The organism is Acinetobacter sp. 161(2023) (assembly GCF_037027805.1).
Taxonomy (GTDB): Bacteria; Pseudomonadota; Gammaproteobacteria; order Pseudomonadales; family Moraxellaceae; genus Acinetobacter.
In genome coordinates this window covers 57672-114137 of record NZ_JAZEYD010000006.1, presented here as the reverse complement: position 1 = coordinate 114137, position 56466 = coordinate 57672, and the positions used below count along the sequence as shown (strand labels likewise).

General features: G+C 38.7%; 61 protein-coding genes, 1 tRNA gene and 3 pseudogenes (2 of these 65 running past the window's edge). 32 read left to right on the top strand and 33 right to left on the bottom strand.

Annotated features, from left to right (window positions below; all coding sequences use genetic code 11):
- Nucleotides 1-728 carry the 5' portion of a class 1 fructose-bisphosphatase gene (locus WA249_RS07415; protein ID WP_336167508.1) on the bottom strand. It extends 244 nt beyond the left edge of the window, so 728 of the gene's 972 nt are visible here — the first part of the coding sequence; it begins with the start codon at nt 726-728; its stop codon lies off the left edge, out of view.
- A 182-nt stretch (nt 729-910) separates the two neighbouring features.
- Here WA249_RS07415 and WA249_RS07410 point away from each other — a divergent pair, with 182 nt between their 5' ends.
- Entirely contained in the window at nt 911-1099 is a 189-nt protein-coding gene (locus WA249_RS07410; RefSeq protein WP_336167506.1) for an NF038105 family protein, read from the top strand.
- A gap of 57 nt (nt 1100-1156) precedes the next feature.
- Here WA249_RS07410 and pal read toward each other — a convergent pair whose 3' ends face one another.
- From pal to WA249_RS07355, 11 genes are all read right to left on the bottom strand, one after another.
- Nucleotides 1157-1723, bottom strand: coding sequence for a peptidoglycan-associated lipoprotein Pal (pal, locus tag WA249_RS07405; protein WP_336167504.1), 567 nt, complete (start codon nt 1721-1723; stop codon nt 1157-1159).
- Nucleotides 1724-1750: 27 nt separating this feature from the next.
- A complete protein-coding gene (gene tolB / locus WA249_RS07400) occupies nt 1751-3031 on the bottom strand; it encodes a Tol-Pal system beta propeller repeat protein TolB (protein WP_336167502.1) in 1281 nt (426 codons plus the stop codon).
- 94 nt (nt 3032-3125) lie between these two features.
- Nucleotides 3126-4589, bottom strand: a complete 1464-nt coding sequence (gene tolA, locus WA249_RS07395; protein ID WP_336167499.1) for a cell envelope integrity protein TolA — start codon at nt 4587-4589, stop codon at nt 3126-3128.
- Nucleotides 4590-4592: 3 nt separating this feature from the next.
- Nucleotides 4593-5045, bottom strand: a complete 453-nt coding sequence (tolR, locus tag WA249_RS07390) for a protein TolR (protein ID WP_336167497.1) — start codon at nt 5043-5045, stop codon at nt 4593-4595.
- The gene (tolQ, locus tag WA249_RS07385) at nt 5045-5743 is read right to left on the bottom strand and encodes a protein TolQ (RefSeq protein ID WP_003650232.1); all 699 of its coding nucleotides are present in this window, start codon (nt 5741-5743) and stop codon (nt 5045-5047) included. The genes tolR and tolQ overlap by 1 nt, the downstream gene beginning before the upstream one ends.
- Nucleotides 5744-5766: 23 nt before the next feature.
- Nucleotides 5767-6174, bottom strand: coding sequence for a tol-pal system-associated acyl-CoA thioesterase (gene ybgC / locus WA249_RS07380; protein ID WP_004699892.1), 408 nt, complete (start codon nt 6172-6174; stop codon nt 5767-5769).
- Nucleotides 6175-6384: 210 nt separating this feature from the next.
- Nucleotides 6385-7719: a M20 family metallopeptidase gene (locus WA249_RS07375; RefSeq protein ID WP_336167495.1), complete on the bottom strand. Its 1335-nt coding sequence runs from the start codon at nt 7717-7719 to the stop codon at nt 6385-6387.
- 202 nt (nt 7720-7921) lie between these two features.
- A complete protein-coding gene (gene ruvB / locus WA249_RS07370; protein ID WP_336167493.1) occupies nt 7922-8926 on the bottom strand; it encodes a Holliday junction branch migration DNA helicase RuvB in 1005 nt (334 codons plus the stop codon).
- A gap of 7 nt (nt 8927-8933) precedes the next feature.
- On the bottom strand, nt 8934-9533 hold the full coding sequence (ruvA, locus tag WA249_RS07365; RefSeq protein WP_336167491.1) for a Holliday junction branch migration protein RuvA: 600 nt from the start codon (nt 9531-9533) through the stop codon (nt 8934-8936).
- Between the two features lie 8 nt (nt 9534-9541).
- Nucleotides 9542-10210 (bottom strand): hypothetical protein, encoded by a 669-nt coding sequence (locus WA249_RS07360; RefSeq protein ID WP_336167489.1) that lies wholly within the window; start codon nt 10208-10210, stop codon nt 9542-9544.
- Entirely contained in the window at nt 10210-11550 is a 1341-nt protein-coding gene (locus WA249_RS07355) for a deoxyguanosinetriphosphate triphosphohydrolase (RefSeq protein ID WP_336167487.1), read from the bottom strand. The genes WA249_RS07360 and WA249_RS07355 overlap by 1 nt, the downstream gene beginning before the upstream one ends.
- Before the next feature lie 309 nt (nt 11551-11859).
- Here WA249_RS07355 and purL point away from each other — a divergent pair, with 309 nt between their 5' ends.
- The 4 genes from purL (at nt 11860) to WA249_RS07335 (ending at nt 17695) form a co-directional block, all read left to right on the top strand.
- Entirely contained in the window at nt 11860-15693 is a 3834-nt protein-coding gene (purL, locus tag WA249_RS07350) for a phosphoribosylformylglycinamidine synthase (RefSeq protein ID WP_336167486.1), read from the top strand.
- 82 nt (nt 15694-15775) lie between these two features.
- Nucleotides 15776-16981, top strand: coding sequence for a multidrug effflux MFS transporter (locus WA249_RS07345; RefSeq protein WP_336167485.1), 1206 nt, complete (start codon nt 15776-15778; stop codon nt 16979-16981).
- A gap of 198 nt (nt 16982-17179) precedes the next feature.
- A complete protein-coding gene (locus WA249_RS07340) occupies nt 17180-17305 on the top strand; it encodes a KGW motif small protein (RefSeq protein ID WP_016137349.1) in 126 nt (41 codons plus the stop codon).
- 69 nt (nt 17306-17374) lie between these two features.
- A complete protein-coding gene (locus WA249_RS07335) occupies nt 17375-17695 on the top strand; it encodes an NGG1p interacting factor NIF3 (protein ID WP_336167484.1) in 321 nt (106 codons plus the stop codon).
- On the opposite strand, the gene WA249_RS07330 is transcribed toward WA249_RS07335, so the two are convergent.
- Complete coding sequence (locus WA249_RS07330; RefSeq protein WP_336167483.1) at nt 17688-18488, bottom strand: enoyl-CoA hydratase-related protein; 801 nt, start codon at nt 18486-18488, stop codon at nt 17688-17690. The two genes, WA249_RS07335 and WA249_RS07330, sit on opposite strands and share 8 nt — an antisense overlap.
- Nucleotides 18489-18597: 109 nt before the next feature.
- Here WA249_RS07330 and WA249_RS07325 point away from each other — a divergent pair, with 109 nt between their 5' ends.
- The 3 genes and pseudogenes from WA249_RS07325 to WA249_RS07315 all read left to right on the top strand — a co-directional run bounded on the left by WA249_RS07325 (nt 18598) and on the right by WA249_RS07315 (nt 19683).
- Nucleotides 18598-19164, top strand: coding sequence for a nicotinate-nicotinamide nucleotide adenylyltransferase (locus WA249_RS07325; protein WP_336167481.1), 567 nt, complete (start codon nt 18598-18600; stop codon nt 19162-19164).
- Nucleotides 19164-19301: pseudogene (locus WA249_RS07320) on the top strand (tautomerase family protein); the annotation flags it as partial. The gene WA249_RS07325 and the pseudogene WA249_RS07320, both read left to right, overlap by 1 nt.
- A gap of 1 nt (nt 19302) precedes the next feature.
- Nucleotides 19303-19683 carry a nuclear transport factor 2 family protein gene (locus tag WA249_RS07315; RefSeq protein ID WP_336167479.1) on the top strand — a complete coding sequence of 127 codons (381 nt, stop codon included), beginning with the start codon at nt 19303-19305 and terminating at the stop codon, nt 19681-19683.
- A gap of 4 nt (nt 19684-19687) precedes the next feature.
- On the opposite strand, the gene WA249_RS07310 is transcribed toward WA249_RS07315, so the two are convergent.
- From WA249_RS07310 to dapD, 8 genes are all read right to left on the bottom strand, one after another.
- Nucleotides 19688-20050, bottom strand: a complete 363-nt coding sequence (locus WA249_RS07310; protein ID WP_174732154.1) for a glyoxalase superfamily protein — start codon at nt 20048-20050, stop codon at nt 19688-19690.
- 11 nt (nt 20051-20061) lie between these two features.
- Nucleotides 20062-20631 (bottom strand): CAP domain-containing protein, encoded by a 570-nt coding sequence (locus tag WA249_RS07305; protein WP_336167476.1) that lies wholly within the window; start codon nt 20629-20631, stop codon nt 20062-20064.
- 119 nt (nt 20632-20750) lie between these two features.
- Nucleotides 20751-21212, bottom strand: coding sequence for a peroxiredoxin (locus tag WA249_RS07300; protein WP_336167474.1), 462 nt, complete (start codon nt 21210-21212; stop codon nt 20751-20753).
- Nucleotides 21213-21230: 18 nt separating this feature from the next.
- Nucleotides 21231-21917: a diphthine--ammonia ligase gene (locus WA249_RS07295; protein WP_336167472.1), complete on the bottom strand. Its 687-nt coding sequence runs from the start codon at nt 21915-21917 to the stop codon at nt 21231-21233.
- 99 nt (nt 21918-22016) lie between these two features.
- Nucleotides 22017-22433, bottom strand: a complete 417-nt coding sequence (locus WA249_RS07290; protein WP_336167470.1) for a hypothetical protein — start codon at nt 22431-22433, stop codon at nt 22017-22019.
- 16 nt (nt 22434-22449) lie between these two features.
- Nucleotides 22450-23118: a 7-cyano-7-deazaguanine synthase QueC gene (gene queC / locus WA249_RS07285; protein ID WP_075431502.1), complete on the bottom strand. Its 669-nt coding sequence runs from the start codon at nt 23116-23118 to the stop codon at nt 22450-22452.
- 40 nt (nt 23119-23158) lie between these two features.
- Nucleotides 23159-23869 (bottom strand): 7-carboxy-7-deazaguanine synthase QueE, encoded by a 711-nt coding sequence (gene queE, locus WA249_RS07280; protein WP_336167467.1) that lies wholly within the window; start codon nt 23867-23869, stop codon nt 23159-23161.
- A 77-nt stretch (nt 23870-23946) separates the two neighbouring features.
- Nucleotides 23947-24768 (bottom strand): 2,3,4,5-tetrahydropyridine-2,6-dicarboxylate N-succinyltransferase, encoded by an 822-nt coding sequence (dapD, locus tag WA249_RS07275; protein WP_336167464.1) that lies wholly within the window; start codon nt 24766-24768, stop codon nt 23947-23949.
- A gap of 281 nt (nt 24769-25049) precedes the next feature.
- Here dapD and carO point away from each other — a divergent pair, with 281 nt between their 5' ends.
- A complete protein-coding gene (gene carO / locus WA249_RS07270) occupies nt 25050-25778 on the top strand; it encodes an ornithine uptake porin CarO type 4 (RefSeq protein ID WP_336167462.1) in 729 nt (242 codons plus the stop codon).
- Between the two features lie 92 nt (nt 25779-25870).
- Here the strand turns inward: carO and WA249_RS07265 are convergent, their stop codons facing one another.
- The 6 genes from WA249_RS07265 to WA249_RS07240 all read right to left on the bottom strand — a co-directional run bounded on the left by WA249_RS07265 (nt 25871) and on the right by WA249_RS07240 (nt 31337).
- Complete coding sequence (locus WA249_RS07265) at nt 25871-26794, bottom strand: CysB family HTH-type transcriptional regulator (RefSeq protein ID WP_336167460.1); 924 nt, start codon at nt 26792-26794, stop codon at nt 25871-25873.
- A gap of 28 nt (nt 26795-26822) precedes the next feature.
- Nucleotides 26823-27884: a sulfate/molybdate ABC transporter ATP-binding protein gene (locus WA249_RS07260; protein WP_252612310.1), complete on the bottom strand. Its 1062-nt coding sequence runs from the start codon at nt 27882-27884 to the stop codon at nt 26823-26825.
- 11 nt (nt 27885-27895) lie between these two features.
- Nucleotides 27896-28780, bottom strand: coding sequence for a sulfate ABC transporter permease subunit CysW (gene cysW / locus WA249_RS07255; protein ID WP_336167457.1), 885 nt, complete (start codon nt 28778-28780; stop codon nt 27896-27898).
- Nucleotides 28777-29610 (bottom strand): sulfate ABC transporter permease subunit CysT, encoded by an 834-nt coding sequence (gene cysT, locus WA249_RS07250; RefSeq protein ID WP_005307499.1) that lies wholly within the window; start codon nt 29608-29610, stop codon nt 28777-28779. The genes cysW and cysT overlap by 4 nt, the downstream gene beginning before the upstream one ends.
- Before the next feature lie 80 nt (nt 29611-29690).
- Nucleotides 29691-30299, bottom strand: a complete 609-nt coding sequence (locus WA249_RS07245; protein ID WP_336167454.1) for an RBBP9/YdeN family alpha/beta hydrolase — start codon at nt 30297-30299, stop codon at nt 29691-29693.
- Between the two features lie 30 nt (nt 30300-30329).
- Nucleotides 30330-31337, bottom strand: coding sequence for a sulfate ABC transporter substrate-binding protein (locus WA249_RS07240; protein ID WP_336167452.1), 1008 nt, complete (start codon nt 31335-31337; stop codon nt 30330-30332).
- Nucleotides 31338-31600: 263 nt separating this feature from the next.
- Here WA249_RS07240 and pabC point away from each other — a divergent pair, with 263 nt between their 5' ends.
- The 4 genes from pabC (at nt 31601) to WA249_RS07220 (ending at nt 34650) form a co-directional block, all read left to right on the top strand.
- Nucleotides 31601-32413, top strand: coding sequence for an aminodeoxychorismate lyase (pabC, locus tag WA249_RS07235; protein ID WP_336167450.1), 813 nt, complete (start codon nt 31601-31603; stop codon nt 32411-32413).
- A gap of 1 nt (nt 32414) precedes the next feature.
- Nucleotides 32415-33485 (top strand): endolytic transglycosylase MltG, encoded by a 1071-nt coding sequence (gene mltG, locus WA249_RS07230; protein WP_336167447.1) that lies wholly within the window; start codon nt 32415-32417, stop codon nt 33483-33485.
- A gap of 9 nt (nt 33486-33494) precedes the next feature.
- The gene (gene tmk / locus WA249_RS07225) at nt 33495-34094 is read left to right on the top strand and encodes a dTMP kinase (protein WP_057106502.1); all 600 of its coding nucleotides are present in this window, start codon (nt 33495-33497) and stop codon (nt 34092-34094) included.
- A gap of 139 nt (nt 34095-34233) precedes the next feature.
- Nucleotides 34234-34650, top strand: coding sequence for a PaaI family thioesterase (locus WA249_RS07220; protein ID WP_336167445.1), 417 nt, complete (start codon nt 34234-34236; stop codon nt 34648-34650).
- 57 nt (nt 34651-34707) lie between these two features.
- On the opposite strand, the gene nadB is transcribed toward WA249_RS07220, so the two are convergent.
- Nucleotides 34708-36351: an L-aspartate oxidase gene (nadB, locus tag WA249_RS07215; protein WP_336167444.1), complete on the bottom strand. Its 1644-nt coding sequence runs from the start codon at nt 36349-36351 to the stop codon at nt 34708-34710.
- Nucleotides 36352-36581: 230 nt separating this feature from the next.
- Here nadB and WA249_RS07210 point away from each other — a divergent pair, with 230 nt between their 5' ends.
- The 12 genes from WA249_RS07210 to WA249_RS07155 all read left to right on the top strand — a co-directional run bounded on the left by WA249_RS07210 (nt 36582) and on the right by WA249_RS07155 (nt 46887).
- A complete protein-coding gene (locus tag WA249_RS07210; RefSeq protein WP_336167442.1) occupies nt 36582-37958 on the top strand; it encodes a Do family serine endopeptidase in 1377 nt (458 codons plus the stop codon).
- Nucleotides 37959-38081: 123 nt separating this feature from the next.
- The gene (locus tag WA249_RS07205) at nt 38082-38534 is read left to right on the top strand and encodes an acyl-CoA thioesterase (RefSeq protein WP_002118612.1); all 453 of its coding nucleotides are present in this window, start codon (nt 38082-38084) and stop codon (nt 38532-38534) included.
- Nucleotides 38535-38708: 174 nt separating this feature from the next.
- Nucleotides 38709-40526: a translation elongation factor 4 gene (gene lepA / locus WA249_RS07200; RefSeq protein WP_075431500.1), complete on the top strand. Its 1818-nt coding sequence runs from the start codon at nt 38709-38711 to the stop codon at nt 40524-40526.
- Nucleotides 40527-40601: 75 nt separating this feature from the next.
- A complete protein-coding gene (gene lepB / locus WA249_RS07195) occupies nt 40602-41429 on the top strand; it encodes a signal peptidase I (protein ID WP_336167438.1) in 828 nt (275 codons plus the stop codon).
- A 23-nt stretch (nt 41430-41452) separates the two neighbouring features.
- Complete coding sequence (locus tag WA249_RS07190) at nt 41453-41827, top strand: DUF4845 domain-containing protein (RefSeq protein ID WP_336167436.1); 375 nt, start codon at nt 41453-41455, stop codon at nt 41825-41827.
- Entirely contained in the window at nt 41799-42491 is a 693-nt protein-coding gene (rnc, locus tag WA249_RS07185; RefSeq protein WP_016137378.1) for a ribonuclease III, read from the top strand. The genes WA249_RS07190 and rnc overlap by 29 nt, the downstream gene beginning before the upstream one ends.
- A gap of 11 nt (nt 42492-42502) precedes the next feature.
- Nucleotides 42503-43525, top strand: a complete 1023-nt coding sequence (gene era, locus WA249_RS07180) for a GTPase Era (protein ID WP_336167671.1) — start codon at nt 42503-42505, stop codon at nt 43523-43525.
- A 17-nt stretch (nt 43526-43542) separates the two neighbouring features.
- The gene (locus WA249_RS07175) at nt 43543-43743 is read left to right on the top strand and encodes an NF038104 family lipoprotein (protein WP_336167434.1); all 201 of its coding nucleotides are present in this window, start codon (nt 43543-43545) and stop codon (nt 43741-43743) included.
- Between the two features lie 9 nt (nt 43744-43752).
- The gene (gene recO, locus WA249_RS07170) at nt 43753-44466 is read left to right on the top strand and encodes a DNA repair protein RecO (RefSeq protein ID WP_336167432.1); all 714 of its coding nucleotides are present in this window, start codon (nt 43753-43755) and stop codon (nt 44464-44466) included.
- A 13-nt stretch (nt 44467-44479) separates the two neighbouring features.
- A complete protein-coding gene (gene pdxJ / locus WA249_RS07165; protein WP_336167430.1) occupies nt 44480-45205 on the top strand; it encodes a pyridoxine 5'-phosphate synthase in 726 nt (241 codons plus the stop codon).
- 6 nt (nt 45206-45211) lie between these two features.
- The gene (locus WA249_RS07160; protein WP_336167428.1) at nt 45212-45856 is read left to right on the top strand and encodes a tRNA-(ms[2]io[6]A)-hydroxylase; all 645 of its coding nucleotides are present in this window, start codon (nt 45212-45214) and stop codon (nt 45854-45856) included.
- A 272-nt stretch (nt 45857-46128) separates the two neighbouring features.
- Nucleotides 46129-46887 carry an SDR family oxidoreductase gene (locus WA249_RS07155; protein ID WP_336167426.1) on the top strand — a complete coding sequence of 253 codons (759 nt, stop codon included), beginning with the start codon at nt 46129-46131 and terminating at the stop codon, nt 46885-46887.
- Nucleotides 46888-47057: 170 nt separating this feature from the next.
- On the opposite strand, the gene WA249_RS07150 is transcribed toward WA249_RS07155, so the two are convergent.
- Nucleotides 47058-47133: transfer RNA gene (locus WA249_RS07150), tRNA-Asn, on the bottom strand.
- Between the two features lie 58 nt (nt 47134-47191).
- Here WA249_RS07150 and WA249_RS07145 point away from each other — a divergent pair.
- Nucleotides 47192-47326: pseudogene (locus WA249_RS07145) on the top strand (hypothetical protein); the annotation flags it as partial.
- 41 nt (nt 47327-47367) lie between these two features.
- Nucleotides 47368-47799: a hypothetical protein gene (locus WA249_RS07140; protein WP_336167424.1), complete on the top strand. Its 432-nt coding sequence runs from the start codon at nt 47368-47370 to the stop codon at nt 47797-47799.
- 15 nt (nt 47800-47814) lie between these two features.
- On the opposite strand, the gene WA249_RS07135 is transcribed toward WA249_RS07140, so the two are convergent.
- On the bottom strand, nt 47815-48252 hold the full coding sequence (locus tag WA249_RS07135) for a PaaI family thioesterase (RefSeq protein ID WP_336167422.1): 438 nt from the start codon (nt 48250-48252) through the stop codon (nt 47815-47817).
- A 179-nt stretch (nt 48253-48431) separates the two neighbouring features.
- On the opposite strand from WA249_RS07135, the gene WA249_RS07130 reads away from it, so the two are divergent.
- A complete protein-coding gene (locus WA249_RS07130; protein WP_336167420.1) occupies nt 48432-48842 on the top strand; it encodes a GFA family protein in 411 nt (136 codons plus the stop codon).
- Nucleotides 48843-48892: 50 nt separating this feature from the next.
- Here WA249_RS07130 and WA249_RS07125 read toward each other — a convergent pair whose 3' ends face one another.
- A complete protein-coding gene (locus WA249_RS07125) occupies nt 48893-50128 on the bottom strand; it encodes a pyridoxal phosphate-dependent aminotransferase (RefSeq protein WP_336167418.1) in 1236 nt (411 codons plus the stop codon).
- 208 nt (nt 50129-50336) lie between these two features.
- Here WA249_RS07125 and WA249_RS07120 point away from each other — a divergent pair, with 208 nt between their 5' ends.
- Nucleotides 50337-50516: a hypothetical protein gene (locus WA249_RS07120; RefSeq protein WP_252612335.1), complete on the top strand. Its 180-nt coding sequence runs from the start codon at nt 50337-50339 to the stop codon at nt 50514-50516.
- Nucleotides 50517-50548: 32 nt separating this feature from the next.
- Here WA249_RS07120 and WA249_RS07115 read toward each other — a convergent pair.
- Nucleotides 50549-51985, bottom strand: a pseudogene (locus WA249_RS07115) (diguanylate cyclase domain-containing protein); the annotation flags it as partial.
- A 175-nt stretch (nt 51986-52160) separates the two neighbouring features.
- Nucleotides 52161-52952 (bottom strand): A1S_2505 family phage non-structural protein, encoded by a 792-nt coding sequence (locus tag WA249_RS07110; protein ID WP_336167414.1) that lies wholly within the window; start codon nt 52950-52952, stop codon nt 52161-52163.
- Between the two features lie 180 nt (nt 52953-53132).
- Between WA249_RS07110 and uvrB the strand changes: the two genes are divergently transcribed.
- The 3 genes from uvrB to rarD form a co-directional block, all read left to right on the top strand.
- Complete coding sequence (uvrB, locus tag WA249_RS07105; protein WP_336167412.1) at nt 53133-55154, top strand: excinuclease ABC subunit UvrB; 2022 nt, start codon at nt 53133-53135, stop codon at nt 55152-55154.
- Nucleotides 55155-55247: 93 nt separating this feature from the next.
- Nucleotides 55248-55835 (top strand): lipocalin family protein, encoded by a 588-nt coding sequence (locus WA249_RS07100; protein ID WP_005307444.1) that lies wholly within the window; start codon nt 55248-55250, stop codon nt 55833-55835.
- 110 nt (nt 55836-55945) lie between these two features.
- A protein-coding gene (rarD, locus tag WA249_RS07095) for an EamA family transporter RarD (protein WP_336167408.1) crosses the window boundary here: on the top strand, nt 55946-56466 show its 5' portion. It continues 427 nt past the right edge of the window; 521 of the gene's 948 nt are visible here — the first part of the coding sequence; the start codon lies at nt 55946-55948; its stop codon lies off the right edge, out of view.

Genomic DNA, 56466 nt, shown 5'->3' with positions numbered 1-56466 from the left:
TGAATATCACCCACCATACATGCTACCCAGCGCATGTTGAAATCTTTTTCACGAACCGATGTTTTACCTGCAAGTAATTCATCAATATATTGTTTTACAGGCTCTTCCCAATGACGCTGATTAGACGCATTAATTGCAAATTCTTGAGTGTCTGCCGAAACTTGAACGTTGTCAGTAGTGAGCAAGAATGTTTGAGTTTCTGGGTCTAAAGTAAAGAATGCTACGCCATTTCCAACTGTTAAAGCCATCATGGTTGATGGGCCATAAAGTACATAACCAGCAGCAACTTGCTGTGTACCAGCCTGCATGAAATCTTCTGCTTGCGTTACCGCATTTTTTGCAGGGAGGATAGAGAAAATTGTCCCTACACACATATTGATATCGATGTTACTTGAGCCATCTAATGGGTCAAATAAAACCAGATATTTACCATTTTCTTGTGCAGGTGTGAACTCATCAAGTTCTTCAGAAGCAAGACCACCCACTTGTGGATGAACTTTTAAAGCATCAATTAAATAGTCATTAGAAATCACATCAAGTTTTTTCTGTGTTTCACCCTGAACATTTTCATTACCAGCACTACCCAAAATACCAGCGAGTGCACCTTTTTGTAAGGCTTGATCGATAGTTTTACAGGTGGTGGCAATAGTGTCGATGACTTGAGCCAACTCAGGTGTAAGGTTCCCTTTTTCTTGTTGTAAAAATTGGGACAATGTGAGGTTGGACATAAAAAAACGCTCCTGTGCGCAAGCATCAAAATGAGTCAAATAAATACGTGGGATATTCTAGATGAGAATGTCACAAAATAAAAATTATCTTACTTTATTTGTGTTGCATTTATGCTTACAAGCCTCATTTTAAATGGTATGTTGTTTGCATAGCAAAAGAATGTATATTTAGGAGAATCGAAATGACGACTAAAAAGTTCGATGCGACCCCAACGCCAAGTGAACCAATCAACTTAGAAAAAATTTCGAAAGAGAATGTTAAGGAAGCTTGGAAAGATTATGAAGCAAAACCTGAGTATAAAGCTTTTAATAAGCATGATTTGATTGAGTCGATGCAACATTCAGAAGAAGAGGAAAACAAATCTTCTTAAGTTTAGAATGTAAAAAATAAACGCCCATATGTGGGCGTTTATTTTTTAGAGAATGTTTTATTTTAATAGGGGAGGAACCGCTTCATAGTTGATTTCAACACGGCGGTTTTCTTTCCAAGCTGATTCATCATGGCCCGGATTAACAGGCGCTTCTTTACCATAACTTACAGCTTCAAGTTGCTGTGGATTTACACCATTTGTGATGAGGTAACTTTGAACTGCTTTTGCACGACGCTCGCCTAAGGCCATGTTGTACTCACGTGTACCACGTTCATCTGTATGACCTGTTAATGCAACTTTGGAGTTTGCATTTGCCATAAGAAATTGTGCGTGAGCCTGAAGAGTTTGATAGTCTTCATTAGATAAGTCACTGCTGTCGTAATCAAAATGAACAACGCGTTTAGCTAAAGCAGCTTTGTTTGCTTCAGTTACACCTTTTGATGAAGCACCTGCCAAATTTTGGGCATTTAATGCAGCATCTTCACTTAAGCCTGTCGTATTTACTGTGCTCGGGTTTGTTGTAGAACCGGTAGTTGCCGTTGTTGCTGGTTTACGGCTGGCACAGCCTGTCATAACAAGCGCTACACTAAGTAGGGGAAGAGCCAAATATTTGATTGATTTCATCATCATCTCCATCAATGGAATAAAAAGTTATTTAGGTGCCCAGGCTGGTTCACGTACTTCACCTTGTTCACTCGGTAAATTCATACGGAAACGACCATCAGTGGACATGACAGACAGTAAACCACGGTTCCCTTCACGAGTTGCGTAAACCACCATTTGCCCATTTGGTGAGAAACTTGGTGATTCATCTAAACTGGTTGGGGTAAGAATATTGACAATCCCTGTATTAATATCTTGAATAGCAACTTTATAGTTACTACCACTTGGTCGATGCACGAGTGCAATTTTTTTACCATCTGCACTTAGAGTACCACGAGCATTAAATGCCCCTTTAAATGTTAAACGTTTTACTGAACCCTCTCCAAAATCATAGCGATAAATTTGAGGAGAGCCCCCACGGTCAGATGTAAAAATAAAAGCTTTTCCATCTGGTGTGTAACGTGCTTCTGTATCAATGCCAGAGTCATTTGTCATACGTTTGATTTGGCGAGTTGATAAATCCATTTGATAAATTTCAGGGTTACCATTCATTGACCCTGTAAATAGCATTGATTTGCCATCTGGTGAAAAGCTTGGCGCACCATTCAAACCTTTAAAGCTGGTAAGTACTTCACGTGTTCCAGTAGAAAGATCTTGTAAGTAAATTGCTGGACGTTTAGTTTCAAAAGAAACATAAGCAATTTTTTTAGCGTCTGGAGTCCATGCTGGAGACAGAATTGGGTCGCGTGAAGAGAGAACTGTTTTCGGTTGCTCACCATCTGTATCAGCAATTTGTAAAGTGTAACGTTCAGCAGGTGTTGCCGGATTACGTAATACATAAGCAATACGACCACTAAAATCACCAGCAATACCAGTCAATGCTTGATAAATAGCATCACTGACCATATGTCCAGCTTGACGTATGCGTGAAGCAGGAACATTTAATAACTCGTTAAGAAGATATTGCTGTTTTTGTACGTCATAAAGTTGGTAATGAACTTCAAACCCATCAGCTGTTTGCTTAACTTGTCCAGTAACAACATATGGAATACCCGCAGCTTGCCAATCAGATGCTTGAATTTGATTAATGGCAGCATTTGCAGGTAAGTTTTTCGATGAACTTGTGAAACGTCCTGAACGGTTTAAGTCAGTTTCAACAATAGGATAAAGTCCATTGTCGTTATTAAAAGGAACAATAGCGATTTTGGGCGCTTGATCAGGCGCTTTTGCAATCTCTAAATGTAATTGAGCAAAGGCAGCTGTCGGTGCAAGAGGACTTAATGCTGCAAGCAGCGTTAAGGCTAGAAGGTGTTTGCGGCTCGTTTTCATAAGTTTAAAGTCATAGCAGGTATTTTTTGTGACTGTTGATTTTGTAGCATAGTTACATGCCTTAAACTATTTAAAGCATGTAACTCTTTCAAAATTATTGCGCTCTAAATGTAGAACTAACACTTTTTGCTTCACGCCTTGCATCAGGATCTGATGGCATAGGATATGGTGCTGCAGCTTGGATCGCAGCTTTAATACTTGCGTCTAAGGCATCATCACCACTGGAACGTGTGATCACAATAGAATTAACGCTTCCCGAATCGGAGAGAGTAAAACGAACACCGACTGTTTTACCACTACTACCAGTTGGGACATCCCAAGAGCGTCGAATTTTCTGCTCAAAATCACGCCTCGCTGAAGATGCAATTTTTTTGGCTTCACCTTTTTTCTGAGCAGCTTCTTCCTGAGCTTTCTTTGCAGATGCAGCTTTTTGTTCTGCCTCAGCTTCAGCTTTACGTCTAGCATCCTCGGCAGCTTTACGGGCTTCACTTTGTTCATGTTTGGCTTTTGCGTCAGCATCAGCCTTGTGTTTAGCATCTTCCGCAGCTTTCTGCTTTTTAGCTTTTGCGTCAGCCTCAGCTTTACGCTTAGCATCCTCAGCTGCTTTTTGATGTTTGGCTTTAGCATCAGCGTCAGCTTTCTGCTTGGCATCTTCAGCCGCTTTCTGCTTTTTGGCTTTATCAGCTTCAGCCTTACGTTTAGCATCTTCAGCTGCTTTGTGGGCTTCACTTTTTTCCTGTTTAGCCTTCGCCTCAGACTCAGCTTTGCGTTTAGCATCTTCAGCCGCTTTACGGGCTTCATTTTTTTCCTGTTTAGCCTTTGCATCAGCTTCTGCTTTGCGTTTAGCATCTTCAGCAGCTTTGCGGGCTTCATTTTTTTCATGTTTAGCTTTCGCATCAGCTTCAGCTTTACGTTTAGCTTCTTGCTGTGCCTGAAGTTTAGCATTTTCAGCTTCACGTTTCAGTTTTGCATCAGTCTCTGCTTTACGTTTAGCATCTTCAGCAGCTTTGCGAGCTTCACTTTGTTCATGTTTAGTTTTTGCATCAGCTTCAGCTTTACGCTTTTGTTCAGCTTCGACTTTTGCAGCTTTTGCCTCAGCTTGACGCTTAGCATCAGCCTGCTGTTTTTGAACTTCCTCTAAACGTTGCTGCTCTGCAGCTTGTTTCGCTTTAGCAGCTTCTTCAGCTTTACGTTTCTCCTCAGCTAATTTTGCTTGCTGGGCCTGCTCAGATTTTTGCTTTTGGGCAACCAAATGTTGTGCTGCTGGAGGAGGTGGTGATGGTATTGCTGGAAGATTTTGGGGAAGAGTTTCATCCACAATTGGACTTAGAACTTCTTCTGCCTGATTTTCTGCTGAGGTTTGTTGCTCAACTTCTTTTGCTAAAGGTGGTGGTAAATCTTCAGGCTTAACTAAAATAGTAGTTAGCTTTTTTGGCTGTTCAGGCGGTTTACTCAAGCCTAAAAAAAGCAAGCCAACAATAGCAATAGCATGAACTCCAAATGTGAAGCTCAATGCAATCGCATTTTGTTTAAAGTGTGGCTTTCGATCGTTATTCATAGCTTATTTTAAAGGCTCTGTCAGAAGGCCAACTTGAGTTAAACCTGCTTCTTGTAAACTTGCCATCAATGACACGACTTCTCCATAAGGACGAGACTTATCACCATTGACTAAAACTGTGAGTTGTTTATTTTCTTGTTCAGCTTGTTTTTGAGCATCGCTTAAAACTGCTTCCAATTTTTCACGAGATAATGGCTCACTATCTTTGTAATCTTCATACTGAAGATAAATATTGCCATCTTTACCAATTGTTACCATGGCAGGCATATCTTTTGATTCGATAGGATGATTATTTGCTTGAGGTAAATCGACTTTAATACCACTAGTAATCATGGGTGCCGTCACCATGAAAATAACCAAAAGTACGAGCATAACGTCAATATAAGGCACGACGTTCATATCACTTTTTAGTGGTTTTTTTATGCGCTCAAAGCGCCCTGAACGCTGAATTGCCATTATGCATCTTCCTGTGACGAACCCACAGACTGACGTTGCAATAAAGCAATCATCTCTTCAGCAAATAAAGCACGATCAGAGTAAACACTTTCGCTTTTAGAAGTGAAATGGTTAAAAGCCAATACAGCAGGAATTGCAGCAAATAAACCAATTGCGGTTGCAATAAGTGCTTCAGCAATACCTGGTGCAACAGTTGCTAGAGTAACTTGATCAACAGCAGCTAAACCGATAAAGGCATTCATAATTCCCCAAACGGTACCGAATAGACCGATGTAAGGAGCTACAGAGCCGATACTTGCTAAGCTACCTAAGCCATATTCTAGATGGCTCTGATCACGACTCAAACCTACTCGTAAAATACGTTCAGTTCCTTCAATCGTTTGTGAAACAGGGGCCTGACGTTTTTTAAGTTTAAAAAACTCACTCAACCCTTGATAAAAAATATCTTCAAGACCTGAGCGTTTTGAGTTGAGCTGAGCATTGTTGTAAAGCGTATTGAGTTCAGCACCCGACCAGAACATTTTCTGGAAATGTTCATCTTCTTGATGTGCTTTTTTATAACTCATATGTAACTTGGCAATCAGATACCAACTAAAGATTGATGCTAACAATAAAATTAGCATGACCAACTGAACGACTGGACTTGCCTGTAAAATAAGGTCAGAAATATGCAGGGTTGATTCAATGTTTGTTGCCATAGTTACATATGCCGGTGGTTTTTTTAGTCTTGTTCCAATTCTTTACGAATAAGATCACGTATTTCTTCTGGAAGACGACGAGCTACAAGTTCTTTGCTTAAACATGCCAATTCAACCTCGCCAGAAGCAAGCAAGATTTCACCACGATAAATATTTTGTTGCAACACAAATGACGCAGCTTTACATGAAACTACACGTGCTGTAACAGTAATTAAATCATCCATTAAAATAGGACGCATATATTTTACGTCAATTTTGTGTACGACAAAGTTGTAGTCTTTTTGATGCCAGTAATGATCAACCCCAGAAGCACGGAGCCATTCAGTACGGGTACGTTCCATATAGCGAATGTGGTTGGCATGGTAAACAATACCGCCTGCGTCCGTATCTTCAATATAAACACGAATGTTGAATTCAAAATGATTCGCCATGAGAGGATTCCGTTTTAGTTCACTATAGAGCTTTGTATCTAAAATATGACTGCTGAATAAAACATCAATTTTATTCGAAGCCACGTATATGCTTTAAATACGGGGCAGTTTAGCAGATTGCATACTAAGTCCTATGGCACAACCTTTCAATTGCGATTGCTCTATTTTTGGTCTAAAAACTCTACATCTCATGGCTAGCATGCTTTTAAATTATGAAGGTTTCCATGAGGTTTGAACTTGTTTTGATATATTCGGATAATCTAATACGAATCTTACATGCAGCTCGGTTCCTGTTTTTAAGGCCTTGTCGTCTACAATAAAATAAGGACTATGATTTGGTGCAGCTTGAGTTAAGTTCTGATTTTCTGGTGTTGCGCCTAAGAAAACAAAGAATGACGGCATTAATTTTCCATAATAGGCAAAATCTTCACTGGCGCTTGCATTATGATCAAGCACATGCAGTTTTGAAACTCCTGCAACTTTGGCTAATGTTGGCTGAATAAGTTGAGTGAGGGTTTTATCATTCATGGTCACTGGAGCATAAGGTGCAATTTCAACTTTAGCAGTTACATCATTGGCTTGAGCACTATGCTCTATCATGACTGGTAAACTTTTTAAGATGTTATTTCTTATTTCTTCGTTATTAGAGCGAATGGTGCCGATCATATTGACCTGTTCGGGAATCACATTTCCTGCCGTACCACCTTGAATATTGCCAATACTGACCACGCCCATACCTTGAGTTAGATCTGTTCTTCGGCTAATAAGACTTTGCAAATTGTTAATCATTTGTGCCGATGCATAAATTGGGTCTCTACCTAACCACGGCGTCGAACCATGAACCTGTTTACCATTGACCTGAATACGTAAGTGGTCTGCACTATTTAAAATGGCACCATCTTTATAATAAAGATGGCCACTTTTCATACCCGCAATAACGTGTATTCCAAAAATAGCTTCTGGTTTATTGTCTTTAAAAGCACCATCAGCGATCATTTTTCGTGAACCGATTTGATCACCTTGAGTGAAGTTATCAATATCTGCTCCACCTTCTTCAGCAGGTTGAAAAACAAACATAACTGTGCCCGATATTTTATCTTTATTCGCAGCCAAAATTTTTGCTGCGCCTAATAACATTGCAGTGTGTGCATCATGTCCACATGCATGCATCACATAAGTTTCCTTACCTTGATAAATTGCTTTTTGTTTACTGGCAAAGGGAACACCGCTCTTTTCTTCCATAGGTAAAGCATCCATATCCGCTCTAAGTGCAATAATAGGGCCGGGTTTATTACCTTTTAAAATGCCAATTACACCTGTTTTCGCATAACCTGTTTTGACTTGAATGCCATAAGACTTTAATTCTTTTTGAACAAGGGCAGAGGTTTTAAATTCCATATTGCCCAGTTCAGGATGTTGGTGAATGTTTTGTCTTAGCTGAATGACCTGATTTTCATTTTGTTGAGCAGCATCGTTAACCCAATCTGCTAGGCTCAGCTGACTCATTAAGGCGAGTGGTAAAAATAAAGCGGCTTTCTTATACATGTCCTTATCCTAAAAATATTATTGTTCATAAGATTTAATATCTAGATTTCTTATAATTCAGTTTTTTAAAATATTAAAAAATCAATAAGGTATAAAGAAAGACTTAAAAGGTATAGAATTTCTAAGTTATTGATAAAAAATGTTATTTGATTTTTAAGAATAGAAGGATTAAAAAAAGGAAGAGAAAATTCTCTTCCTTTGATTAGTTTTGAGGCTCGGGTGGTGTCAGGCCAAACTGTAAATAAGATTGGTTCGTTGCAATGCGGCCTCGTGCAGTACGCATCACATAACCTTGTTGAATTAAATACGGTTCAATCACATCTTCAAGTGTGCCACTATCTTCAGCCATTGCTGCTGCAAGTGCTTCGACTCCAGCAGGACCACCATCAAAACGCTCTAGCAGCATGCTCAAATAACGTCGGTCTAGGGTGTCTAAGCCAGCTTTATCAACATTGAGCATATCAAGCGCACGCTGTGCCATTTCATGGGTCACTTCACCTGTGCCTTTCACTTGTGCATAGTCACGAACTCGACGTAATAGTCGATTGGCAATACGAGGCGTTCCGCGTGCACGGCGTGCAACTTCTTCTGCGCCCTCAACGGTAATAGGTACATTCATCAAGTTTGCAGATCGTGACACAATATGAGTGAGGTCTTCTACAGAATAGAATTCAAGACGTTGCACAATACCAAAACGGTCACGTAGCGGAGAGGTGAGCAAACCCGCACGTGTTGTAGCCGCGACAAGTGTAAACGGAGGTAAATCGAGTTTAATTGAACGAGCAGCAGGGCCTTCACCAATCATGATATCTAATTGGTAGTCTTCCATCGCTGGATAAAGAATTTCTTCAATCACTGGTGAAAGGCGGTGAATTTCATCAATGAACAAAACGTCGCCTTCTTCAAGGTTGGTCAGCATTGCAGCTAAGTCGCCCGCACGCTCCAAAACTGGCCCCGAAGTAGATTTAAGATTTCCGCCCATTTCACGCGCAATAATGTTGGCAAGGGTGGTTTTACCCAAGCCCGGTGGACCAAAAATCAGCGTGTGGTCGAGTGCTTCACCACGACCGCGAGCTGCGCCAATGAAAATTTCCATTTGCTCGCGTACTACAGGTTGTCCGATGTAGTCGGCAAGAGAAGTTGGTCGAATAGCCCGATCAAAATGATCTTCAGGTTTTTCTGCTCCACTGATTAGACGGTCTTGCATAAGTGTTTTACTTCATCATTGATTTAAGAGCAGCACGAATAATATCGGCTGATTCTGTGTAATCGGCTTTAACCGCAGCAACAGCTTTTTGTGCTTCAAGTGGCTTATAACCTAAAGATTGCAAAGCGGCTTCTGCTTCTGCTACAGGCGAGTTTGAAGCAAACTGAATTTGAGGCAGCGTAGCTGAAGTAGAAGATCCTTGAGCTAATGTTTTGAAGCGGTCACGAAGCTCAATCATTAAACGTTCAGCTGTTTTTTTGCCAACACCCGGAACTTTTACTAACGTGTTGATGTCATCATGCTCAATCGTATGCACCAGTAACTCAACACTTAATGTCGATAAAATACCTAATGCCATTTTCGGACCTACACCATTTACTTTTAATAAGGTGCGGAAAATTATTTTTTCTTGAGCATCGCTGAAACCGTAGAGCTGTTGAGCATCTTCACGAACAACCAAATGCGTCCATAACGTAACTTTTTGGCCTTTTTGTAATTGGCAAAATGTTGAAAGTGGCGTATCAATTTCATAACCCACACCATTTACATTCAGTAAGACAGTAGGGGCTTCCAGGGCAAACACTTCGCCAATTAAACATCCGATCATTGAATCTTTCACTTATTTGTTAATGGTTGAATAGTAGATGCCATTTGTTCTAAACGCAAAATAGCTTTTAAAATTTCTTTTCGATTTCGTGTGGATTTTATCCATGCAGGTAAACGCGAAAAGTAACTGCTATTACCAGTCTGTTTAGTTCGTTCTCTTAGATGAGCTTCAACAAACATTTTTAATTCTTTTAAATGTGTAGGGTTATAAACGTATATTTCTCCATGCCTGCTTGAAGTTTTCAAATAAAGTTCAAGACCATAATTTGTATAACCAAATTTTTGGTCTAAAACAAAAGCTATATTATATTTTTCAAATTTTGAAAAATTTTGGCATAGATGACATTTAGCTTGAATATAAGGAGGATGAGCTCCTGAATTATTCAGTTTTTGATTTGCATTGAGCCATGACCCACCACAACTGTGGCAACGTTGGTAAGCTGTGGCGTAAAAATGACCATTATGACGACTCGATATTGAATTATCTTCAGCTTTAATTTGATAACAACAATTTAGACAACTAAAAGAAAATGTTCCTTGGTAAGGCGCATCTACGGGTGGCAAAGGGCGATCATGCTTCAAGATACTTAGATGAAAACATTTAGGACATTTTACCCACTGATCTGAATACATAAAAGATGAGGGATAGAGCCCTTTATCTACATGTCGATTTACCATTAAAACAAACCTATTTTATTACCTTGTAGTTCTTGCGCCAAGCTATAAGCCTGATGATCTGAAAACTTACTGATAATATCGAGTACTTGCATAATATTGCTGTAATGATTATTGCTAAAGTTAGCACCATACAGATTAAGGATAGACATTAAACGTTGTTCTTTAAAGCTTAAAGATTTATGTGGTGTGGTCAACGGTACAAATGCATCTAAAATTGTTTGCAAGCTTTGATGCGCAATAATTTCTAAACCCGACTTTTGTGGATGCTCAAAAATCTTATCACGCGCCAGATTTTTGGCTGTTTCGATACCAATTGCAATATCGGGTGAACAATATTGCAAAAGGTTGCCTTTAAGCTGGCCTGTAATAATTTCATAATGATGCTTAGCAAAGGCTGTAGTGACTTCATCTACAAGCCGTTTCATGACTCGCCCACGTAGGGCTGAAATCTTTTGTTGCCATGTACTATTTGGATGTGACAATTCTTCAGGCTGACCATAGTCGGCAATAAGATTTAAGAAAATTGGCTCAACTTCTTGGTAACTCAGCATATTTAAGATAATGCCATCTTCTAAGTCAATTAAGGCATAGCAAATGTCATCCGCCGCTTCTAACAAATAAGTCAATGGGTGACGACAATAATGATATTCGCCTAATTGAATAAGGCCGAGCTGCTCGGCGATCTGTTTTAAAATTTCTTTTTCAGATTGATAACAACCAAACTTTGCTCGTTGATGAGAAGGGCGATCACCTTGTGAAGCAATGGTTTCTGAAAGCCATGGATACTTTAAATAAGCACCTAAGGTTGCATAGGTTAAGCGCATTCCTCCATCATTTGGATGATAGTCAATGCGACTTAATAGACGTAATCCTTGAGCATTACCTTCAAATTGGCGAACATCTGCTTCTTCTTCGGGGCTTAATTTCTTTAAAAAATCATTATGTGATGCGTCGTCAAACCACTCACGAATCGCATATTCACCCGCATGTCCAAAAGGTGGGTTACCAATGTCGTGGGCAAGACAAGCTGCCTGAATAATTGCACCAACATCGGCAGGAGAAATCCAGACGGGTAATTCATCTTTTATTTTTTCTGCTGCTAACATGCCCATTGAGCGGCCAATACAGGAAACTTCAAGTGAATGTGTTAAACGGGTATGAATGCCATCATGCTGTGCGAGTGGGTGAACTTGCGTCTTACGGTTTAGCTGACGAAAACTTTGAGAAAATATAATACGGTCATAATCTTTATGGAATGGGCTACGAGCCAGTTCTGTACTGCTTTTTTTACTACCTAAACGAACTGCAGAAAGCAGCTCTAACCAACGCATTTGTTCCATTTATCATTATTCAAAACTTTAAAACCTGATCATGCCAAAAAAAAGTTAAAAGCACTAGCTTGGTGCGACATAGTTTGTCTTAGTTCGGGTTTTATTATGTTATTGAATAAACATGAAACAATTTATTTTTAGTGAGAATACCTAAAAAAATGATTTTGAACAAAAAACTATTCACTTCTTGCAGAATTAGGTTACAGAATACTGATTCTACATCTAGCTGATTTTAGCAAGAAGCAGTAGAATATGCGCTCTCTCTAAAGTCACATTGCGGTAAGGTTCACAAGACCTGCCCGTGGAGCCAAAATCAACATGTTTATCGTGGCCGGTGCAGCAGCACATTCTTCTTTTAAGAAAGCTCAACTATTAACACGTTTATCGTCAATTAGTTCTGTTCAATCTTTTGACAGCCAATGGGTCTATTTGTTTGATCAAGCGCTCAACGAGCAGCAACATCAATCTGCTTTGCAATTATTGAATGACGGTGAGTCTTTTGAACTTCGTCAATCTGCAAGTGATGAGATTCAGATTTTAGTTACACCACGTGTGGGTACTATTTCACCTTGGTCTTCTAAAGCAACTGATATTTTCAAAAACTGTAATACACCAGTACATCGTTTAGAACGTGGTCTTTTATTCACATTAAAAGGTGTTACTGAAATTACGAATGAAGTTAAACAAGTACTTCATGACCGTATGACAGAAACAGTTTTTGCTCAAATTGATGATGCAAAAGCATTATTTTCAGAAACTGCTCCAAAACCATTAAATTCAATTGATATCTTGGGTCAAGGCAAAGAAGCTTTGGTTAAAGCTAACAATGAGTTTGGTTTTGCGTTATCTGAACAAGAAATTGATTACTTAACTGAAGCATTCGTTAAGCTTGGTCGTAATCCAAATGACATCGAGTTAATGATGTTTGCACAGGCAAACTCTGAGCACTGTCGTCATAAAATCTTTGGATCTGAATGGACAATTGATGGTGAAAAACAACCATTGTCATTGTTCCAGATGATTAAAAATACTTATAAAGAATCTCCAACTGATGTGTTATCTGCTTATAAAGATAACGCTTCAGTGATTGTGGGTTATGACACGATGCGTTTTTATCCGAAAGCGGATGAAAATGGTCACTTTATTTATAAATATAAGAGCCAAGCTGCTCATATTTTAATGAAGGTTGAAACTCATAACCACCCAACAGCAATTTCTCCATTTGCTGGTGCTGCAACTGGTTCAGGCGGTGAAATCCGTGATGAAGGTGCAACAGGTCGTGGTGGTAAACCAAAAGCTGGTTTAACAGGTTTCACAGTTTCGAACTTAAATATTCCAGGTTTTGAACAACCTTGGGAAGAAAACTACGGTAAACCTTCACGTATGGCATCGCCATTACAAATCATGATTGAAGGTCCATTAGGCGGCGCGGCATTTAACAATGAATTCGGTCGTCCTGCGTTAAATGGTTATTTCCGTACTTTCGAACAGAATGTAAATGGTGAAGTGAAAGGCTTCCACAAGCCAATTATGATTGCTGGTGGTTACGGTAATATCCGTCCTGACCATGTAGAAAAAGATGCGATTCAACCAGGTGATTTACTCATTGTATTGGGTGGCCCTGCAATGTTAATCGGTCTTGGTGGCGGTGCAGCATCTTCTGTAGACAGCGGTACAATGGGTGAGAGCCTTGATTTCGCTTCTGTACAACGTGAAAACCCAGAAATGGAACGCCGTTGTCAAGAAGTAATCGATACATGCTGGCGTTTAGAAGACTTCAACCCAATCGTTTCTGTACATGACGTTGGCGCGGGCGGCCTATCAAATGCTATGCCTGAACTTGTGAATGATCATGAGTTAGGTGCAGTTCTTAATCTTCGTAAGATTCCTTCATTAGAGCCGGGCATGAGCCCAATGGAAATCTGGTCAAATGAAGCACAAGAGCGTTATGTTCTTGCTATTCGTCCAGAGTCTTTAGAGCAATTCGAAGCAATCTGTGCACGTGAACGTTGTCCGTTTGCTGTGTTGGGTGAAGCAACTGAAGCACGTCACTTAACAGTTGAAGATCCATTGTTCCAAAATGATGCTGTTGATATGCCAATGCAGGTAATGCTTGGTGGTACGCCACGCATGCAACGTTCTTATGAAACTACTGAACGTAGTGGCGATGATTTTGACGCTTCAAAAGTTGATTTGAAAGATGCGATTTTCCGCGTATTGAAAAATCCTACAGTTGCGTCTAAGTCATTCTTGATCACAATTGGTGACCGTTCAATTACAGGTATGGTTGCTCGTGATCAAATGGTTGGTCGTTGGCAGGTTCCTGTTGCAGATGCAGCAGTAACGACAACAAGTTTGCAAGGTTTTACTGGTGAAGCAATGGCAATGGGTGAACGTCCACCAGTTGCATTGTTAAATCCAGCTGCATCTGCTCGTTTGGCAGTTGCTGAAGCAATTACCAATATTGCATGTGCAAACATTGAACAAATTAGCGATATCAAACTTTCTGCAAACTGGATGGCTGCTGCTGGTCAAAAAGGTGAAGATCAAGCATTGTTTGAAGGCGTGAAAGCAATTGGTATGGAAATGTGTCCTGCTTTAGGAATTGCGATTCCAGTAGGTAAAGACTCACTTTCAATGCGCACGACTTGGAATGACAACGGTGAAGATAAAGCTGTAACTTCTCCAATGACCGGTGTAATCACTGCGTTTGCTCCAGTGACTGATGTTCGTAAGACCTTAACACCTGAACTTAAAAATTTAGAAGATTCAGTACTTGTACGTATTGATTTATCTAAAGGTCAGTTCCGTTTAGGTGGTTCAATTCTTGTGCAAGTATATAAAGCAATTGGTTCAATCACTCCGGATGTTGATAGTTTTGATGATTTCAAAGCGTTCTTCGCTTTAATCCAAGACTGGAACAACCGTGGTTTGATTCAGGCTTACCATGACATCGGTGATGGTGGTTTATTAGCTTCTGTAGCTGAAATGATGTTTGCTGCACGTTTAGGTGTTGCGTTAGAAAACCAGACTACTGCGGGCTTATTTGCAGAAGAAATTGGTGCAGTACTTCAAATCAAAGCAACTGATTGGGACGCTTTGCAAGCAGAAATCGCAGCTTCTAGCTTAAAAGATGCAATTGCTGTAGTTGGTCGTGTAAATAACTCAGATCAATTATCTGTAAATGGTTTAACTTTAGATCGTGCTGAATTACAACAAGCTTGGTCTGAGGTATCTCATCAGATCCAACGTCTACGTGATAACGTAGAAACTGCTGATCAGGAATTTTCATTAATTACTGACAATGCACACCAAGGTTTGATTGCTAAACCAACATTCGACTTGAATGAACCTGTTGAAGCACCGTTCATTAATACACGCCGTCCTAATATGGCAATCTTGCGTGAGCAAGGTGTAAATGGTCATATTGAAATGGCAGCAGCTTTCGACAAAGTTGGTTTCAATACGATTGACGTACACATGAGCGACTTACTTGCTGGTCGTGTAAGCCTAAGTGATTTCGAAGGTTTAGTGACTTGTGGTGGTTTCTCTTACGGCGACGTAATGGGCGCAGGTGGTGGTTGGGCAAAATCAGTATTGTTCAATGCTAAATTACGTGATCAGTTTGAACAGTTCTTCCATCGTGAAGAAACATTCAGCTTAGGTATCTGTAATGGTTGCCAAATGTTGTCACAATTAGCGCCACTTATTCCAGGTGCTGAACACTGGCCACGTTTCCATCGCAATATGTCAGAAGTTTTTGAAGCTCGTAGCGTAAACGTTCGTGTTGAAAAATCTGTTTCTGTATTACTTGATGGTATGGAAGGTTCAATCTTACCGATTGCTGTTGCACATGGTGAAGGTCGTGCTGTTGCAAGTGAAGCTAACATTGCAAGCTTGAACGCAGCTAACCAAGTTGCATTGCGTTATGTTGATAGCCACGGTAACCCGACTCAACATTATCCATTGAACCCGAATGGTTCACCTGAAGCAATTACTGGTGTGACTTCTAAAGATGGTCGTGCAACGATTATGATGCCACACCCTGAGCGTACTTTCCGTGCGCTTCAGCATTCTTGGAAACCAGAAGAGTGGACTGAAGACGGTGCATGGTTACGAATGTTCCGTAATGCTCGTAAGTTTATTGGTTAATATAAAAATTGAAATAAGCCACCGTAAGGTGGCTTATTTGTATGTAGTACAATCTAAATAGAATAAATAGTAGAGAAGAAAAATGAAATCAAAAATCCATTTCCGTGAATTTGCATTGCTCATGGCATTGCTCATGTCGATTGTTTCTTTTTCGATAGATGCAGTTCTACCAGCACTAGGTGAGATTGGACGTATTTTTGAATTAAAAAATAATAACCAGTCGCAGTGGGTCATCATTGGTATCTTTTCTGGCATGACCATCGGGCAGCTCATTGCTGGACCACTATCGGATGCAATCGGCCGAAAACGCATTTTATTCACAGGAATTATTATTTATTTTCTGGGAAGTCTATTGTGTTTTTCCACACAAAGTTTTGAGTGGTTTTTAGTTGGGCGCTTTATTCAGGGTATTGGTGTTTCAGGGCCTTATGTTGCTACTATTTCAATTGTAAGAGATAAATACAGCGGCGCTCAAATGGCTCGCATCATGTCTTTAATCATGATGGTATTTATGGTGGCTCCAGCAGTTGCGCCGAGTTTAGGGCAGCTCATTATTCATTTCTTTGGTTGGCGTGAAATTTTTGTTTTATATATGGTTTATGCCACAGTGGTTGGAGCATGGGTCGCTTTACGGTTAGAAGAAACTTTACTTCCTGAAAATCGTTTACCTATGCGTTTACAAGCATTTCAAGAAGGCTTTAAAGAAGTGGTAAGTAATAAAACCACCATGAGCTATCTGTTATGTGCCGGTTTTTGTTTTGGTGGGTTTATTGGTTATCTGGGAACTTCTCAACAAATTTTTATGCAGCAGTTTGGTAAAACAGGACAAGAGTTTAGTGCATATTTTGCCGTGCTTGCTGGTGTGATGGGAATCGCCTCATTTACAAACTCTAAAATTGTTATGAAGTTTGGTATGCGTCCAATTTGTATTTATGGCTTTTTAGGCTTGTGCTTAATTTCTTTGATTTTCTTGGGAATTCAGCTTTTAGGCGTGGCTGTATCATTCTGGATGTTTATGCTTTATGCCTGCATTTTGTTTTTGTTATTTGGAACTCTATTTGGTAATTTAAACGCGATTGCGATGGAACCGATGGGGCATGTCGCTGGAATGGCATCGGCTATTATTGGTGCAGCTTCTTCTGTCTTGTCACTTATTCTTGCCTCTATTATTGGACAGTTATATAACGGTACATTAATTCCAATGACTTGCGGCTTCACCATTTTATGTGGTTTAGCTTTTGCGATGACAATATATGAGAACAGACATTTAAAAAAATTGAGTGCTTAAAAATATAGCTGTGAAGATAGTTCTATGATTTTTAAAATTTTCTTCACACTCTGAATTATATATTGATGAGGAAGCTCTTTAATAGTTTCTAAAAACGTATCGGAGTATAGACAACTTACTATTTAATCACTTATGCTCTATTCGATGTTGGTTCAATTTTTGCTTTCTCTGTAACAACGATAAAAATCGGAGATCAAAATGATGAAAAATGAAAATCATATAAAAACGTTTTATAAAAAAGATAAGGGCTGGCAATTGTTCGGTTTAGCGCTTGCCATTCAAATACTATTTATTGGAGTAAATTATTTAGTAATGATGAGCTGATTTTGCTTATTGAACTTTTAAAACGGTATGATTTAAACCCCACTCGTAAAACCTTGAGTCATTCTTGTTATGTTAAAGCTGATTTATTACGTACCTGAGTCACATCTTGAATCGACTAAACAAGCCATTTTCTCTGCTGGTGCAGGTGGTATCGGTAATTATGAACACTGTGCATGGCAAGTGAAAGGAATAGGGCAGTTTAAGCCAGTCAAAGGCGCAGATCCTTATATCGGAGAGTTGGGTGAACTCGGACAAGTCGAAGAATGGCGTGTGGAAACTATTGTGATTGAAGAAAGCGCAAGGGCTGTAGCGAAAGCATTAAAGGCAAGCCATCCTTATGAAGAGCCTGCCTTTGAGTTTATTCAAATCATAGAAATTGATTTTAATTAAACTGAGAGAAATCGGGTTTACGCTTTTGCATAAATGCTTGTACTGCTTCTAGCATTTCAGGTGAGTGAACGCGCTGCATAAAGATTTCAGCTTCATGATCAATACATTCAATAATCTGTTCTAAATTATGCTTCATAAGCGCTTTTGTCTGCTTTAATGAGGCAAGTGGTAAGGCTGCTAAATGCTGAGCTGTTGCCTGAGCAGATGCGTAAGAATCTTCAACCACTTCATTCACTAAGCCTGCTTGCACTGCGGTTTCAGCATTGAACTTTTTCGCAGTAAGCAGAAGTTCGGCTGCTTTGTGATAACCAGCTTGTTGAATGAGTAATTGACTTGCGCCGCCTTCAGGAGAAAGACCAAGACTTACAAATGGAATTTGGAATAGGGCAGTGTTGTCAGCAAAAACTAAATCTGCGTGTAATAAAATCGTAACGCCAATTCCAATTGCCACACCTTTTACTGCAGTAATAAGTGGTTTTGAGAATTTCGCAGCCGCTTTAAGTAGAACGAATGGTGGAACTTCTCCAGCTGGACCCATGTTAGGATTTTGTACAAAACCCATAAAATCTTTCATGTCATTGCCAGCGGTAAAATCTTGCTCTACACCACGTAGAATGACTACTCGAACATCTTTATTAAGGTCGGCTTCATTCAGTGCTTTGGCAATCCATAAATAAAGTTCGCCATAGAGTGCATTTTTTGCATCTGGGCGATTTATGGCTAAGGTGAGTACGCCACCTCCTAAATTTGCATTTAAATGTTGATGAGGTTGTTGAATACAGCTAAGTGTCATCGTACTATCCTTGCTTTAAACCACGTTGTTAATTTTTAGGTTCTCATTATGGCGCATATTTTTTGTAATGAGCGTTACTGATGAGTTCATAAAAAGTGAAAATCTAATTATGTATAAATTTGACTATCTCGTTTTTATAGGGCGTTTTCAACCATTTCATTTGGCTCATATGCAGACAATTGAAATTGCCTTACAACAAAGCCACTATGTGGTTTTGGCGTTAGGCTCAGCTCAAATGGAACGTAATATTAAAAATCCGTTCTTAGCAGTAGAACGTGAGCAAATGATCTTGTCAAATTTTTCTCTAGAAGAACAAAAACGCATTAAATTTGTGCATGTGGTTGATGTTTATAATGATAAAAAATGGGTAAAACAAGTCAAAACTTTAGTGAATGGTGTGATTGAACCTAATTCAATCGTTGGCTTGATTGGACATTTTAAAGATGAATCTTCCTATTATTTGAGACTGTTTCCTGAATGGATTATGGTTGAGCTTGATAGCTTAAAAGATTCAATTTCGGCAACGCCAATGCGTGAAGCTTATTATCGGGGTGAAATCCAAACAGAATTTTTTCCTGTAGGAACCATTCGATTTTTAGATGAATTTAAAAATACTGAAGTTTATGCTGAACTCCAGCGCAAATATCTTATAGATGATAAAACCAATTTAAATTAACTCAACTTGTGGTTCGTGTACTTGATAAAGATCTTGCCACTACATTTGTAGTCATTGATGAAGTTGAAACTGATAACTGGGGTGTTGCAGGGGAAACTGTTTCTGCAATACGAAAAAGACAAATTTTGAGTACTTAAAATGCAAAATAATCCTATTACTGAGATTCAGAAACAACTAGAGCAATATTTTGATGGTTTGTATTTTTGTGATGTGCAAATTCTAAATAATGTTTTTCATCCTGATGCTATATATATCAATGTAACCGAGCAGCCCGTACTAAGACTTAGTATGGCTGAATATTTTCCGATTGTTGCGAGTCGGATTTCTCCAGCTTCAAAGCAACAATCGCGACAGGATAAAATCAGTTCAATCAATTTGATTAATGAACGGTTGGCGCTAGTACATGTTGAATGCGTTATCCACCCTAAATATTTTTATGATGCACTTACATTTGTGTTTGAAGATGATAAATGGAGGATTATATCGAAAGTATTCCATTATCAAATTTTAGCGGACTGAATGATTAAGCATCTGCCCAAAAGATAATTCGGTTGGAAAAAGGATCAGTGATACTGAGTTCTAGAGTTTCCCAGTCTGTTTTTTCAACCTGAGGTTTAGAAAATTTATAATCTTTTTGGCTTAGTTCACTGTGCAGCTCATAAATATGTTCCCAATAAATACGAATTGCACTATGTGGGCTTGCATCTCCAAAATGCTCAGATAGATGAATAACACAATCATCTTTAGAAATTTGTAAATATAACGGGAAGTTATCTTCAAATTGATGTTGCCAATCAAGCTGAAAACCTAAGAAATCAAGATAAAATGATTGAGCTAAATCAACATCAAAAATTCTTAAAATTGGGGTGATTGAACCTGATTGCATCATTTTTCCTTTTAACGTGTACCAAATTGTTGAGTCCAATAACTCTTTTGCTTTACAGACTGATCAGAAGCACACGCGATTGCGTAAGTTGTAAATCTTGGGTTCATTAGATTACTACAATGCAAAGGACTTGTTAGCCATTTAGACATAACTTGCCCTAAAGTTTTCTGACCACTGGCGACATTTTCACCATTGGCTTTACCAAGTGTATTGTAAAGCTTCAAACGTGATTTTAAGTCCAGACCCGTTGAGCCAACATGCCCGAGAAAATTGTGTGTTGCCATATCTTCACTATGAGAAAGTGCACCTTTATATAAATTATTACTCCAGCTCAAAGGTTTGGTTGCTGGAAAATACTGCTGGCCACATTGACGTGATTGCTGTCGGATCTGATTAATTGTGTTCAGTACAGCTTGTTGATAGGCTGGGTTTTGTAAATCTTGGCAGCTTATTTCATTGGAATTTTTTTGAATTTGAGCAATTGATAGGGTGGTGTCACTGGGTATTGCTAATGTATTTGCACTACATGCACTGATAAAAAGAGTAGCAGGCAGCAAAGAGTAAGTTTTGAGTAGACTCATATCCATTGCCTTAAAATAATTATTCTAATATTTTTATGATACGCCAAAGTCAAATTGTTGGGTAATGCTTTGCAATAAAAAAAGCGAGTGTGAAACTCGCTTTTTTTATTGCAAAATTATTAAGCTGTTTGAAGGGCTTTTAAGTCTTCTAGAACTTGTTCCGCATGCCCAGCAGCTTTAACTTTACGGTAGCTTTTAACTAAAGTTTTGTTATGGAAAATGAAAGTAGAGCGTTCAATACCCATTACTTTTTTACCGTACATATTTTTTTCTTTAATCACATCGAAGTGCTTACATAGTACTTCTTCTTTATCACTAATCAGATCAATAGTCAGTGCCTGCTTTTCAGTAAAGTTTTGATGTGCTTTTACTGAGTCGCGTGAAACACCGTAAATACGAGCACCTAAAGCATCAAACTGATCTTTTAAACAAGAAAAACCAACAGCTTGTGTTGTACATCCTGGAGTTGAATCTTTAGGGTAGAAGTAAATGATTAACCATTCATTTTCAACCTCATTCAAGTTCACTTCACCTTGCGTTGTTGGGAACACCTGATTTGGTAATTGGATATTGTCAGTCATTTCTCATCCTTCAAAAAGCTAAATTTGATCTAATTCAAGTGGTAAAAAAGCATATTCCTCATGATAAACAATATCGAGCTTTCTTACAGGAATTGGTTTGTTAAAAATTGGTCCGTCAATGACGGTTGTATGAAATTCACCGCCCTCACCACATGGATCAATACCACGGTTTTCAAGTTCTTTTATATATTCTAAGGTTAAAGTTTTTCCTAAATCTTCAATTGTCATGCCTAATTTTAAGTTCACAGTCACAATGACACTACGAAAACCAAGATTAATAAATTCTTCAACAACCTCACGATGTGGACCTAGCCAAAGAGGCATGCCTAATTTGAGTTCCACTTGTTGAGTGATTCGATCATGCCAACAGCCATGTTCAGGCATATCAAGGTCACCTGTAACGAGTACCTCGACACCTTGTTGTTTTGCCTGAGTTAATAATTCAATAAATTTAGCTTCATAGTCATTCCAGCTTGATGAAGCCATGAATACTGGTAGGCCAATTGCTTCAGCTTGAGCTTGAATAATATTAAGTGGCATAGCATGTGAACGAGAGCGCTGGCCTTGTTCTTCTAGCATGACAATGAGTCCACTAACTATACCAGTTTGCATTGCATGGTAGAGTGCAAGGGAGCTGTCTTTGCCACCACTAAATGAGACAATAGAGGTCTTATTTATTGCATTGGTTTTCCATTCTTCTTGCATGGTTTATTTCGGATGAATTGTTCAATTTCGATAAGGCCATTTTAACAGAGCTACAAAAAAGCCTGCATAAATGCAGGCTTAATTTGAAATAACAAAAGCTTATTTTTTAGGAGCTTGTTGTTGAGCTGCTTTCATTGCATCTTCAGTTAATTTTTCGAGCTTAGTTGTTAACTGAGGACCAAAACATGTTTTAAGATCACGGTTTTGTTGTTGTACAAATCCTAGAGTGCTTGGGCTTTTCTTCGCATTGATTGCACTTTGGATTTCCCATTTTTGTGCTTCAGTGACTTTACCCTGCGCTTCAACTTGGCAGCTACAGAATTTGCTAACTTCAGCTGAACTTAGTTTGCCACCTTTAGCTGTCTGATCTTTACAAACGTTAACTAATGCACCTTTAACGTTAGTACTTTTATATGCCGCTTGAACTGGGTTTTCGGCAGCATGTGCTGTACCAGCCATAAGAGCAACTGTTGAAAACAAAGATGAAAGAATAAGATTTGATTTTAACAACTTCATAAATTTTACCTATTTATTACGGTATATAGCGTGTTGGGTCTGCAACACCGGCCTCGATAAAGCCTTCTTTACGCAAACGGCAACTGTCACATTTGCCACACGCACGTCCTTGAGCATCTGCTTGATAGCAAGATACCGTTTGACTATAGTCTACGCCATGTTCAAGTCCTAAACGTATAATATTCGCTTTGGATAAATGTAACAGTGGTGTTTCAAATTTAAGTGGTTTTCCTTCCACGCCAGCTTTGGTTGCTAAACGCGCCATATTGGCAAAAGCATCAATAAACTCAGGACGACAATCAGGATATCCTGAATAATCAACAGCATTGATACCAATAACAATAGCTTCAGCGTTAAATACTTCGGCTGCTGCTAGAGCATAAGAGAGGAAAATAGTGTTACGCGCTGGTACATAAGTTACAGGAATACCTTCCTGTAACTGTTCTGGTACGGCAATGTTGTGGTCTGTAAGTGCAGATCCACCTAAATTAGCCAAATCGATATTAATTACACGATGTTCAACACCTGCACGTTGAGCTAATGCTTTTGCTGCATCGAGTTCAGTCGTTGAGCGTTGACCATACATAAAACTAATAGCAATACATTCATAGCGTGCTTGTGCCCAAGCTAGGCAAGTGGTTGAGTCTAAGCCGCCTGAAAGTAAAACAATGGCACGAGGGCGCATATTTTTCTCCATATTCGGAATGATTTATTTTATTGAGTGATTAACGACCTGATTCATCGTTCCAAAGCAGTTTATGTAACTGGAGTTGGAAGCGAACAAGGAGTTTATCATCAAGTATCCACTGTGCCAGATCACGTGCTAGACGTGGCAGGCCAACAGCACCTTTTTCAACTGCAAAGGCAGGGGAGAACCAAACGGTACTGACTTTTTTATGCAGTTGATATTTTTCAACTTGCTGCTTTGACCATTCATAATCTTCGCGGTTACAAATGACAAATTTAATTTGGTCATGCAATGTTAAATGGTCAAGATTGCTGATGAGGTTACGATGTTCCTCACCAGAAGTTGGAGTTTTTAAATCAAGGACTTTAGAAACACGCGAATCTACTTTTGAGACATCGAGCGCGCCACTAGTTTCTAAAGAAACATTAAAACCAGCCTCACATAGACGTTGTAATAAAATCAAACAGTTTGGCTGTGCAAGGGGTTCACCACCAGTTACACAGATATAAGGTGTTTGAAATTGTGTAGCTGTTTCAATGATATGTTCAAGTGAAAAACGTTCACCACCTTCAAAAGAGTAAGTGGTATCACAATAACTACAACGTAATGGACAGCCCGTTAGACGGATAAATACAGTCGGTAGGCCAGAGGCATTTGCTTCACCCTGCAACGAGTAAAAAATCTCGGTAATGCGTAAACCGGACGCAGGGTCCGAGACAGGAATTGCAGAGGAACGTAAGGAAGCCATTCTAGAAATACCACACTATATAAAAATAAAATCTCTACGATCAGTGTTGACCGTAGAGATGTTTGATCAAACTGAATTTAGTCAGCGCGTAACAAATCGTTCAAGCTAGTTTTTGCACGTGTTTTTGCATCAACTTTTTTCACAATAATTGCAGCGTATAAGCTGTAAGTACCACATTTAGATGGCAAGCTGCCTGAAACTACAACTGAACCTGCTGGTACACGACCATAATGGATTTCGCCAGTTTCACGGTCATAAATTTTAGTTGATTGACCAATGAAAACGCCCATTGAAATGACAGAGCCTTCTTCAACAATAACGCCTTCAACGATTTCTGAACGCGCACCGATAAAGCAATTGTCTTCAATAATGGTTGGGTTGGCTTGTAATGGTTCTAAAACACCACCGATACCTACACCACCAGATAAGTGAACATTTTTACCGATTTGCGCACATGAACCTACAGTTGCCCATGTATCAACCATTGTGCCTTCATCTACATAAGCGCCAATGTTTACATAAGAAGGCATTAACACTACGTTTTTAGCTTGGAAGCTACCACGACGTGCTACAGCAGGAGGAACAACACGAACACCTGCTGCTTTAAATTGCTCTTCAGTCCAACCAGAGAATTTAGTTTCAACTTTATCGTAGAAACGAAGATCACATGACTCGATTGGTTTATTGTCATTGAGTTTAAATGATAATAAAACAGCTTTTTTTAACCATTGGTGAACAACCCATTCACCATTGATTTTTTCAGCAACTCGAAGTGTACCGTTATCTAAACCAGCGATTGCTTCTTCAACAGCTTGGCGAATTTCGCTTGAGCAATCTGCTGCAGTAAAATTTGCGCGGTCTTCAAATGCTTGCTCAATGATCGTAGAAAGCTGAGGCATGATCTTCCTTCCATAAAAAATTTTAAAGATTTTACACTAATTTGTGACAAGAATCTTTGAAAAAACGTGTTACGTTTAAAGCGAGAGTTAAAGCGGAAAAGCTTATTAGATAATCAAGTGTTTTTTACAAAAAAATGATTTGAAAATAAAAATTTAACTCAATTTGTATCAAAAAATAACAGAAAGCTAGCAGTTTTTGTATAAAAAAGACTCTATGCTCTTGAATATAATTTTTGTCACAAGCTGAAAAATTAAAAACAGAGCCTTTTGAGGAGAAAACGATGAAAGTATTACGTGTTTTAGTGACAACAACAGCTTTATTTGCTGCTGGTGCTGCAATGGCTGATGAAGCTGTTGTTCATGACAGTTATGCATTCGATAAAAACCAATTAATTCCAGTAGGTGTTCGTGCTGAGGCTGGTACTACAGGTTACGGTGGTGCTTTATTATGGCAAGCAAACCCATACGTTGGTTTAGCATTGGGTTATAACGGTGGTAACGTGTCTTGGCGTGATGACGTGTCAGTAAATGGCACTAAGTACGACTTAGATATGGATAACAGCAACGTTTATTTAAATGCTGAGATTCGTCCTTGGGGTGCAAGTACTAACCGTTGGGCTCAGGGTTTATATATCGCCGCTGGTGCTGGTTACTTAGACAATGACTATGATTTAACTAAACGTTCACAAGACGGTACTATTAAAGTAAATGGTAATAATTATAACTTTAATGGTTCAGTGGATGGTAAATTAAGTTATAAAAATGATATTGCTCCTTATGTAGGTTTGGGTTTTGCACCTAAAATCAATAAAAACTGGGGCGTATTTGGTGAGGTGGGTGCATATTACACAGGTAACCCAACTGTAAATCTTAAATCAAATGGTACATTTGTTAATGTTAACGGTGCTGATTTTGATAAAGACTTACGTGCAGAAGAAAATAAAATCCGTAATGATGACAAATACCAATGGTTACCAGTAGGTAAAGTTGGTGTGAACTTCTTCTGGTAATAAATACTATAAAAAAACGAGCTTCGGCTCGTTTTTTTATACGTCTAATAAAATAAAAGAGCTAAAAAGCTCTTTTATTTATTTTTGAATCTTTATTCATCTGGATAAGCAATTTTCTTAAGTGCTTTAATATCGGCATCAGGTGAGCATAAAGAAATAAACTCATAACCATAACCGCGTAGTAGATGGCCTTTACGAACTGCAATCCATGTCGTATTGACACCAAAAATATCAGTTTTAGTTTGTTTTAAGCGATGATCACGTTCTGTGTCATAGGCCACAGCATTGACAATCCCGACTCCCATGCCCAATTCGACATAAGTTTTGATAACGTCCGCATCGAGAGCTGACATTACGATATCTGCCTCGAGGTGAGCTTCTTCGAAAGCTTTGTCAATTTTAGATCGACCTGTGAAACCACCATGATAAGTAATGAGTGGATAGTCTGCTAAAAGTTCAAGCGTAATTTTGTCTGCCTTCACTAAAGGATGATTTTGCGGTGTGATAATGCTGTGTTGCCATTGGTAGTAAGGAATACTCGCTAGATTGTCTTCAGTCGTTAAAGATTCTGTGGCAATCCCAATGTCAGCTTCACCCTGTAAGAGCATTTCTGAAATTTCAACAGGGCTGGCTTGTTGTAAAATCAAATGAACTTTAGGAAATAACTTCTTAAATTGATTGACGATCGGAGGTAGCACATAACGTGCCTGAGTATGGGTCGTTGCGATCGTTAATGTGCCTTCATCAACTTTATTAAAGTCTTCTGCAAGGCGTTTAATATTTTCAGCATCAACCAACATGCGTTCAACGATGCCAAGAAGAGACTGTCCTGGTTCTGTTAAACCTAAAAGACGTTTACCTTTTCGTATAAAAAGCTGTACACCTAGCTCATCTTCTAAATCTTTAATATGTTTACTTACACCCGATTGAGACGTGTAGAGTGCAGCCGATGCTTCGGTTAAGTTAAAGTTTTGGCGTACTGTTTCTCGGATAATTCTTAATTGTTGAAAGTTCATTCACACTTTTCCTTACCAAATATATTTCTTAAGCAACTTGATCTGCAAATAAGTGCAGTTGAGAGGCACTTACCCAAACGGTTTGATTTGGTTTAAACGCATGTAATTTTGCAGCTTCATTGCTCAGAGCAATCTCAATTAAACGTCCATTACGATCTTGTAATTCCGCCACAACTTTTCCAGCAATCCAGATTTCACGTACAAAAGTGGCTTCAATGCTATTCGCCTGAGGTTGCGAGTGAATATGTAACTCATCTGGACGGGCAAAAGCAATCACTTTTCCTTGAGGTGCTTCAACTAACGTTGGTAATTGAATACGGTCATTGCCAATACGGATAATACCGCCTGTGTTTTCACCTTCAAAGCGATTTGCCTGACCCAAGAAATCAAATACAAATGGTGTTGATGGTTTTTCATAAACTTCACGAGGCGAACCGATCTGCTCAACATTACCCTTATTCATTACAATAATTTGGTCTGCAACCTCAAGTGCTTCTTCCTGATCGTGGGTTACAAAGATTGACGTAATATGCAATTCATCATGCAAGTTGCGTAACCAGCGGCGTAACTCCTTACGGACTTTAGCATCTAACGCACCAAATGGTTCATCAAGCAATAAGACTCGAGGTTCTACTGCCAAAGCACGGGCTAAAGCAATACGCTGACGTTGTCCACCAGAAAGCTGAGCAGGGTAGCGGTCTGCTAAAAATCCAAGTTGAACTAGATCGAGTAAACGAGTAACACGTTTTTTAATTTCAGCTTCAGATGGGCGTGTTGCACGAGGACGAACACGTAAACCAAAAGCAATATTGTCAAATACTGTCATGTGACGGAATAAAGCATAGTGCTGAAATACAAAACCAACCTGACGTTCACGCACGTGTACATTGGTCGCGTCTTCACCTTCAAGTAGCACTTGACCACCATCAGCTGATTCTAATCCTGCAATAATCCGAAGTAGGGTTGTTTTACCGCAACCAGATGGGCCGAGTAGGGCAACCAGTTCGCCTTCCGGAAAATCGAGTGAAATATTTTTAAGCGCATGGAATGCACCAAAGTGTTTTTCAATATTTTTAACTTGAATACTCATGATTTCATTCCTTACGAATCAGTTGAATGTGGTTCTGGTTTGTCTTGATGTAGTTCTAACCACGTTTTCAATACCAGCGTTAATAGGGCTAAAAAAGCAAGCAATGAGGACACGGCAAACGCTGCGCTAAAGGTGTACTCGTTATATAAAATTTCGACATGAAGTGGCAGGGTATTGGTTTCACCACGGATGTGGCCAGAAACTACCGATACTGCACCAAACTCACCCATTGCACGGGCATTACACAGAATCACGCCGTAAATCAAACCCCATTTAATGTTAGGTAATGTCACTTTCCAAAAGGTTTGCCAGCCTGAAGCACCCAATACAATCGCTGCTTCTTCTTCCTCTGTTCCTTGAGCTTCCATCAGTGGAATTAACTCACGTGCTACAAAAGGGACTGTAATAAAGATGGTTGCTAAAACAATTCCAGGTACTGCATACAAGATCTTAATGTCATGGTCCATTAACCAGCCGCCAAACCAACCTTGAGCACCAAAAATAAGTACAATCATTAAACCTGCAATAACAGGTGAAACCGAAAAAGGCATATCAATGATGGTGGTTAAAACTGCCTTACCTCTAAATTGGAACTTAGAGACAGCCCATGCTGCGGCAACACCAAATATCACGTTAATCGGAACTGCAATTGCTGCGGTTAATAAAGTTAATTTCACTGCTGATAACGTATCTGGATCAATCAAAGCCTGAACGTAGACTTCAAGTCCTTGTTTAAATGCTTCTACAAACACCAGAATAAGTGGCAACATCAGGCAGCTTAAGAAGAAAATCAGAGCCACGGTAATGAGTGTGTAACGTACCCAAGTTGGTTCACGTGTCGCATCTCGTGATTGCAATTTAAGCGCAAGTGCATTGCTGTCAGTATGTAGGTTCATGTGATATTTCTCCCTGTACGACGGTTTGCCCACGCTTGAAGTAAATTAATGGCAAATAAAATAATAAAAGAGAGAACTAACATGACCGCAGCAATGGTTGTTGCACCTGCATAATCATATTCTTCAAGGCGTGAAATGATCATGAGCGGAGCAATTTCTGTTTTAAACGGCTGGTTGCCTGCAATAAAAATAACTGAACCATATTCACCGACACCGCGAGCAAATGCTAAAGCAAAGCCTGTGAATAGAGCTGGTAGTAATATCGGTAAAATAATCTTAGTAATTGTCTGCCAGCGATTTGCGCCGAGTGCCGAAGCTGCTTCTTCAAGTTCAGTTTCGATATCACTGAGTACAGGTTGAACTGTTCTTACAATGAATGGAATACCGATGAATATTAATGCCAACGTAATACCGATTGGCGTATATGCAACTTGAATACCGAGTGGTTCTAAATATTGACCGATCCAGCCAGTGGGTGCATAGAGCGAAGTCAGTGCAATACCTGCAACTGCAGTTGGAAGAGCAAAAGGTAAATCGACTAATGCATCAACCAAGCGTTTTCCAGGAAAGTTATAACGGACAAGGCACCAAGCTAAAAGTAAGCCAAACACAACATTAATAAAGGCTGCGATTAAAGCTGAACTAAAGCTGAGCTGAAGCGATTTTAAAATACGCTCAGAGGTTAAAATTTCCCATAATCCGTCCCATCCAATTCCAAATGATTTGATAAAGACTGCGGCTAATGGAATAAGCACAATAAAAGAAACGTAGGCGAGGGTGAAGCCCAAAGATAGACCAAACCCAGGCAGCACTCGGGATCGCTGCGACATGATATTTCCTCAAAGAGAAAAGCCTGCTGAAACCAGTAAGCGAATAAATAAAGATAAACGGTGCGATATAAAGCTGGGTATTAAGCAAATTTCAAAGAGAAATGAGTTTTTACCGGGTCGATAGATGAGTGACTACACATCGAATCTTCTGGAATCAAATAATTCAGCAAATCTGGAAACGGGCCAAAACCTGAAGCAACATTAATATGGCCGACTTCACCAAGGTTAATCGGATTTAATTTCCATGATTTCGCAAGTTGCAAAGCATCAAAAAAACCGAGCCATGGATCATTTTCACTAATGAGTAGCGTTGTAGGCACATCAATTTTTAATTGATGAAAATAATCCTTGTAGTCTGTCAAACTATGTCGAGCAAACCCTGCTTCCCCAAAGCGTGCAGGATTTGCCGGAGCGACCAAAATAAGTTTCTTAACTCGGGTTTTTAACTCTGGATGCTCAGCTAAAGCAGCAACACTTGTTAAGCAACCAAAGCTATGCGCAATAATTTGTACAGGAGCTGGGGCTGCTTGAACCGTTTTAACGAATTGCTCAACCCATTCATTTAGTACAGGTCTATCCCAGTTTTTTTGCTCAACACGAGAACTAGACACGAGCTTACGCTGCAACCACGATTGCCAATGCTGATGTTCACTTCCACCTACACCTGGAACAATTACAGTATGAATCATGTCAGTTCTCCCTATCTTTAGTACAAAGAATTACTTCTCTGCACTATTGATTTTCACGATTTGATCGAAAACACCACCATTGTCGAAGTGTTGTTTTTGTACCTTCGTCCAACCACCAAACTCTTTATCAATAGTCACAAGTTTTAACGGCTTAAATACATTGCTGTATTTCTTGAGTACAGCTGCATTACGAGGGCGGTAGAAGTTACGTGCAGCAATTTCTTGGCCAGCAGGTGAGTACAAGTAGTTGAGGTAACCTTTAGCGATTGTAAGGTTGCCTTTTTTAGTGGCATTTTTCTCAACAACTGCCACTGGTGGCTCAGCTAAAATCGAAAGTGATGGTGTAATAATTTCAAACTTGCCTGGTTGTTCGCGGGTAGCTAAATGTGCTTCGTTTTCCCAAGCTAGCAATACATCACCAATGCCACGTTCAGCAAAAGTCGTAGTTGCACCACGTGCACCTGAGTCTAAAACTTTAGTGTGTTTATAAATTTGGCGGACAAATTCTTGAGCTTTTGCATCATTACCACCTGCTTGATGTTTTGCCCAAGCCCAAGCAGCAAGATAGTTCCAGCGAGCGCCACCAGAAGTTTTCGGGTTTGGCGTAATAACTTCTACGCCCGGTTTGATTAAATCACCCCAGTCCTTAATTTGTTTAGGGTTACCCTTACGAACTAAAAACACGATTGTTGAGGTATATGGTGTAGAGTTTTGCGGTAACTTTTTCTGCCAGTCAGTTGGAAGTAATTTCGCTTTTTCAGCAATTTCATCGATATCCGCTGCAAGCGCTAATGTCACTACATCTGCATTTAAGCCATCAATAACTGCACGAGCCTGTTTACCAGAACCGCCGTGTGATTGTTTAAACTGAATATCTTGTCCAGTACGTTGTTTCCAGTAAGTACCGAACTGTTTATTGAAATCTGTATATAACTCACGAGTAGGATCGTAAGAGACGTTTAAAAATTCTTGCGCTGCAAATGATGAAACAGACAGAAGTGCAGCGATAACCCCGACTTTTAATTGTGAAAAACGCATGAGATAAGTCCTCAAAAAATATGAAATGTTCAAAACATGAACGAAGAATAGCGCTAGTCTTTATTCTAAAAAAATAATAAAAAACGAATTTAATATGAAAAAAATAGAAATAGTAAAATGAGATAAACTAATCTTAAAACTTGATATAGAACAAGTTTCAAAAGTAGATACGAAATCGGTATAATTTTTTAAAATCAGTCATTTATTATTTAAATGAAAGGTGTTGTATTGTTGGGTCGTTTTAAGCAGAGGGTGGATTAAACATGTGGTGTTTTAAAAATGGGCAACCTGTTGAAACCATTCCTTTACTGGATCGAGCATTTCATTATGGAGATGGATGCTTTACCACAATTCGTGTTTTCCAAAACCAGATTGAGCTTCAAGAAAGACATTGGGAGCGTTTAAAACTTGCATGTCAAAAACTGTCTTTAACTGCGGATTTTGAACTCATAGAACAGAGTTTGCAGCAACTACAAAAGCAGAATCGTGTGCTCAACGGTACTTTAAAAATTGTGATTAGTCGTGGGATAGGCGACCGTGGTTATAGCTTACCAAAGCATCAGGCTGATATTTATATCTGGTTTTATCCAAAAGCTTTAGAACCATTTCAGCCAGACTTTATGCAGTGTGGTGTTTTAAATCAGGCATTAGGTTTAACCATGCCGAGTTTGGTTGGGCTTAAATCTTTAAACCGTCTTGAACAAGTGTTGCTAAAAAAAGAAGCAGATCAACTTGGGTGGGCTGAAGCATTAGTTACTGATGTACAAGGTTATATTGTTGAAGGGGTCAGCAGTAATTGTTTTATTCATTTAAATGATAGATGGATTACTCCTGAACTTCGCTATAATGGCGTCCACGGTGTAATGCGGGCAGAAATTCTGGCGCGTATGCAGCACCATGATATTGCCTGTGAAGTGCGTGTAATCGAACTAGATGAAGTATCTGAAATACAAAGTCTATTCTTTTGTAATGCTTTACACCCTATGCGAGTAGTCACTCATTTAGGGGAGAAAACACTAGAAACACGGGCATGCATAGATTTATTTCATATCCTTAACTTGAATCAGATTCATTAATATGCCGAAGCCACCTGTGAATGCGAAAGCAAAAAATGCCAAGAAAAATATCAAGAAACAATCTCCAAAATTTCCTAAGCGATTGGTTCTAATTGGTTTATTTGTTTTTTTAATTGCTGCTTTTGCCATTTTATGGTCAAGCTTATTTAAAGCTTATCCTATAGAAGGTAAAAAACAGATGTTATCTATTACATCTGGTGAAACCTATTCTGGTTTTATTGATCGGTTGGCAAAAGAAGGCAAAGTTAGCTTTCCAGTAGTGTTAAAGCTTTATCAAAAATTTATGATTCATGACAGCATGAAAGCTGGGGTGTATGAAATTGAACATGGAATGAGTGTAAGAGAAGTATTAGAGATGTTATCTAATGCGGATAATGCTCAGATGAACCGTGTTTTGGTCATTGAAGGTACGACTTTTAAACAGCTTATTACTGCATTAAAGAATGATAAAAACGTAAAAAATACAATATTAGATTTACCAGATGATCAGCTGATGAAAGCGCTTGGGATTCCTTATGAACATCCTGAAGGTCTATTTGCGCCTAATACTTATTTCTTTGCCAAGGGTGAGACTGATAAGAAAATTCTTACCGATTTATATCATCACCAAATGAAAGCTCTAGATGCAGCTTGGGCAAATCGTGCACCAAACTTACCTTATAAAGATAAATATGAAGCTTTAATTATGGCTTCAATTGTTGAAAAAGAAACAAGTTTAGATAGTGAGCTTGAGCAAGTATCAGGTGTATTTGTTCGACGCTTAAAAATTGGTATGCGTCTACAAACAGACCCAACTGTAATTTATGGTATGGGAGCGAACTATAAGGGTAACATTACTCGCGAAGACTTACGTACGCCAACTCCATATAATACCTATACAATTAATGGTTTACCGCCAACGCCAATTGCTTTACCAAGTCAAAAAGCAATTGAAGCTGCATTGCATCCAGATGATTCAAATAATGTTTATTTTGTGGCAACTGGTAATGGTGGTCATAAATTTACAGCAGATTTGCAGGCTCATAATCAAGCGGTACAAGAGTACTTATCCGTGTTGAGATCGAAGAAATAAGGAAAAGAGATGTTTATTAGCTTTGAAGGCACGGAAGGGGTAGGCAAAACTACACTCATTCGAAAAATTCATCAGCATTTTGAAGAACAAGGTAAACAAGTTGTTTTAACCCGTGAACCAGGTGGTACACCATTAGCAGAACAAATACGTTCGATGCTTTTGGCAGTAAATCATGATGAAAATATGAGCCATGATACTGAGCTACTCTTAATTTATGCGGCACGAGCTCAGCATTTACAACAAGTTATTTTGCCAGCTCTAGAATCTAACAAAATTGTATTAAGTGATCGTTTTACCGATGCAAGTTTTGCTTACCAATGTTCTGGTCGTGGTTTAAGCCAAGATAAATTACAGCTTTTAAATCAGAATTTTGTTTCGCGCATGCCTGAGGTGACTTTTTGGCTAGATGCACCGATTGAACTCGGTATGAACCGTGCACGCGAACGCGGTGCTTTAGACCGTTTTGAGCAAGAAAAATTAAGTTTTTTCACTAAGGTTCGTGAAGGCTATGAAACCTTATGGAAAGCTGAACCGGAACGTATTAAGCGAATAGATGCAACCCAAAGTCCTGATCAAGTGTTCGAACAGGCTTTGCAATATTTAGGATAAGTAAAAATGGATGCGCCACTCTTATAAACTATGGGAGTGGTGAAAAATGACGATAATTCTGGTTTAAATCGTCATAGAAAATATCTGTTATTTTCTTATGCTATCTTATATATGATTTATAGATTGAAGAATAACAAGGATGAAAAGCTCAAAAGAAGAAATCGTGACATTTCTTGAAAAGGAATTTCCACCAAGTCTTGAACATTGCACGATTGAATCAGTCACACCTAAAGCTGCAGTTGTTTATTATCACGTAGATCAAAGACATCAACGTCCTGGTGGCACCATATCGGGTCCAACCATGATGACTTTGGCTGATTTTGCTTTATATATTGCAATATTAGGTGAAATCGGAATTATTGGTTTGGCTGTAACGACCAACTTTAATATAAATTTTCTAAGAAAACCCGCGGGTGATCAAGACTTACGCAGTGAATGTAAACTCATGAAAGTCGGAAAGAGTTTGGTGGTGGGTGAGGTCTGGATTTATTCAGTAGGTTTGGATGAGCCCGTTGCGCATGTGACCGCGACTTATTCAATTCCACCTAAATCATAAATATTAAACCAAATAAAAAAGCACAGTCTGAACTGTGCTTTTTTATTGAAGAACAGCTTAAATATCAGTATTAACTAATGGCTGTTCTACTGCAAAATTTGGAGGAGTTAAAACCGTTTTACGAATCTCACTCGAGGTTTCTGGATAATCGAGTGTGTAATGTAGACCACGTGACTCTTTACGTTGCATAGCACAGCGCACAATCATTTCAGATACCAAAACAAGGTTTCGAAGCTCAATTAGGTTTTTACTGACACGGTAGTCTTGATAATATTCAGTGATTTCACGCTTTAACATTTCAATACGGTGTAAAGCCCGTTCTAAACGTTTCGTGGTTCTGACAATACCGACGTAGTTCCACATGGTCGAACGTAACTCATCCCAGTTTTGTAAAATCACGACATCTTCATCTGGATTGGTTACTTGTGAATCATCCCAAGTAGGTACTTCTGGAGGTTTAGAATCTTGGTCAAATTTATTTTCGATATCTTTTGCTGCACTCATGCCGTAAACGAAGCACTCAAGTAATGAGTTACTTGCCATACGGTTTGCACCATGTAAGCCAGTATAAGACGTCTCACCAATCGCATATAAACCTTCAATATCCGTTTGGCTATTTGAGTCAACCACAACACCACCACACGTATAGTGAGCTGCTGGCACCACTGGAATCATGTCTTTGGTAATGTCGATGCCTAACTCAAGCAATCGTGCATAAAGTGTAGGGAAGTGCTCCTTAATAAATTCAGGTGATTTGTGGGTAATGTCCAACCACACATGACGAATACCAAGACGTTTAATTTCATGGTCAATGGTACGTGCCACAATATCGCGAGGAGCCAGTTCTGCACGATCGTCAAAACGTAGCATAAAACGCTCACCATCAGGTAAGCGTAAGTAAGCGCCTTCACCACGCATGGCTTCGGTAATTAAAAAAGAGCGTGCTTGCGGATGGTACAGGCAGGTTGGATGGAACTGGTTAAATTCCATGTTAGCTACACGGCAACCTGCGCGGTAAGCCATAGCAATACCATCGCCTGTAGCAATATCAGGGTTAGATGTATAAAGGTAAGCTTTCATCGCACCGCCGCAAGCAAGTGCGGTAAATGGCGCAAGGAAAGTATGAACTTTTTCCGTATTTTCATCTAAGGCATACAAGCCAATAGCGCGATTCGCTTGATCTGTATAACCCAATTTATGCGATGTAATTAAATCAATCGCAATGTAGTTTTCAAAAATAGTAATATTTTTACGTTCTTGAGCACGCTCAACCAAGGTGGTTGAAATAGCTTTACCAGTTGCATCAGCTGAATGGATAATACGGCGTTGTGAATGACCGCCTTCGCGCGTTAAATGAAGTTGTTCATCTTCATCTAAAGTAAATTGCACGCCTTGCTTTAAAAGAAAATCAACAGAAGGACGACCGCCTTCTACGGTATGTTGTACCGCATCCATTTCACATAAATGAGCACCTGCAATCATAGTGTCATTAATGTGCTGTTGAATAGAGTCGGTCTCATCAAGAACAGCAGCAACACCACCTTGGGCGTAGAAGGTACTTGCTTCAGTTAAAGCAGCTTTGGCTAAAACAGCAATATTAAAATGATTTGGTAGCGATAAAGCCAGACTTAAACCAGCGCCGCCGCTGCCCACAATAATCACGTCAAAGTGGTGAATTGTCTGTAAATTAGGCATGTCCATTCGCAACAATTTTAAACGTCCGCTAATGACACCCCTTTTTATCTAAAAAGGCAAGAGCTTAAGCGCTCTAACTCAGAGAAAAATTGCAATTGGCTTAAAAAGTTGCAATGCGTAAAATAACGATTGTAAGGATGTCTTACAAATAAACATATTGTTACGCACAACCCCAAAGTGTTGTGATACAACAGTTTTATTCTTATTCTCGTAGACCAATTGTGGGTGAGCACCGAATGAAATCTCGCTATTTACAACAAGGAATGTATGCAGCGGTATTTACAGTTGCTGCTGTTCAGGCAAATGCTGCTGTTGATTTTTCAAACCTCGTTGAACAAGTTAGTCCAGCCGTGGTGAGTGTAAACGTCGTAAAAAAAATGACTCAGGATGAACTGTTGCAGCAGCAAGTCCCTGAAATTTTAAAACGTTTCTTTGGTAATCAGGTCATCATTCCACAGCAACAGGGTCCACAAGAAAAAACCGCATACGGTAGTGCTTTCTTTATTAGTAAAGATGGTTATTTACTCACAAACCATCATGTGATTGAAAATGCTTCACGGATTAGTATTACTTTAAATGATCGCCGTGAAATTGATGCAACGGTGGTAGGTAGTGATGAGCGTACAGACGTTGCACTGTTAAAGGTGACAGGAAATAATTATCCTGCTTTACGAGTAGGGAACGTTGACCGCTTACGCGTGGGAGAGCCAGTTTTAGCAATTGGTTCGCCATTTGGTTTTGACTACTCAGCTTCGGCCGGGATTGTCAGCGCTAAATCACGGAATATGAGTGGTGAAACTTCAGTGCCGTTTATTCAAACTGATGTTGCGCTAAACCCAGGTAACTCTGGTGGTCCATTGTTTAACCAAAATGGTGAAGTGGTCGGCGTAAACTCTCGTATCTTTAGTGGTACTGGCGGCTATATGGGTTTGTCTTTCTCTATCCCGATTGACGTAGCGATGGATGTAGCCGAACAACTGAAAACTAAAGGTAAGGTCACACGCTCTTATCTTGGTGTGATGATGCAAGATATTGACCGAAATCTTGCAGATGCTTACAAGTTACCAAAACCTGAAGGTGCTTTAATTACTCAAATTTCTCCGAACTCGCCTGCACAAAAAGCAGGGCTTAGAGCGGGGGATGTGATTTTGAAATATAACGGTAATCCAGTACCGCGCACCAGTGAATTACTCTACGCATTAAACAAAGTACAGCCGAATCAAACTGTTCAGTTTGAAGTATTACGTGATGACAAAATCCGTAATATTTCAGCAACTTTAACGACTTCCCCAGATGAAACACCTGCTACAGGTACCCAAGGTGCTGTATCTAAAGGCCCAGTTTTAGGCATGAGCATTCGTGATTTGGCTGAACCAGAAAAAAGTGCTTTAAGTGTAAAAGGCGGTATTTATGTACAAGATGTTCGCCGTGGTGGCTTGGCATCATTGTCAAATATCATTCCAGGTGATGTGATTATTCAAGTCAACAATAACCAGATTTTAAATAGTCAGGATTTTTCAAAAGTTGTTTCTAACTTGCAAAAAAATACGGTAGCACGTGTTGCAATTATCCGTCAGGGACAACGTGCTATGCTTGGCTTACGTATCCAGTAAACTTGAAAATAAACAATGAGCCACTCTAAATATGGGTGGTTTTTTGTTATTTATATTGAGCGTATAGTGATATCTACCTACACTTATTTCAGTTTAAAAGTTAATAAATAAGAGTGAATCTTTGTGAGTAGTATTTTTGATTTACATATTCAGGTGCAGCCACATCATATTGATGCTTTAGGGCATGTGAACAATGTGATGTATGTTCAGTGGATGCAAGATGTCGCTGCTGCTCATGTTGAAACGTTAGGAGTGGGGGTAACTAAGTATCTTGAGCTAAAACATGCAATGGTCGCGGTTGAGCATCATGTGCAATATCGTAAAGCTGCATTTGAAGGCGAACAAATTGTATTACGCACATGGTTAGATGACATCAACGCTCTCTATTCTTTCCGCCAATATGTATTTTTCCGCCCATCAGATCAGGCTGTATTATTTGTTGGAAATACTAAATGGGCATGCATTGAAATTGCTACAGGGCGTCCAAAACGAATGTCTCCAACTTTTACTCATGCGTACAAGCCTCTTGATTCAAGCATAAACCCTTATGATTTTACAGTTTCATATGCTCGATAACCTGAAGCAATATGCTCACTGTGCTTATCCTTGTTAAAACATATGTACAAAGCTCATGATTATTTTGGATACTTTAAAATATCCATCTGTTATAATCGCACGCAATTAATTTAACTGCTTTGGCTGTGTATTAAAACAAGCTACATAGCACTCTATATTTTCTCAAGGTAACCCATGGCGCAAGCTAAAAAATCCGTCGATATCAAAAATATACGAAATTTCTCGATTATTGCTCACATTGACCATGGTAAGTCTACATTGGCTGACCGTTTTATTCAGATGTGTGGTGGTCTACAAGATCGTGAAATGCAAGCTCAAGTCTTAGACTCAATGGAGCTTGAGCGCGAACGTGGGATTACCATTAAAGCCGCTTCTGTAACGCTATATTATACTCATCCTAATGGTCAGGAATATCAACTTAACTTTATTGATACTCCTGGACACGTAGACTTCTCGTATGAAGTTTCTCGTTCATTAGCTGCATGTGAAGGGGCGCTATTGGTTGTAGATGCTGCACAAGGTGTAGAAGCACAATCAGTTGCAAACTGTTATACCGCGATTGAACAAGGTCTCGAAGTTCTTCCTATTTTAAATAAAATTGATTTACCGCAGGCTGAACCTGAGCGTGTAATTCATGAAATTGAAGAAATTATCGGGATCGAAGCAACTGATGCACCAACCTGTTCAGCAAAAACTGGCCTGGGTGTTGAGGGTGTTTTAGAACGGTTAGTCGATGTTATTCCATCACCTGAAGGCGATCGTGATGCTCCATTGCAAGCATTAATTATCGACTCGTGGTTTGATAACTACTTAGGTGTAGTTTCTCTTGTACGTATTAAACAAGGTCGTATCCGTAAGGGCGACAAAATGTTGGTTAAATCGACAGGGCAAACTCATCCAGTAACTTCAGTGGGTGTATTTAATCCTAAGCATACTGAAACAGATATTCTTGAAGCTGGTGAAGTAGGCTTTGTAATTGCGGGTATTAAAGATATTTTTGGTGCGCCAGTAGGTGACACTATTACTCTTGCTGCTACGCCTGATGTTGCAATTTTACCAGGTTTTAAAAAGGTTAAACCGCAGGTTTATGCGGGTCTTTTCCCGATTGATGCGAGTGATTTTGAGCCATTCCGTGAAGCGCTACAAAAATTGCAGATCAACGACTCGGCTTTATTCTTTGAACCAGAAAGTTCAGATGCATTAGGTTTTGGTTTCCGTTGTGGCTTCTTAGGGATGCTACACATGGAGATTGTACAAGAGCGTCTAGAGCGTGAGTATGATCTTGATCTCATCAGTTCTGCACCTACCGTAATTTATGAAGCATTAACCAAGAAGGGCGAAACGATTTATATCGATAGTCCATCAAAAATGCCAGATGGATCTACTGTAGAAGATTTGCGTGAACCGATTGCAGAGTGTCATATCCTTGTTCCGCAAGAGTACCTAGGGAATGTAATGACCCTTTGTATTGAACGCCGTGGTGTTCAAAAAGATATGAAATTCTTGGGTAATCAAGTTTCTATTACCTTTGAGATCCCGATGGCTGAAGTTGTTATGGATTTCTTTGATAAATTAAAATCATGCTCTCGTGGTTTTGCATCGCTTGACTATAACTTTGTGCGTTTCGAAAGTTCAGCTTTAGTTAAGGTTGATGTATTAATTAATAGTGACAAGGTTGATGCCTTGGCTATGATTTGTCACCGTAATGACGCGCGTCACCGTGGTATTGCATTGGTTGAGAAAATGAAAGATTTGATTCCTCGCCAAATGTACGATGTTGCTATTCAAGCGGCGATTGGTGCACAAATTATTGCTCGTTCTACTGTAAAAGCAATGCGTAAAAACGTATTAGCGAAATGTTATGGTGGTGACGTTTCACGTAAGAAAAAACTACTTTCTAAGCAAAAAGAAGGTAAGAAACGTATGAAACAAGTGGGAAGTGTTGAAATTCCACAAGAAGCGTTCTTGGCTGTATTGAAAGTAGAAAGATAAGAAATGAGGGTGGGAGAAGTAAAATATTGCTTTTCCCCACTTTAAGACAAGCAGCTAGGCTGCGAGTGAGGTCGTGTGGATTTTGATTTTAATTTAATTCTTGTTCCAGTTACGCTGATTCTATTTGCAGTGTGGTTGTTAGATAAATTTGTATTCAAACAGCGTGCAAATAAAGGGCGTGGGAACGAAAATTTTGTTATTACATGGGCCTATGACTTTTGGCCAGTTTTAGCTGTAGTACTTGTACTTCGTTCATTTCTTTATGAACCATTTAATATTCCATCAGACTCTATGGTGCCTACTTTAGAAACTGGTGATTTTATTTTGGTTAATAAATTTGATTATGGTGTGCGTTTACCTATCGTCAATAAGAAAATTATTGATGTGGGAGAACCAAAGCGTGGTGATGTGATTGTGTTCCGTTATCCACCTCAACCTACCATCAGCTATATTAAACGTGTAATCGGTTTGCCGGGTGATCATCTTGTTTATGATCATGGACAATTGATTATTAACGGACAAAAAGTACCTAAAGTATTAACGCAGTTTAGTCGTGAAAAAGATGTATTAGATACTCCAACGTCTATTTATCATAAAGAGACGATTGGTGAGCACACCTTTAGAATGCGTGAACTTGAAGGCGTAAATGTGGCGCGTCAAGCACCATTTATCAACTATGTTGAAAATGGTAAATATGCAAACCAAGACGGTTTATATTGGGAAGTGACTGTTCCAAAAGGACATTACTTTGCAATGGGGGATAACCGTGATCAAAGTGCAGACAGTCGTTTCTGGGGCTTCGTTCCTGAAGAAAATTTAACAGGGCGAGCATTCTATGTGTGGATGCATAAAGAACCGGGCTTACATCTTCCTAACTTTGGCCGAAATGGAAAAATAGATTAAAAACAACCATTAGGAAAAAAGAAATGCGTAAGGCACAACAAGGTACTTCGTATTTAGCAATTTTATTTGGGGTGGTTATATTTGCAATTGCAGTAAAAGCTGTACTTGCAGTTTGGCCAGCATATTGGGATGATCGATTGATTAATAATCAAATAGAGGAGCTTTTACAAGAAAGCTCTTCTGAGATCACCCCACAGAAGTTTGTGACGCAAATGGATCAGCGATTGGAAATGAACAATATTCGTGATCTTCATTTTAAAGAGATTGCGCAAGTGTTTAATGAGTCTGGTCTAAAAGTCCAAAAGAAATATGAGGTAAGAAAACCTTTCTTACTAAATATTGATTTAGTTTTAACCTTTGAGAAGAGTTTTGATAAAACATCAGTTCAAACTAAGTGATCCTCGCTTATTGAGTCGAATCGGATATCAATTCAAGCAGCTTGAATTGTTGCAGTTAGCTTTGACTCATCGTTCGGTGAGTCATAAATACAATTACGAGCGCTTGGAATTTTTAGGTGATTCACTATTAGGTATGATTGTTGCCAATTATCTATATCATGCCTATCCAAATGAAAATGAAGGTCGCTTAACGCGTATGCGAGCGACTTTAGTTCGTCAGGAAGCTTTAGGTAAGATTGCAACCGATTTGCAACTTAGTCGGTGTTTAATATTAAGTACGGGTGAATTGAAATCTGGTGGTCATCATCGTGAGTCAATATTGGCTGATACGGTAGAAGCGATTATTGGTGCAATTTATATTGATAGTGGTGATCTCAACTTACTTACCGATATTGTGCTAAAATGGTATGTACCCTATTTAGACCATATAGAACCTACGGATCAACTTAAAGACCCGAAATCACGTTTACAAGAGTATCTACAAGCACGTAAAAAACCTCTCCCTGTTTACGAGGTTGTAGATATTCAGGGTGATGCACCTCACCAGCACTTTAAAGTTGAATGTTTGATAGATGGTTTATCAAGGATTTATGGTGAGGGTTCAAGTCGTCGTTTTGCCGAGCAGGCAGCAGCGGCGGAAATTTTAAAGTTATTGGAGCAATAACCTGCATGTCGATGCATTCTGATCAAATCAATCCAGATTCAAATGATAACCAAGATCCTAATAATCTGATTGATCAATTTTTTAGTTCCAAAGGCGTAACAATTCCTTCGGATTTTAAGAGCGGATTTGTGGCGATTGTAGGACGTCCAAATGTGGGTAAATCTACCCTCATGAACCATTTGCTAGGTCAAAAGCTCTCTATTACTTCGCGTAAACCTCAAACAACACGTCATAAAATTATTGGTATTGATTCGCGTGAAAAAATGCAGGCGGTATATGTAGATACCCCAGGTATGCATAAAAAAGAAGTGCGTGCTATTAATAAGATGATGAACCGTGCAGCTCATTCTGCATTACGCGATGTTAATTTGGTCTTATTTGTTATTGATGCTTATAAGTGGACACCAAATGACGACTTAGTACTTGAAAAACTCAAGAATGCTGAAATGCCAGTTATTTTGGTGATTAACAAGGTTGATACTTTTGAAGAGAAAAGAGATATTCTTCCTTTAATTCAAGAGCGTGCTAAGCTTATGAATTTTGCCGAGATCGTTCCTGTATCTGCGTTACGCGGAGCAAATCTGGAACACTTGAGCGAAACGATTGAGAAGTATCTTCCTTATCAAGCACCTTTGTATTCATTTGATCAGATTACTGACCGTTCTGAACGCTTTTTAGCTAGCGAAATTATTCGTGAAAAAATTATGCGTCAGTTAGGTGAAGAACTACCTTATGATTTAACAGTACAAATTGAATCTTTCAAAACGGAAGAAGAAGTTGTTAATGAAAAAACGGGTCGTTTAAAGCCAGCTTGTACTTATATTGATGCAACGATTTTTGTAGATCGTGCGGGCCAAAAAGCGATTGTGATTGGTGAAAAAGGTGCCAAGCTTAAAACAATTGGTATGGATGCCCGAAAAGATATGGAAAGGATGTTTGAGCAAAAAATTATGCTCACACTTTGGGTAAAAGTGAAGGGTGGCTGGTCTGATGATGAGCGTGCTTTAAAAAGCTTAGGATATAGTGATATCTAAAGGATAAGGATACTGGTATGAAAACAATTACATCATTGGTTGCTATAATTGGATGTACATTGATGTTGCAAGGTTGTATTTATAAGCTTGTAACCGTACCAGTAGGTATTGCTTACAAAACAACTAAAGGCGTAGTGAAGGGTACAGCTGCTGTTGTGGGGGCTGTAATTCCTGATGGTGATGACGACGATAAGAAAGAAAAAGAATCTAAGGAATAGTTTCTTTTTATGATGCGCAATGAAATCCTACATGGATATATGATTCATCATCGTAAGTATCGTGAAAAAAGCCATATTGTGCATCTTTTTACTCAGGAGTATGGGCGAGTCGATGGTATTTTAAGACAGACTCCGCCTCCTCAGTATCAACCTATTCGATTACAGGCAACGGGTAAAAGTGAGCTGAAGAACTTTACTAAGCTTGAAATCTTAAATCAGCCAGTTTTCTTTTTTGGTGATGCTTTTTTTGCCGGATTTTATTTAAATGAAGTTGTTCTTAGACTTTGTCCATTAGAAGAAACAATGCCACAAACTTTTGAGCAATATCAGTTAACGTTACTTCAATTACAACAATTATCTTCTCACGAAAATCCTGACCTTTTTCTGAGGCAGATTTTGCGCCAATTCGAGCATGTTTTACTTCCTGAACTTGGATACGCGATTGATTTCTCAGTCGATACCCAACAACAGCCGATTCAGGCTCATCAGTTTTACCAATTTCAAGTGACAGAAGGCTTTGCTCCTGTTGTACAAGCGGGTCGTTCTTCTTTGTCAGGGAAAGCAATTTTGTCTATGTTGGATTATGAGCACGGGCAGGATTTTTCTCTCGAACAATTGCAATTATTAGGTAAACTATACCGCCAAATGATTACATCGCTTTTAGGAGATCGTTCCCTAAAAAGTCGACAATTGTGGATTCAAAACACTCAAACTCAATCGTAATTAGGATTTATTTATGGCTGCATTGCTTGGTGTAAACATAGACCATGTTGCTACTTTAAGACAGGCGCGCGGTACTACTTATCCCGACCCTGTAGAAGCTGCTCTCATTTGTGAACAAGCTGGTGCAGAAGGGATTACCTTGCATTTGCGTGAAGACCGCAGACATATTCAAGATGATGACGTACGCCGCATGCGTCCATTACTAAAAACACGCATGAATTTAGAGTTGGCTGTTACTGATGAAATGGTCGAGTTTGCGAAAGAAATTCAGCCACAGCATGTCTGCTTTGTTCCTGAAAGACGCCAAGAAGTAACAACTGAAGGTGGTTTAGATGTAGTAGGTAACTTTGAAAAAGTTAAAGCTGCAACTCAAGTCTTAGCTGCTATTGGTTGCGACGTATCATTATTTATTGATGCAGATTTAGCTCAAATTGATGCGGCAGTTGCATGTGGCGCACCTACGATTGAGTTGCACACAGGTGCATATGCAGATGCCGCAACAGAGCAAGATCAACAGGCTGAGTTGGCACGTATTATCAAAGGTGTTGAATACGCAGCTTCAAAAGGTTTAGTTGTAAATGCTGGTCATGGCCTTAACCTTAAAAATATTGCTCCAATTGCTGCTATCTCACAAATTCACGAGTTAAATATTGGGCATTCGATTATTGCTGATAGCATTTTTGTAGGTCTGGTCCAAGCTGTTAAAGATATGAAAGCAGCCATTCAGGTGGTAGGTTAATTGGTTATGTCGAGTATCAATTACGATGAATTAATGCAACCTGTCTTGGCTTTTTTAGGATGTCAAACGCCAAACGCATGGTTAGATGAGGCAATCAATAATTTAGATATTTTGATGCAAGATCATGCTAATTGCGAAAAAAAAGCAGCTAGTACAGCAATGAACTTAATGTTCCGTTATAGCTTTTTCCCTGATTTGCAAGTAAAGCTTGCACAACTGGTACGGGAAGAAATGCTCCATTATGAACAAGTGCTTGAGCTTATGGCCAAGCGTGGTCAGAAGTGGGATGGCTTAAGTGCAGGGCGCTATGCTGGTGGGCTCCGTAAAGAGATTCGTACTTATGAGCCAGAGGCTTTAATTGATGTACTTGTGGTAGGTGCTTTTGTTGAGGCTCGTTCATGCGAGCGTTTTCACGCACTTGCTCCACGTGTAGATGATGAGTTAGGACGCTATTATCGCTATTTGCTTAAGTCTGAGTCTCGTCATTTTGAAGACTATTTGGCACTTGCACTTGATGTTGCAAAAACTGCAAAAATGAAAAACCCTAAAGAGGATATTCAGCAGCGCATTGAGCATATTCGTGAGGTTGAAAAGAATCTAATTTTAACGCCTGATGATACCTTCCGTTTCCACAGTGGCGTACCTGCATAATCTTGAATGCTTTAAGTTAAAAAAGTTTACTGTGAAAGGTAAACTTTTTTATTAGGTGAGTTTTATCTCTTCGATGGTAGGCATGTTCTGTTTTTAGTTTTTTAATGCATATAATTATTTAATAAATATATTTTTATAGATTTTAATTTCTCTTAAAATTTTTAAAAAAACTTTTATTTTTTTAGGCTAATAATAAATATTGTGTAAATATAAAGGCTGATATGTTCATCATGAGTTCAACTAAATTAGTCGAATATTTCAAGGATATAAGAATGTTAGCATTAGTTACAGGCGCCTCTGCGGGCTTTGGTTATAGTATTTCAAAAAAACTGATTGAGTTAGGTTACAAAGTTATTGGCTGTGGAAGACGGGCAGAAAAGCTAAAAGAATTACAACAAGAACTTGGTGAAAAATTCTATCCCTTAGTATTTGATATGACAGATAGCGTAGAAAATATAAATAAAGCATTGGTTGATTTACCAGCTGAATTTCAAATTAGTCAAATTGATCTATTGGTTAATAATGCTGGATTGGCATTAGGGTTGGAGTCAGCAGATAAATCAGATTTAGATGATTGGTACACGATGATTGATACCAATGTTAAGGGGCTTATTACTGTTACCCGACTAATTTTACCGAATATGGTAAATAAAAAGTCTGGCTTAATTATCAATATGGGGTCAATTGCAGGTACATATCCATATCCGGGTGGTAATGTTTACGGTGCCACCAAAGCATTCGTGGAGCAATTTAGTTTAAACCTTCGAGCTGATTTGTCTGGTACAGGCATTCGAGTAACGAATATTGAGCCGGGGCTTTGCGGTGGTACAGAATTTTCTTTAGTGCGTTTTAAAGGCGATCAGGAGAAAGTGAACAATCTGTATGATAAAAAGAACCCAATTTTGCCTGAAGATATTGCAAATACGGTAGCTTGGGTTGCTTCACAACCTTCACATATTAATATTAATCGTATTGAAATGATGCCGACCACCCAGTCTTTTAATCCTTTAAAAGTGGTTGAAATGGAATAATGATTTAAGAAAGGAATATATTCTTTAAACTTAGATTAGATCATTAAATCAAGTAAGTCGTTTAAGCATGAAAATTAAATCCTCTATGTGTTGATAGGGGATTTTTTATAGATATTGATGAATTTAAGGTAAAAAAAAGCCCGCTTTAATGCTGCGGGCTTTTTAGTATTTGGCTCTCCCACCTGGGCTCGAACCAGGGACCTGCGGATTAACAGTCCGTCGCTCTACCGACTGAGCTATGGGAGAATCTGCATGCGATTATAAGGAGATTTTGAGAAGGGTCAAGTGTAAATTGTCATGTTGACTACATTTTTGTGCTGTATGGCTTTTATTTAACCAGTTTGGCGGTGAGCTAAGAAACTACTTGTACTTTAAAAGTTCAATTGCTAGATTCAAAACAGAACAATCGTTTGAAGAAATTCAAACAGTGTGGATTTAAACCAACTTGCCAGCACTAAAATGGCTAAATCGGAGATAAGTATGAAAACACTTACTGTTGCCTCTATTTTTTCTAATTTTGATTTTTATCAACATCATTATCTCAATATTTTAAGTCGAACAGAATCTTATTACACACCTGTAGAGGGTGCGTCGATTGATGCTTATCCTTTTAAAAAGCAGGACTTGTACTTAGGTGATTTATTACAGCTTTGGTTTAGTTCCAAATGGAATGTGCATGGTTCACTTAAAATTTTAAAAAGCTCGAAAGTATTAAACCCTTCTAAAGCTTTATATATTTTTCAGTTAGAAGGGGAGTTGTTGCTAGGCAAAAACAAAGTTCTAGCTTGGTCTACCGAGCATCAAGAAATTATAGAACTTCAACTTAAAAATATTTGGACATCGTATGTGGTTGCACAAACTTGTGACCGTCCAGATAACTCATCTTACCCAATAAAAAAGGCAGCGGTTTAGAGCTGCCTTTGATGATTATGGACGAATAACCATGCAGGTTGCTGTAGCATAGGCATACAGTTTGCCTTCCTCATCAATAATCTTTCCTTCAGAAATACCTAAATTTTTACTTAAGTTAATGACTTTGCCTATCGCAATTAAAGGATGGTTCCTTGGAATGGGGCGGCACATTTTTACGTTAAGATCGATTGTGCCGTAGCCTACACCAGCAGGTAACATCGTATGTATTGCACACCCAGTTACAGAGTCTAAAACTGTAGCAGCAAAGCCACCATGTACGCCACCAAGTGGATTTAGATGGTTATGATCCGCTTGGGCTTTAAAAGTAACAGACCCTTCTGAAATTTCAGTAGGTTGCATAGGTATGGTTTTGCTAATGCTTGCAGGAGGAATATGGCCTTCTATCATGGCTTGTAAAAATTCAAGGCCAGTCATTTCCATCGGATTTTTCATTTTTTGAGTCCTTTAATTCTTTAAGTTCTAAAATGGAACTTGATGTTAAATTAGGCGTTAAAATACATGTTGTCAAGTACAAGAAATATAGAACACTTTATAGTTTATAAACTTGTAAATTTTGGTTGAGCAGAATATTTTATAACTCTAAAAATATAAACTTAGTGTGGAAGATAATAATGAACGGTCAGTGTTTATGTGGTGAAACAACTTTTGAAGTTGAATTAAAAAATCATGATGTACATGCTTGTCATTGTTCGATGTGTCGTAGACAAACTAGTGGTGTCATTATGACAGTTGATGTGGTCAAAGGTAGTTTAAAGTTTATTCAGCAAAAGCATCTTAGTGTATTTAACTCTTCTGAATGGGGGGAGCGAGGTTTTTGTAATGCTTGTGGAACAACAATTTTTTGGAGAACGAAAGATCAAAGCTACTGCAATATCAATGCATTTTCTTTAAATGAGCCCGTAGAAGACTTAACATTGGATATGGAAATTTTTATTGATTCAAAACCCGATTTTTATACTTTTCAAAATAATACAAAAAAATTGACTGAGGCTCAGGTCGCTGCGTTATTTAGCCCACAATAATTTTAATTATAAAAAAGGCCTCAAAATTGAGGCCTTTTTAGTTTTACAAATTATTTCGCAGCTTTTTCAGCTTCAATTGAAGCGATAGCAGCATCTACACCGTCAATTGAGTCAGCAGCTTTTTTGATACGTGCTAATGCATCAACGAGTACTTCGTCAGCTGTTGCATATGAAATACGCATAAAGCCGCCTAAACCAAATGCATCACCAGGAACGACTGCTACACCAGTTTCTTCTAGTAACCATTCAGAGAACTCTGTGCAAGATTTTAAGCCTTTTGCACGAATGAGTGGACGAATGTTTGCATAGGCATAGAAAGCACCGTCAGCAGGCAAGCAAGAAATCCCTTTGATTTCATTCAGGCCATTAACAACTAAGTCATGACGGCGTTTGAACGCTTTAATCATTGGTTGTAAAACATCTTGTGGACCATTCAATGCAGCTTCAGCAGCAACTTGCGAAATAGAAGTTGGGTTAGAAGTTGATTGAGACTGGATCTTTTTCATTGCACCAATGATTTTTGCTGGACCGGCTGCATAGCCAATACGCCAACCTGTCATTGCATATGCTTTAGAAACGCCATTTAAAACAATCGTGCGATCATATAAATCTGGAGCAACAGTTGCGATGTTGTAGAACTCATCTTCCCAACGAATTGGTTCATACATATCGTCAGATGCAACAAATACTTGTGGGTGGCGACGTAAAACTTCAGCTAAAGCTTCTAATTCAGCTTTGCTATAAATCATACCTGTCGGGTTAGATGGACTGTTTAATACAACTAAACGAGTGTTAGGTGTAATAGCAGCTTCTAATTGTTCAGGAGTGATTTTGAAACGTTGGTCTTCACCACATTTCACAATGACTGGAGTACCTTCAGCAATAATGACCATATCTGGATAGCTTACCCAGAAAGGTGCTGGAATGATAACTTCATCGCCTTTGTTTAATAAAGCAAGCGCCAAGTTAAAGAAGCTTTGCTTACCACCACATGAAACCAAAATCTGATTCGCTTGATAATCAAGATTATTATCGCGCTTAAATTTAGCAATAATTGCTTTTTTTAACCCAGGAGTACCATCTACAGCCGTATATTTGGTGAAACCATTATTAATCGCTTCAATTGCAGCATCTTTGATGTGTTGCGGGGTATCAAAGTCTGGTTCGCCAGCACCTAAACCAATCACATTCTTGCCAGCAGCTTTAAGTTCAGCAGCTTTGTTAGTTACAGCAAGTGTAGGGGACGGTTTGATAGCATTGACACGATCAGAAAGACGTACGTCCACGGCAATATTCCTCTTATGGGATTAAAAAATAAAAAGCATACTATCTTATCGCAAAAATTAAGCAATTTGCGGATGTGGGTATTTTTAGATGTAAAAAAGTTTGATTTAAGAAAGATGTTGTTGCTGTTTTATTCAATTGAAGCTTTTTTGGAAAGAAAGGATAAAAATCATTTATAATAAGTCGCAATCGAAATTTCGAGAATGAATCATGACTGAGCAACAGCCAAAACAGAAAAAGGCTTTGGTGAAATTGCCATTCCCAATGCCGAATGAAAGCAATGAAGCCGACGACGCGGTACACAACCAAGTGCGTCCGAAACCAGAGCAATACGCAGATAGAACATGGATGCCTCCACGTGGTACTCGTCGTTCTATGGGAAAACGTTAAGCTCAAAAACAGGCAATATGCCTGTTTTTTTATTGATTAAATAAAATTTCCTGATAGTAAATTTTTTTCTTTTGATACATGTGATGGTCAGCTCGCTTTAACATGTCCTCAATTTGTTCATTTGCTTGAGTTGTCGCATGTCCAATTGCGATGCTAATTGGATGACTTGAATAATATTGATTGTCGATATTAAAAAGCTCCTGAATCGTTTGAAGCATAATAAGAACATTAGCCTCATCTGCTCCCGGCATTAAAATCACGAATTCATCGCCACCTATTCTAGAAGCTGTATAGGGCGTATTTAAAATGGCCTGAGTTAAAATATTTCCAACGCGACGCAATAAACCATCCCCAATATCATGACCAAACTGATCATTTGTTTCTTTTAATCCATTCATGTCTAAGAAAATTGAAGAAACAGGTCGAATAATGCTTCGGTTTAAACGGTTAAGTTCTTCTGTAAAAAAAGCACGGTTATATAGTTTGGTAAGAACATCGTGTTGTCCTAAATATTCAAGGTAGTTTTCAGCTTTTTTTCGCGCGGTAATATCGGTAAGTGCAACCTGTACCAGTCCCCAAGTCTCTTCGTACCCGGGAAAAACGGTAAATTGAAGTAATACATTTCTCATTTGACCATCTAAAGCGTAATTAATGGCTTCACGTTTATGATGAATATTACCTTGCCATAATTCGATGAGTTGCTCCCGAAAGGTTTCAATCATCTCTTCAGCAAAAATCTTATGTGTATTTCTTAACAGTGTCGACTTATCAGGAGCCTTAAATAAATCAAGAGTTGCCTGATTAACATCTAAAATCAGAATATCTTCTACACATTGACGGACAAATTCAGGATGAACATCTAGAAAAGTTCTAAAATCTTCAATACCTAATAATCTGAGTTGATCAATCCTATTTTTTATACGGCTGAAATCTTCGACCCAAAGAGATGTTGGTGAATAGATAAACATGGATTCAGCCAAGCGACGATTTTTTTCTTCTTCACGAAGGGCACTTTGATAAGGCGTAATGTCTTCGGTAGTAATTAATACACGTTCAAAGGTTGATTCAGAACCAGGTAAAATTGAGCCTCTTAACTGAACATCAATCCGTTTACCTGATAAGGTGTAATTTACAGTCGTACTTGAAAAATGGGTTTTACCATTCCATAGTTCTTCAAGTTCATGAATATGTGATTCGAACATTTCTTTTTTAAAAATAAGATTTAAATTCGAATATAGCTCTTCGTGAGTTCTTGCTTCAAAAAGTTCTAATGTTTTTTGATTAACACGAACAATTTTAATTTTATGCGCGCATTCAATAATTAAATTTTTATTTTGGCTTAAAAATTCATGGAGGTTTTCAATACCTTGATTTCTCCATAAATCAAATTGTTGTTTAACTTCACTGAAATCCTCAATCCACATTGGAATTGGGCTAAGGTCAAAAATTGAAGAATCTAAAGTTTCCATATGTTTCTTTAAGTATTCAGTTTGCCTTAAAGTATAATGAGAAAAATTAAGATTTGGGAATATAAAGAACTTAAATTTATTAGAATAATTAAAAATAAGAAAATTAAATGTAAGTAAAAATAAAATAATGAGAAAGCAGATATTATCTGCTTAGCTCATAAATTTATAAGAAAACTTAACGATTAATAGGGTGATCAATATTTTTTTCACCACGCCATAACTTGATAAAGTCTTGCTCGTCAAAATCGTAAAGTTCCATGAGTGCAACAACTGCACTTACAAAAATCATGGCACCCTCAGAGTTTCCGTGCAGGTCAAAAATTTTACCATTGAGCTTACCTAAAATATCGCTAAGCTCATGATCACGGCCTCGGCCATAACGATCCCGAGGGTATAACTCTTCATTTAAAACAATAAGAGCAATCGCTTTTTCAGCAGCTGATAAATCTGTTTTATCTAAAGCCTCTTCAAAAGATTCACTTCCATGATTGAAGTAAAAAATTACTTCATCATTAATGAAACTTTTTACCATCTTTTGAGTTAATGTTGGAAAATGAGAAACAGCATTATCTTCAACATAAGGCTTAAAAGATTCTGGAAAGATAACGTTGTGATCAATATCTTTAAAGAGTGGTGCAATTTCAGAAACTTTATAACCTGCAATGCCACAACCTAAAGCAGTGACAAAATATTTCATTTTAGGATGATTTTTTGCATATATTTTAAAATCTTCAACATAGTGCTCAATTTGTGAAAGCGGCATTTGTTGAATGTGTTCATTTAAAGTTGGAATTGCAAAGCTTTGACCAGCCCAGCCGCGACCTACACCTTCAACTGCACCAAAGTGTTGACTGGCAACGCGTGCTGCACCGCTACCGTGCTGTCCAGCAAGGTTACTTCCAAATACAAAAACTGTATCTTCTGGAAGTTCGGTTACAATACTTTCATCATGATATTGATAGGTCATGGTTATGCTTTTTATTTAATGGATAGCTTCATGTTGCAACTGATTATGGTATTGGTCAAGTGTTAAGATGCTTAATCTTTTACATTGAATTTTCAACTCAATTTGCACTTTAAATTAAGATAAAAATCCCCATTAAAAGGGGAGACGTTAAATTCAATTTTTTCATAAAGAGAGATAACTTTGAACGAAAATCAACCTTTCGAATTGGTCACTCATTATCAGCCAGCAGGTGATCAGCCACAGGCAATTGAAAAGCTGGTCAATGGTATCGAGCACGGTTTTCGTAATCAGTTATTGCTAGGGGTAACGGGCTCAGGTAAGACCTATACCATGGCAAATGTGATCGCTCAAACACAGCGACCTACAATTGTGATGGCCCATAACAAAACTTTGGCTGCCCAACTTTATGGTGAGTTTAAATCTTTCTTCCCCAATAATGCGGTTGAATATTTTGTAAGTTATTACGATTACTACCAGCCAGAAGCTTACGTTCCATCTTCGGATACGTTTATTGAAAAAGATTCGGCTATTAATGACCACATTGATCAGATGCGATTATCTGCAACACGAGCTTTGTTAGAACGTCGTGATGCAATTATTGTGGCATCGGTTTCAGCAATTTATGGTTTGGGTGATCCGAATGCTTATATGCAAATGTTGCTGCATGTGGTTGAAGGCGACCGAGTAAGCCGCGATGAAATCATCCGCCGATTGGTTGAAATGCAATATACGCGTAATGAACTTGAATTTTTACGTGGTACTTATCGAATTCGTGGCGAAATTATTGATATTTTCCCAGCAGAATCTGATCAACATGCAATTCGCATTGAACTATTTGATGATGAGGTCGACTCAATCCGTTGGTTTGACCCGCTAACTGGGAAAATGGTTCGTAAAGTTTCTCGGATAACGATTTATCCGAAAAGCCACTATGTGACACCAAAAGATCATTTAACCCGTGCCATCGATACAATCAAGGATGAGCTACAAGATCAGCTCAAATTCTTCCGTGAACATGACAAATTGCTTGAAGCACAACGTATCGAGCAACGGACACGTTACGATCTGGAAATGATGCAACAGTTGGGTTATACCAATGGTATCGAAAACTATTCGCGTCATTTGTCAGGACGCCCGTCTGGTGAAGCACCGCCGACTTTATTCGACTATATTCCAGAAGATGCTTTACTCATTATTGACGAATCACACGTTACTGTTCCGCAAATTGGAGCGATGTATAAAGGTGACCGATCACGTAAAGAAAACTTAGTAAACTATGGCTTCCGTTTGCCAAGTGCGCTTGATAACCGCCCTATGAAATTTGAAGAGTGGGAGCGTATTGTACCGACTACCATTTTTGTAAGTGCAACACCTGCTAAATATGAATTAGAAAAGTCAGACCAAATCGTTGAACAGGTGGTACGTCCAACAGGTCTCATCGACCCTGAAATCGAGATTCGCCCTGTTTTAACCCAAGTGGATGATGTTCTTTCTGAAATTAATATTCGTAAGAATTTGAATGAAAGGGTATTAATTACGACTTTAACAAAGCGTATGGCAGAAGACCTGACTTCTTATTTGAAAGAATATGGCGTTAAGGTGGCTTATCTCCACTCAGATATTGATACGGTTGAACGTGTCAAAATTATTCATGAATTACGTACGGGCGTATTTGATGTTTTAGTCGGTATTAACCTGCTACGTGAAGGTCTGGATATGCCAGAAGTTTCTTTGGTTGCTATTTTAGATGCAGATAAAGAGGGTTTTTTACGTTCGGAACGTTCACTTATTCAGACAATTGGTCGTGCTGCGCGTAATGTAAAAGGTAAAGCAATTTTATATGCTGACCGAATTACTGACTCTATGCAAAAGGCAATAGATGAAACTGATCGTCGTAGAGCCAAGCAAATTGAATTTAATGAGTTGCATGGTATTACGCCGCGTAGTGCAGTTCGTCAGGCTGTCAAAGAAATTGACTCGGGTGAGGTACTTTCAGATGACGAGATTGATGAAAAAGTACTTGAACAAGCACAAGCATTGAGTGCCGATGAAAGACATATTCTTTCAGACCCTAAATTGTTTAGTAAACATATTACTAAGCTTGAAAAAGACATGTTAAAGGCCTCGAAAGATTTACAGTTTGAGCAAGCCGCGCGGATACGCGACGAAATTCTTCGATTAAAAGCGCAGATGTTGCAATAAATGAATACATAATGCTACATAATATGTTTAAAAAACAAGCTACTGTACATATTTGAGTTCTTTTGTATTCACAACTAATCGTTGAGGGCAACAATGGCATTTCGAAATAATGTTCCGCAAGCCAGTTGGCGTTTGGCTAAAATTGCGTTAGGCGGTGTCGTTTTGGCTGGTTTAGCTGTCGGAACCTATGTCTATGCTCAGCCGAAACCCTTGCAAACTGTTTATAAAGTTGAACTGGACCGATATTTAGGTGTTTGGTATGAAGTTGCCCGTAAGCCTGCATTTTTCCAAAAAAAATGTGCTTATAACGTATCTGCAACCTACACCTTAAATGAAAATGGAAATGTGGTTGTAGATAATCGCTGCTATGACAATAGAAAACAATTACAGCAATCTATTGGTGAAGCCTTCGTGGTTAACCCGCCATATAACAGCAAATTAAAGGTGAGTTTCTTACCGGAAGCTGTGCGATGGATTCCAGTTATTCGTGGAGATTACTGGATTTTAAAAATAGATGAAGACTATCAAACTGTTTTAGTAGGAGAACCTTCTCGTAAATATCTTTGGGTATTATCAAGAACTCCTCATCCTGAACAAGAAGTGGTGGATGAATATCTAAATTATGCAAAAACATTGGGTTTTGACATTCGCGATATTATCCGTACAGAACATAAAGAATAACTGTCGATGTCTGATTAATAAAAAACCATGTTTTTACATGGTTTTTTCTTTTTTATAGTGGATAAATCAAGTATTGTGGTGAGCTGTTTTTACTAAAGTCTAAGAGGGTGATGATGTTTAAGGGCGTGAGCTTGTCTGTCATGGCATCTATCACTTTTGGTGTACTTTATTTTTATACTCAATTGTTAAGTCAGCTTGATAGTCAACAGACTTTTGGGTGGCGGATTATTGCAACAATACCATTTCTCACCTTATTTATGTGGTGGAGTGGTGATTTAGCATATATCAAAAATATCTATAAGCGTATTTTAGCTAAGCCATCTTTATTACTGTTGTTAATCACAACCTCCGTTTTAACTTCAGTCCAACTTTGGCTGTTTTTATGGGGGCCTATGCATGGGCGAGGTCTACAAGTATCTTTAGGATATTTTCTATTGCCACTTGTTCTAGTTTTAGCTGGCAGTGTGCTTTATGGCGAAAAAATATCAAAATTTCAATGGGTCGCAATTATTCTTGCTGTCATTGGTGTGGGGCATGAAATCTGGCGTTTAGGAAGCATTGCTTGGGAAACTGCATTGGTTGCGGTTGGCTATTCTGCCTATTTTTTATTACGTAAAATAATTAAAACAGA

What these genes read in the sequence shown, in the direction of transcription:
- carO (WP_336167462.1), top strand. Translation starts at nt 25,050, where the DNA reads ATGAAAGTATTACGTGTTTTAGTGACAACAACAGCTTTATTTGCTGCT.
- WA249_RS07355 (WP_336167487.1), bottom strand. Translation starts at nt 11,550, where the DNA reads ATGGAACAAATGCGTTGGTTAGAGCTGCTTTCTGCAGTTCGTTTAGGT.
- WA249_RS07335 (WP_336167484.1), top strand. Translation starts at nt 17,375, where the DNA reads ATGTTAAAGCTGATTTATTACGTACCTGAGTCACATCTTGAATCGACT.
- WA249_RS07330 (WP_336167483.1), bottom strand. Translation starts at nt 18,488, where the DNA reads ATGACACTTAGCTGTATTCAACAACCTCATCAACATTTAAATGCAAAT.
- WA249_RS07310 (WP_174732154.1), bottom strand. Translation starts at nt 20,050, where the DNA reads ATGCAATCAGGTTCAATCACCCCAATTTTAAGAATTTTTGATGTTGAT.
- WA249_RS07190 (WP_336167436.1), top strand. Translation starts at nt 41,453, where the DNA reads ATGCGTAAGGCACAACAAGGTACTTCGTATTTAGCAATTTTATTTGGG.
- WA249_RS07100 (WP_005307444.1), top strand. Translation starts at nt 55,248, where the DNA reads ATGGCATTTCGAAATAATGTTCCGCAAGCCAGTTGGCGTTTGGCTAAA.
- pal (WP_336167504.1), bottom strand. Translation starts at nt 1,723, where the DNA reads ATGAAATCAATCAAATATTTGGCTCTTCCCCTACTTAGTGTAGCGCTT.
- WA249_RS07360 (WP_336167489.1), bottom strand. Translation starts at nt 10,210, where the DNA reads ATGGTAAATCGACATGTAGATAAAGGGCTCTATCCCTCATCTTTTATG.
- WA249_RS07265 (WP_336167460.1), bottom strand. Translation starts at nt 26,794, where the DNA reads ATGAACTTTCAACAATTAAGAATTATCCGAGAAACAGTACGCCAAAAC.
- cysT (WP_005307499.1), bottom strand. Translation starts at nt 29,610, where the DNA reads ATGTCGCAGCGATCCCGAGTGCTGCCTGGGTTTGGTCTATCTTTGGGC.
- WA249_RS07305 (WP_336167476.1), bottom strand. Translation starts at nt 20,631, where the DNA reads ATGAGTCTACTCAAAACTTACTCTTTGCTGCCTGCTACTCTTTTTATC.
- purL (WP_336167486.1), top strand. Translation starts at nt 11,860, where the DNA reads ATGTTTATCGTGGCCGGTGCAGCAGCACATTCTTCTTTTAAGAAAGCT.
- era (WP_336167671.1), top strand. Translation starts at nt 42,503, where the DNA reads ATGCATTCTGATCAAATCAATCCAGATTCAAATGATAACCAAGATCCT.
- tolQ (WP_003650232.1), bottom strand. Translation starts at nt 5,743, where the DNA reads ATGGCAACAAACATTGAATCAACCCTGCATATTTCTGACCTTATTTTA.
- WA249_RS07410 (WP_336167506.1), top strand. Translation starts at nt 911, where the DNA reads ATGACGACTAAAAAGTTCGATGCGACCCCAACGCCAAGTGAACCAATC.
- WA249_RS07315 (WP_336167479.1), top strand. Translation starts at nt 19,303, where the DNA reads ATGCAAAATAATCCTATTACTGAGATTCAGAAACAACTAGAGCAATAT.
- tolA (WP_336167499.1), bottom strand. Translation starts at nt 4,589, where the DNA reads ATGAATAACGATCGAAAGCCACACTTTAAACAAAATGCGATTGCATTG.
- tolB (WP_336167502.1), bottom strand. Translation starts at nt 3,031, where the DNA reads ATGAAAACGAGCCGCAAACACCTTCTAGCCTTAACGCTGCTTGCAGCA.
- WA249_RS07295 (WP_336167472.1), bottom strand. Translation starts at nt 21,917, where the DNA reads ATGCAAGAAGAATGGAAAACCAATGCAATAAATAAGACCTCTATTGTC.
- pabC (WP_336167450.1), top strand. Translation starts at nt 31,601, where the DNA reads ATGTGGTGTTTTAAAAATGGGCAACCTGTTGAAACCATTCCTTTACTG.
- dapD (WP_336167464.1), bottom strand. Translation starts at nt 24,768, where the DNA reads ATGCCTCAGCTTTCTACGATCATTGAGCAAGCATTTGAAGACCGCGCA.
- WA249_RS07175 (WP_336167434.1), top strand. Translation starts at nt 43,543, where the DNA reads ATGAAAACAATTACATCATTGGTTGCTATAATTGGATGTACATTGATG.
- WA249_RS07160 (WP_336167428.1), top strand. Translation starts at nt 45,212, where the DNA reads ATGTCGAGTATCAATTACGATGAATTAATGCAACCTGTCTTGGCTTTT.
- ybgC (WP_004699892.1), bottom strand. Translation starts at nt 6,174, where the DNA reads ATGGCGAATCATTTTGAATTCAACATTCGTGTTTATATTGAAGATACG.
- WA249_RS07325 (WP_336167481.1), top strand. Translation starts at nt 18,598, where the DNA reads ATGTATAAATTTGACTATCTCGTTTTTATAGGGCGTTTTCAACCATTT.
- WA249_RS07140 (WP_336167424.1), top strand. Translation starts at nt 47,368, where the DNA reads ATGAAAACACTTACTGTTGCCTCTATTTTTTCTAATTTTGATTTTTAT.
- cysW (WP_336167457.1), bottom strand. Translation starts at nt 28,780, where the DNA reads ATGAACCTACATACTGACAGCAATGCACTTGCGCTTAAATTGCAATCA.
- WA249_RS07345 (WP_336167485.1), top strand. Translation starts at nt 15,776, where the DNA reads ATGAAATCAAAAATCCATTTCCGTGAATTTGCATTGCTCATGGCATTG.
- tmk (WP_057106502.1), top strand. Translation starts at nt 33,495, where the DNA reads ATGTTTATTAGCTTTGAAGGCACGGAAGGGGTAGGCAAAACTACACTC.
- WA249_RS07210 (WP_336167442.1), top strand. Translation starts at nt 36,582, where the DNA reads ATGAAATCTCGCTATTTACAACAAGGAATGTATGCAGCGGTATTTACA.
- tolR (WP_336167497.1), bottom strand. Translation starts at nt 5,045, where the DNA reads ATGGCAATTCAGCGTTCAGGGCGCTTTGAGCGCATAAAAAAACCACTA.
- ruvB (WP_336167493.1), bottom strand. Translation starts at nt 8,926, where the DNA reads ATGCAAGACCGTCTAATCAGTGGAGCAGAAAAACCTGAAGATCATTTT.
- WA249_RS07245 (WP_336167454.1), bottom strand. Translation starts at nt 30,299, where the DNA reads ATGATTCATACTGTAATTGTTCCAGGTGTAGGTGGAAGTGAACATCAG.
- WA249_RS07155 (WP_336167426.1), top strand. Translation starts at nt 46,129, where the DNA reads ATGTTAGCATTAGTTACAGGCGCCTCTGCGGGCTTTGGTTATAGTATT.
- pdxJ (WP_336167430.1), top strand. Translation starts at nt 44,480, where the DNA reads ATGGCTGCATTGCTTGGTGTAAACATAGACCATGTTGCTACTTTAAGA.
- nadB (WP_336167444.1), bottom strand. Translation starts at nt 36,351, where the DNA reads ATGGACATGCCTAATTTACAGACAATTCACCACTTTGACGTGATTATT.
- lepA (WP_075431500.1), top strand. Translation starts at nt 38,709, where the DNA reads ATGGCGCAAGCTAAAAAATCCGTCGATATCAAAAATATACGAAATTTC.
- queC (WP_075431502.1), bottom strand. Translation starts at nt 23,118, where the DNA reads ATGCGCCCTCGTGCCATTGTTTTACTTTCAGGCGGCTTAGACTCAACC.
- mltG (WP_336167447.1), top strand. Translation starts at nt 32,415, where the DNA reads ATGCCGAAGCCACCTGTGAATGCGAAAGCAAAAAATGCCAAGAAAAAT.
- WA249_RS07340 (WP_016137349.1), top strand. Translation starts at nt 17,180, where the DNA reads ATGATGAAAAATGAAAATCATATAAAAACGTTTTATAAAAAAGATAAG.
- WA249_RS07130 (WP_336167420.1), top strand. Translation starts at nt 48,432, where the DNA reads ATGAACGGTCAGTGTTTATGTGGTGAAACAACTTTTGAAGTTGAATTA.
- WA249_RS07110 (WP_336167414.1), bottom strand. Translation starts at nt 52,952, where the DNA reads ATGACCTATCAATATCATGATGAAAGTATTGTAACCGAACTTCCAGAA.
- queE (WP_336167467.1), bottom strand. Translation starts at nt 23,869, where the DNA reads ATGGCTTCCTTACGTTCCTCTGCAATTCCTGTCTCGGACCCTGCGTCC.
- WA249_RS07120 (WP_252612335.1), top strand. Translation starts at nt 50,337, where the DNA reads ATGACTGAGCAACAGCCAAAACAGAAAAAGGCTTTGGTGAAATTGCCA.
- ruvA (WP_336167491.1), bottom strand. Translation starts at nt 9,533, where the DNA reads ATGATCGGATGTTTAATTGGCGAAGTGTTTGCCCTGGAAGCCCCTACT.
- WA249_RS07220 (WP_336167445.1), top strand. Translation starts at nt 34,234, where the DNA reads ATGAAAAGCTCAAAAGAAGAAATCGTGACATTTCTTGAAAAGGAATTT.
- WA249_RS07300 (WP_336167474.1), bottom strand. Translation starts at nt 21,212, where the DNA reads ATGACTGACAATATCCAATTACCAAATCAGGTGTTCCCAACAACGCAA.
- WA249_RS07375 (WP_336167495.1), bottom strand. Translation starts at nt 7,719, where the DNA reads ATGTATAAGAAAGCCGCTTTATTTTTACCACTCGCCTTAATGAGTCAG.
- WA249_RS07135 (WP_336167422.1), bottom strand. Translation starts at nt 48,252, where the DNA reads ATGAAAAATCCGATGGAAATGACTGGCCTTGAATTTTTACAAGCCATG.
- WA249_RS07260 (WP_252612310.1), bottom strand. Translation starts at nt 27,884, where the DNA reads ATGAGTATTCAAGTTAAAAATATTGAAAAACACTTTGGTGCATTCCAT.
- WA249_RS07290 (WP_336167470.1), bottom strand. Translation starts at nt 22,433, where the DNA reads ATGAAGTTGTTAAAATCAAATCTTATTCTTTCATCTTTGTTTTCAACA.
- recO (WP_336167432.1), top strand. Translation starts at nt 43,753, where the DNA reads ATGATGCGCAATGAAATCCTACATGGATATATGATTCATCATCGTAAG.
- WA249_RS07240 (WP_336167452.1), bottom strand. Translation starts at nt 31,337, where the DNA reads ATGCGTTTTTCACAATTAAAAGTCGGGGTTATCGCTGCACTTCTGTCT.